The organism is Bacillus silvicola, assembly GCF_050524305.1.
In the GTDB taxonomy this organism is placed as follows: domain Bacteria; phylum Bacillota; class Bacilli; order Bacillales; family Bacillaceae_G; genus Bacillus_A; species Bacillus_A cereus_AT.
In genome coordinates this window covers 226,836-284,506 of the sequence record NZ_JBNGVC010000013.1, presented here as the reverse complement: position 1 = coordinate 284,506, position 57,671 = coordinate 226,836, and the positions used below count along the sequence as shown (strand labels likewise).

Below are 57,671 nucleotides of genomic sequence, written 5' to 3'. Positions count from 1 at the left end.
CAACAAATGATGAAATACGGCAGAACATCAGCTACAGAGTTTGGCGATGTTGATCTTGTGAAATATGCGGAAAGTTTCGGGGCGTTAGGTCTTCGTGTCAATACACCAGATGAATTAGAAGATGTATTGAAAACTGCATTAGAAGCAGACGGTCCTGTCATTATTGATATTCCAATTGATTATCGTGACAACATTAAATTAAGTGAAAAACTATTACCAAATCAATTAAACTAATGGAGGCATGAGTGAGATGAATGTTGCGCAATTAATTGATATTGATGCAAAAAAAACGAAAACGAGTAATGAAGTATATCAAACATCTACAATGCTTGCGCTATTAGATGGTATATATGATGGTGTTATTAACTTTGAGGAATTGAAAGAACGTGGTGATTTTGGCATCGGCACATTTGATCAATTAGATGGTGAAATGATTGCGTTTGATAATGAGTTTTATCATTTACGTTCAGACGGTTCAGCGGAAAAGGTAGATCCGGAAGAAACAACACCGTTTGCGACTGTAACGTTTTTTGAAAAAGAAATGAGCTATACGGTAGAGCGTCCGATGAATCGTGAAGAAGTGGAAGCATTATTACATGAGTTAATGCCAAGTAAAAACTTATTTTATGCGATTCGAATGGACGGTACGTTCCGTGAAGTTAGAACGAGAACTGTTCCAAGACAAGAAAAACCGTATACGCCACTCGTTGAAGTGACGAAATCACAACCGATTTTTTCGTTTAAAGATACGGATGGAACGATGGCTGGATTTTGGACACCGGATTACGCGCAAGGTATTGGTGTAGCTGGTTTCCACTTACATTACATTGATGATGAAATTAGCGGGGGTGGACATGTTTTCGATTATGTTGTAGAAAACTGTACGATCCAAATTTGCCAAAAATCTCATATGCATTTAGCACTTCCAGAAACAGCTGATTTTATGGCGGCTGAATTATCAAGAGAAAATTTAGAGGATAATATTGCGACTGCGGAAGGTGCGGAGTAAAAGGAATCGAAATCATGTATTCTCTATATAAGAAACGAAGTCTTGTTCAGGCTTCGTTTTTTTTATTGATGAGCAATCTTCTCGTGAAATTCCCCTCTACCGCCTCATTATGTTTCATTTGTAAAATGAAAACTCAATTTTGAATCAAAAGAAATATAAATTTCTCCCTAAACATATACATCAAAAGGATAGGGGGGATATGATGGGAAACTCGATTACTATTAGTTTATGCATGATTGTAAAAGATGAGGAACAAACTATATCGGAATGTTTAGAATCGGTCAAAAGTGTTGTGGATGAAATTATTATTGTAGATACAGGTTCCACAGATGCTACAAAAGAAATTGTGAAGAAGTATGACGCGAAAGTTTATGATTTTCAATGGATTGAAGATTTTTCAGCGGCACGAAATTTTGCATTTTCTAAAGCTACAAAAGAATATATTCTTTGGCTAGACGCAGATGACATAATAGATACGGAAGATGTAAAGAAATTGTTGCAGTTAAAAAGTACGTTAGATCGTAGTACGGATGCAGTATCTATGAAATATTATTTAACTTTTGATATAGAAGGAAATCCAACACATTCTTTAAGGCGATATCGATTAGTCAACAGAAGTAGAAATTTTCAATGGCATGGATTTGTTCATGAATATTTAGAGGTGTATGGAAATCTTATAAATAGTGATGTAGGGGTAAGTCATAAAAAAATAAAAGCATATACTAATCGTAATTTAAAAATATATGAAAAACATCTTGAGAGTGGAAAAGAATTTAGTCCCCGTGATGTGTACTATTATGCAAATGAATGTAGAGATCACAGATTATTTGATAAGGCTGTTAATGGGTATTCTAAATTTTTAGATGAAGAAAAGGGTTGGGTTGAAGATAATATTCAAGCTTGTTTAAAAAGAGCCGAATGTTATTTAGAATTGGGGGACTTAAAAAAATCTATACAATCTTGTTTGCAATCATTTACGTATGACACGCCTAGAGGAGAACTTTGTTGCCACTTAGGACGTGTATTTTTGCAACAAGGGGAATATTCTAAAGCGATATATTGGTACCATGCAGCAATTGACGGGCCAAGGCCAAAGGATTCTCCGTTTGTCCGAGAAGAGTGTCATACATGGTTGCCGCATATTCAACTATGTATTTGTTATGATCGAATAAAAGAATATGAAAAGGCGATTTATCATAACGAACAAGCTGCACAGTTCATACCTAATAATCCAAGCATTGAATATAATAGAAAATATTTTGATAGTTTATCGGAAAAATAATATTTAATAATACTAGATAATCATTTTGGCTGCTGAGAGGAGTTTGATTCATGCTCACAAGTATAATTATATTGACTCATAATCAATTACAGTATACAAAAGAATGCATCCAAAGTATTAGAACTTATACAGTGGAACAAGAGTATGAGTTAATAGTTGTGGACAATGCGTCAACAGATGGTACTGTAGAATGGTTACAAAAACAATCGGATATTATGCTAGTGGAAAATGCGGAGAATATGGGTTTCCCAAAGGGATGCAATCAGGGAATTAAAGAGGCAAAAGGTGACAATATTCTATTATTGAATAATGATGTGGTCGTAACTGAAAATTGGCTAAGCAACTTAATTCGGTGTTTATATGAAAGTAAGGATGCTGGAGCGGTAGGGCCCGTAACTAATAATGCCGCTTACTATACTGCTATACAAACTTTTTATAAAGATATTGAAGGAATGCAGAAGTTTGCAACTTTATATAATCAAAGTGATAAAGATAAATGGGAAGAACGTATGAAATTAATCGGATTTTGTATGCTTATAAAAAAATCGGTGTTAGATGAAGTTGGATTATTAGATGAACGATTTACACCGGGGAATTATGAAGATGATGATTTGTCACTAAGAATTTTTGAAAAAGGGTATAAATTGTATTTATGTAGAGATACATTTATTCATCACTATGGAAGTGTCTCATGGAAAGAAGATAGTATGAAATTTTCTGTAGTTTTACATGCGAATAATATAAAGTTGTATGAAAAATGGGGATTTTATGGTGAAAGTTTATACATTCATTATGATTTACTAGCAATTTTAGAACGATTTGCGCCTGATAAAGTAAATATTCTTCATATAGGAGCTGGATGTGGTGCCACTTTATTAAAAATGAAAGGGTGTTATCAGGCAGTTTCTTTATTCGGAGCAGAAAGTAATGAAAAAGCGGCAGCTCTTGCAAATCGGGTAGCTCCTACAACTTCTGCTGAGTATGACAAGTTACATGAGGTATTTACAGATGAAAAATTCCAGTACATTTTGTTATCACATCCTATTGAGTTAGCTCAATTACCTCAGGTCATACAATCTATGTCACAACTTTTAACGCCAACAGGAACTTTCATTATGTCGAAATTCAATTTGGATAATTATTATGCATTAAAAAAATAATGCTTTTAAGGTTTTCTCTTTGGAGATGAGCTGTATTTGGCAATGTTGGAGGAACAACGGTTTCTTCTATAGAAGCAAAACCGAAATCCGAGCCCGGATTTCGGCTTTTCGACGTGTGGTGAATTACGAAAAAAGAGCTATCCTATAAGTTGGTTTCACTGACTTATAGGATAGCTTCTTTATTTTGAAACAAACGGATGCTTTTCATAATAAAACCGCCATGGGTAGTGAATGGCTTCTTCTGCGTAATCAATATTAATACGAGGGCCAGCTATTATGTTATGTGTGGATGATAAATGTTCTTCTTCCGGAACTAACTCAATATATAATGTATCACTTTGTAATGATACCCCGCGTTCTTCTAAAGTGATTCCGAGTGCGCGGCATAGTTTTCCAGGTCCATTTGTTAAGTTTTTATACTGCTTATTTGTAATATCGGTTTTGTTGTAGCGCGCTAGTTTCATTTCTTCGATTCCGTCTATAGGCTCAAGAGCACGAATGAGAATTCCTTGCGGGGTGCCGACTGGTGCTGTAATTACGTTAAAACAATGATACATACCATAAATAAGATATACGTAAGCATGTCCGGGTGCACCGAACATTACTTCTGTTCGATCTGTTCGTCTACCGCCGTAACTATGTGCGGCCTTATCATCTGGACCTTTGTATGCTTCTACTTCTACAATAATTCCGCTTCGTTTTATTCCATCTACAATATGAACAAGTTTATGTCCGAGTAACTTCTTTGCGACTTCTAACGTATCGCCTTCATAGAAAGAAGGTGGTGCCTGCATTGTACTATCTCCTTTGCTGGTTGTATATGTATATAGTAAACCAAATTTTGAGTAGTAATTCTAACTCGTTCTATTTGCTACATTTATTTCATAAATTATGGATAGAGTACAACAGCGAAGAGGGGGAGTGCGACATGATTTATCGCTTACTAGCTCTTAATATAGATGGGACACTACTATACAACAACGGAAAAATCGCAAAAGGGTTACGGGAAACGATTGAATTTGTGAAAAGAAAAGATGTATACGTTACATTATTTACGAATCGTAATTTTCAATCGGCTCATAAAATTGCCAAGGCGCTAAAATTAGATTCTATATTAGTTACACATGGCGGAGCTTTCGTTTCAGCATCGTTAGATAAGCCGTTCGCTCAAAGGAGATTATCTGAAGAGAAAACCTTTAATATTGTGCAAGTGTTAGAGCATTTTGATTGTAATGTTCGCATTTCTCATGAACGATTTTCAATTGGGAATCGTGAGAGAAATACACCAAACTTAATTGCGCGTACTGTATTATCGAGCGCAGATCCGTTATTTTATCCAGTTCAATTTGTAGATTCGCTAGGGGATGCACTGCGCGATCATCCAGTAGCTGCACCAAAAATTGATATTGTTTTCCATACGAAAGGTGAAAAAGAAAGAGGGATGAATACGTTAAGAAAGGCATTTCAAGATATAGAGTACGTCGAATGTGATGCGAGGCGTATAGAAATTCTCCCTCAAAATGTATCGAAACTACGTGGTTTACAATTACTTGGGGAGCATTTAAATATTCACCTTAGTGAAATGGTCGCGATTGGGGATAGCATAGAAGATTTAGAGGTCATTGAAAACGTTGGACTTGGGGTAGCGATGGGGAACGCGCCTGTAGAGTTAAAGCAAGCCGCAGACTGGATTACACGTTCTAATATTGAGAACGGCGTAGAATATATGATTAAAGAGCATTTCCGTAAGCAATTTCCGCTTCCATTTTTGAAAAATCATAAAAATACACCGAAACGATGAAAAAAGAAACGTAGCATTTTCGCTACGTTTCTTTTTTGTTTTTATGCTTCGATTACTTTAAGCATTCTATTTAAAAATGCAGCAGCTTCACCACGTGTTGCTGTACCTTTTGGGACAAACTCGTTTCGCTCATTACCTTTTACAATTCCGTATGCATAAACGTTTTGTAATGCTTTTTTATTGTATGCTAAGTCTTGGTCAGTGAATGGTAATTTCACTTCTTTTCTATAAATCCATTTGTATTCTAGTGCACGATCAATCATAATAACAGCTTCATCACGTGTTATTGTAGCATTTGGATCAAATGTATTATTCCCACGACCATTAATTATACCTGCGCTAGCGGCACGATTAATTCCATCTACTAAAGATGAATGTGCTTCGTTTAAGTCCGTAAATTTAGAATTTCCAGCAGGTAATTTTAAAGAGCGGGACATTAAGTTTGCAAATTCGGCACGTGTTACAAGACGATTTGGCCAATAAGAACCATTACCGTCGCCGAACATAATTTTTTTAGCTGCTAACTGGCGAATATCTTGCTCATACCAGCCACCTGTAATGTCGTCTTTTTCATGTGGGATTTCTTCAGGGATAACATCTTTACGATTTTCATTATAATAAGCATTTGTTCCTTGTAAGAAAGCAGTCCATTGTCCACGTTGAATCATAAATGCAGGACAGTTTTTTCCACTCCAAAATTGGTGCTTGTGAACGTGATCTAGTGAGATATTTAGTTCATTCATTAAATACGCAGCTAATTTGCGGGCGTTTTCTACTGCTTTAACATAATCGCCATCGCTATTTACAGCAATTTCAATTCCGATTGATTCATAATTTCCAGTTTTATTTCCAGCATGCCATCCAACTTCATTTAATGGAAGGTGTTGATAAATTTCTTTATCATCGACAGTAAAATGCCAAGATGCTGAACGATCAGTGTTTCCACGTGCTTGACTATCTAGGTACTTTGCGTGATTTAAAGCGTTAGCACCGTTGCTCGTATTAGCAGTTTCATGAATTGTAATGTATTTTGGATCCATTGCGTATCCAGGTCGAATGTTTTCATTACCTTTTGGGACAATCATTTCTTTAAATGTCACACCATAAATATTGCTTGTATATAAATTTGCGGGAGTTCTATATAAAGTTTTCTTTTCTGTAGAACTCTTATTTTCTAATAAGGATGCTTTCGTACCTTCAAACGTAGCTGAAGGCGCGTAAATCCATTTTGATGTTTCGTTTACTTGAATTTTAAACCAATTCCCAGATTGTTCAGTAGGAGTGATTGTTTGTGGTTGTATTTTATTTTCTTCTTTAAATGGTTCGAAAGGAAGTGAATATGTAAAAGTCTCTTCCTTTATAATTAATTTTTTATTGGAAAGTTTATGAATCTCTCGTACTTCTAAACTATTATCATCATTATTGATCCAGCCAGAACTAGACGCAGTTTGTACATAGTATGCAGTATCTTTTTTCTTTGTTGCCTTTACGACTTGGTCAGTAACTTCACTATTTGTTTTGTTCTGTAAAGTGTTCGAATCATATAGTGGAAGTTTTTTTGATAAATGGAGCAGATATTCACCATTTATTTCAAGGTGATTCTCTTCATCATGTCGATGTTTTTTTGCATGTTCTTCGATGCTTTTTAAGGCTTCTTCATCAGTAGATGTTTCTGTGTTTGTCTTTGCAGTTTCTGCAAATGAATAAGTGGGAGTTGCAAATGTTTGTAATGCCAAAGAAAGTGCTAAAATGTTGTAAAACTGTTTTTTCATAGTTGTTATAACACGCTATAGTCTGTATCTCGTGTTAACAGTCCTCCTTTTATAGTTAAATTAGTAACAAAATATGTTCTAGATTGTAGCAAGAGTATGTTATAATGTCTATACAACTAGAAAATGTTCGTGGAAAATCAATATTCAGTATGTTGTAAATATAATATAGAAATAAGGTAAAACCTTCTGTATTGACCTGCAAACTCCCTTCAAGTAAACTAAAGAGAGTTTGCAAATGAAAAGGTGATAATGTTGTTAATTTCAATTAAAACGTTACAAGATGATCGTTTTTTACGTCCGCTACAAAATATTGGCGGTTTATTTTTTGAAGAGAGCACGATAGGGTTTGAGAAAGAAGAAGCAAATCTGATCGTTGATATACAGATAGAAGGTAATGTGGCAGCATCAGCTCGTTTAACAGATGTTGCAACCGGAAATGTGTATGAAGAAACATTCTCGAAAGATTTATCTGCTTTTACAGATGAAAAAGAACGTATGAAGCAAGTGAAACATGTTGTTTCTTATGTATATCTTTCTGTGCTTCAACAGCTAACTGGGCTTGAACAGAGCTGGGGTATTTTAACGGGAGTACGCCCAACGAAGCTGCTTCACAAAATGCTTCAAAATGGTATGTCAAAAGAAGAAGCGCACCAAGAACTTCGTGAAAGTTATTTAATTCATGAAGAGAAAATTGAACTTCTTCAGCGTATTGTTGATTGCCAATTAGCGGTGGTTCCAGATTTATACCGCTTGAAAGAAGAAGTAAGTATTTATATCGGTATTCCGTTTTGTCCTACAAAATGTGCGTACTGTACGTTCCCTGCTTACGCAATTAACGGACGCCAAGGATCTGTTGATTCATTCTTAGGCGGTTTACATTATGAAGTTCGTGAAATCGGTAAGTTTTTGAAAGAAAAAGGTGTTAAAGTTACGACGATTTATTACGGCGGTGGTACACCGACGAGTATTACAGCAGAAGAGATGGATATGCTGTATGAAGAAATGTACGAAGCGTTCCCAGATGTGAAAGATGTACGTGAAGTAACAGTTGAGGCAGGTCGCCCAGATACGATCACACCAGCGAAGCTAGAAGTGTTAAATAAATGGAACATTGACCGTATTAGTATTAATCCGCAGTCATACCATCAAGAGACACTAAAAGCAATTGGACGTCATCATACTGTAGAAGAAACGATTGAGAAGTATCATTTAGCACGTGAAATGGGAATGAACAATATTAACATGGACTTAATTATTGGTCTTCCTGGTGAAGGATTAGAAATCTTTAAGCATACGTTAGATGAAACAGAAAAGTTAATGCCAGAATCGTTAACAGTTCATACGTTATCATTTAAACGTGCTTCTGAAATGACACAAAATAAACGTAAATATAAAGTAGCAGGTCGCGAAGAAATCACTGCGATGATGCATGAGGCGGAAGAGTGGACGAAGAACCACAATTACGTGCCATACTATTTATATCGTCAAAAAAATATTTTAGGTAACTTAGAAAACGTTGGATATGCAATGCCTACGCAAGAAAGTATCTACAATATTGTTATTATGGAAGAAGTACAATCAATTATTGGACTTGGTTGCGGGGCATCAAGTAAATTTGTTCACCCACAAACAGGAGCAATTACACACTTTGCGAATCCGAAAGATCCAAAATCATATAACGATGGCTTTGTGAAATATACAGAAGATAAACTGAAAATTTTAGAAGAGCTATTCGCGTAAGGAGAAGGAGACTGTTCCGATTTGGAACAGTCTCTTTTTTATCCCGCTATTTGCCGGGCTGATTAAAGTTTCACTTTATATTGTCAGTTTTTGTCGGTAAGTCGATATATTCGAAAAATCGCTGATATAAATTGAGTTGCGGTCGATATATTTTAAAAATCGCTGATATATTTCAAGTTGCGTCGATATATCTTAAAAATCGCTGATATATTTCAAGTTGCGGTCAATATATTTTAAAAATCGTCAATATAATTTCATTTACCGTCAAGTGGCACTGTTTGTAAAACTATGTCGATAATAATCAGAAAAATTAGTCAAATTATTAGAGGACAATGTCTACTTATAGACGAAATGATAGATTTATGAAAGAGAAAAGGGGGAAATTGTTGGCATGTACATGACGATAGGGAGAATTTTTGATTTAGCAGTTGGCAAGTATCCGAATAAAGAGGCGTTAGTAGAACCAGAAAAAAATATTCGCTGGACATATAAACAGTGGGATGAGCAAATAAATAAAACAGCGCAAGCTCTATTGAAAGAAGGAGTACGAAAAGGAGACTCTGTATCTGTTTACTTATATAACTGTCGTGAATTTGTAAACGTTTACTTAGCCTGTGCCAAAATTGGGGCGATCTTTAACCCGATCAATTTCCGCTTAAAAGCAAAAGAATTATCGTATATCCTCCAAGATGCAGCCTCGAAATTAGTTGTCTTTGAAAAAGCAGTCGAATCAACTGTTGCTATGATTGAACGAGATTTTCCAAATACGTCTTTTTGGTATGTAGAAGACGATACACCTTCCTATGCGAGTTCTTACCATGAAAAAGTAAATGAAGCATCAGCTGAAAAAGTAGATATTGTAGTAGATGAGATGGATTATTGTTCTATGCTTTATACGAGTGGTACGACTGGTCATCCGAAAGGTGTACTACATCGCCATCGTGATATGGCTGAGCATAGTATGATTTGTACGTACTTCATAAAATATAACAGGGATAGCGCCGGACTTGTGGTAGCGCCTTTATATCATTGCGGCGAGTTAAATGCTGGGATCATACCGCGCATTCAAGTTGGCGGAAAAAATGTTATTTTACATCATTTTGATACGGATCGAGTGCTACATACAATTCAAGAAGAGAAGATTACGACGTTTTTTGCAGCACCAACGATGTGGAATATGTTACTGCAAAAAGATCTATCCGAGTATGATTTAACTTCGATGAAAATCGGTGTATATGGCGGGGCCGCGATGGCTCCAGCACTAGTGAAGGAATGTAAAGAGCGTCTTTATATTGATCTTGTCCAAATTTACGGAATGACAGAAATGGGACCGGTTGTTGCGTTTCTCGTAGAGGAGGATCAAATTACGAAAGCTGGTTCAGCAGGAACACCGTGCTTTAGCCATGAAATTAGAATTGTTAAACCGAACGAAGATGCACCAGCAGAGCCAGACGATGTATTGCCTCCTTATGAAGTAGGGGAAATTATTTTGCGCGGCCCGACTATGATGGCTGGATATCATAATCGAGAAGAAGCAAATGCAAAATCGATGTATAAAGGGTGGTATCATTCTGGTGATTTAGGCTACTTCGATAAAGACGGCTATTTATTCGTCGCAGACCGCGTTGATGATATGGTAATTAGCGGTGGTGTAAATATTTATCCTCGTGAAATTGAAGATTTCCTTCATAGTCACCCTGGTGTATTAGATGTTGCAGTACTTGGTGAGCCAGATGAATTATGGGGAGAGCGTGTCGTTGCGGTCGTTGTAAAGAAAGATGAAAATATTTCAGAAGCTGATTTAGAAACGTATTGTAAAGAAAGTGATGAATTAGCAGATTATAAACGTCCGCGTCATTACTTATTTGTAGATGAACTTCCTCGTAATGCGAGCGGAAAATTACAAAAATTTGTGCTAAGAGAGTCGTTAAAAAGCGCGAAGAAATAAGGTGTAGAGCAGTTGTCTATACAAATAAGGCTATCTTTCTTAATAAGGAAAGGTAGCCTTATTATTGTGAAATTATTAAAAATGAGGAGATAACAGTCTAAAAAAAATTGTATGCACCTCTATTTATAATTACTTCCTATTATTATAGTAGGATATATTTTATTATTTCCTGTTTTAATTTTAATACTATATGATCCTTGTTAAAAAGGTTATTTTTGAAGTGATGAGAAATATTAAAATAGTAAATGTGGGTGTGTAATTTCAGAATATGTTCGTGCTTTGGTACTAGTGGAATAAAATTATTAAGGAGAATGGTGATGGATAATGTTTGAAAGAGAAAAAAATCAGTCGTCAGATGACCGTATGACTAAAGTGGTCATTTAGTAATTTTTGGTTACTACTGGTATAGTAACAAATTAAAGTGCAAATGAACAGTCTTGTAATGCATTTTTATTAGTACTAATATTTATTGTTGGCTGCCAGAAAAAGAGAACAATATGGTTAATGAATCGTGTTGTTTACTGATTTGTTTTGCATGATTAAAGATAGTTTGATGCTGCAAATATTCTTTAATTGTAACCTTTTTCAAGGTGGTTTAGGGTGAAAAGGATTTTGTAATATAAAAATGTGATGATTGAAATTGGAGGCGTTATGAGTACATATTTAAAAAGAATATCTGTAATTTGTTTTATTGTTACCGTTATTATTGGACAAGTTTTTACACCTATCATCGGACATGCTCAAGAATTAAACACAGCAGGATTTGTTGATAGTTTTGCAATCGAAAAAACAACATTAAATTATGGGGAACAGACTAGCATACGTGTAAACTTTAGTGAAAAACCTGGAAAAAAGATGAAGTCCGGGGATACATTAACGTTAGCACTTCCTCCAGAATTAAAGGGTTTTAGTGGCACAATTGCATTAAAGGATGATTCAGGACGTGTTTTTGGTGCGTGTCAGATTAATGGAAATAATGTGGTTTGTACATTTAATGATACAGTAGATAAGCTTGAAAATATTAGAGGGAACTTTAATTTCACTGTTCAAGCTACGAATGTAGAAGCAGGAAAAACGAAAGATGTCCAAACGAATTTAGGAACAAATTTAGAAAAACAAACGGTTAGCATTACCCACTCGAAAGGAGGAGGTACAGAACCGGGGATCTTTTTCTATAAATCTGGTGATATTCAGCCAGACAAAAGTAATGAAGTACGTTGGTTTTTAAATATAAATTTAAAGAAACAATATTTACATGACAATATCGTTTTGAAAGATACTTTACAAGAAGGACAAATTCTTAATAAAGGTAGTTTTAATATAGCTATTAATAATAGAGAATATTTGTCTCTTGAGCAATTTCAACAGCGAGGCTATGGATATATTAAGTTTACTAGTGATAACTCATTTGAAGTTGTAGTTTATAGACATATGGGGAATGCCACTTCATTTACTGTTGCCTATACATCAACTATAACTGAGAGTGGGAAAAAGTTAGAATTTTTACAAAATGACTATAAACTTGATTATCAAATTTTATATGAGAAGCCTACTTCTGAATCTAATAGTGTAAAGGTTAAAAATATATCATTTGGTGGCGAAGCTGAAGGGGATTTACCTGCGAAGGGAACATTGCAAATTGTTAAGCATATTGAAGGAAACGAAGGGAAAATTATCCCAGGTGTTTCTTTTAAAGTGTACACAGAATCAGGTCAGCAAATCGGTGATTCCTATACAACAAATCAAGACGGAATAGTTGAAGCGCCAAACCTTGCTCCAGGTAATTACTATGTACAAGAAATTTCAGCACCGAACTATGTAGAGTTCAATCCACAAACGAAAATTCCTTTTACAATTAAGAAGGATGATGTAAATGGAATAAAACTTATGGTTCCAAATAAGTTGAAAACTACATCAGTTACAGGAACAAAAACGTGGAAAGGCGACAAAGTAAAGGATCGCCCAGAAACAATTAAAGTAGATTTACTGCAAAATGGTAAAGTTATTACAACGAAAGAAGTTACCGCAGCAAATGATTGGAAATATGAGTTTGAAAAATTACCAGCAGTTGATAATGAAGGAAAAGCTCATAAGTATGAAGTGAAAGAACAACCAGTATCAGGATATCAATCGAAAGTTAATGGATATGATATTACAAATATAAAGATACAGGAAGCAACGGAAGTAGAAGAGCAAGGTAAAGAAGAAACAATAGAAGAACTGGAAGATCCAACTAAACCGGAAATGCCAAAGGTGACAGAAGAGCCGAATAAGCAAGAAAAACCAGAGGTAACAGACAAACCGGAAATTTGGGTGAAACCAGAAGAAGAAAAGATTGAAGAAGAAACAACAGAAGAAATGGAAGAGCCAGTAAAACCGGAAACGCCAAAGGTGACAGAAGAACCGAATGTTCTTGAGAAACCAGAGGTAACAGACAAACCGGAAATCTGGGTAAAACCAGAAGAAGAACAAGTGGAAGAAGAAACAACAGAAGAGATGGAAGAGCCAGTAAAACCGGAAACGCCAAAGGTGACAGAAGAACCAAATGTGTTAGAGAAACCAGAGGTAACAGAGAAACCGGAAATCTTGGTAACACCGATTGAAGAAGAAACAACAGAAGAAACAACAGAAGAAACAACAGAAGAAACAACAGAAGAAACAACAGAAGAGATGGAAGAGCCAGTAAAACCGGAAACGCCAAAGGTGACAGAAGAGCCGAATGTGCTAGAGAAACCAGAGGTAACGGACAAACCGGAAATCTTGGTAACACCGATTGAAGAAGAAAATAAAGAAGAAACAACAGAAGAAATGGAAGAACCAGTAAAACCGGAAACGCCAAAGGTGACAGAAGAACCGAATGTGTTAGAGAAACCAGAGGTAACAGAGAAACCGGAAATCTTGGTAACACCGATCGAAGAAGAAAATAAAGAAGAAACAACTGAAGAAATGGAAGAGCCATCGAAACCGGAAACGCCAAAGGTGACAGAAGAGCCGAATGTTCTAGAGAAGCCAGAGGTAACGGAAAAGCCGCAAGTAGAGGTAACACCGATTGAAGAAGAAACAACAGAAGAAACAACAGAAGAAATGGAAGAGCCATCGAAACCGGAAGAACCAAAGGTGACAGAAGAACCAAATGTGTTAGAGAAACCAGAGGTAACAGAAAAACCGCAAGTAGAGGTAACACCGATTGAAGAAGAAACAACAGAAGAAACAACAGAAGAGATGGAAGAGCCAGTAAAACCGGAAACGCCAAAGGTGACAGAAGAACCGAATGTTCTAGAGAAACCAGAGGTAACAGAAAAACCGGAGGTCTTGGTAACACCGATCGAAGAAGAAAATAAAGAAGAAACAACAGAAGAAATGGAAGAGCCATCGAAACCGGAAACGCCAAAGGTGACAGAAGAACCAAATGTGTTAGAGAAACCAGAGGTAACGGAAAAGCCGCAAGTAGAGGTAACACCGATCGAAGAAGAAAATAAAGAAGAAACAACAGAAGAAATGGAAGAGCCATCGAAACCGGAAACGCCAAAGGTGACAGAAGAGCCGAATGTTCTAGAGAAGCCAGAGGTAACGGAAAAGCCGCAAGTAGAGGTAACACCGATTGAAGAAGAAAATAAAGAAGAAACAACAGAAGAAATGGAAGAGCCATCGAAACCGGAAACGCCAAAGGTGACAGAAGAGCCGAATGTTCTAGAGAAGCCAGAGGTAACGGAAAAGCCGCAAGTAGAGGTAACACCGATTGAAGAAGAAAATAAAGAAGAAACAACAGAAGAAATGGAAGAGCCATCGAAACCGGAAACGCCAAAGGTGACAGAAGAGCCGAATGTTCTAGAGAAGCCAGAGGTAACGGAAAAGCCGCAAGTAGAGGTAACACCGATTGAAGAAGAAACAACAGAAGAAACAACAGAAGAAATGGAAGAGCCATCGAAACCGGAAGAACCAAAGGTGACAGAAGAACCGAATGTTCTAGAGAAACCAGAGGTAACGGAAAAACCGCAAGTAGAGGTAACACCGATCGAAGAAGAAACAACAGAAGAAACAACAGAAGAAATGGAAGAGCCATCGAAACCGGAAGAACCAAAGGTGACAGAAGAACCGAATGTTCTAGAGAAACCAGAGGTAACAGAAAAACCGGAGATCTTGGTAACACCAGAGAAAGAGCATTCAGAAGTACCGAACAAACCAGAAGTACCAAACAAGCCAGAGGTAGAAGAGAAACCGGAAGTACCAAACAAGCCAGAGGTAGAAGAGAAACCGGAAGTACCAAACAAGCCAGAGGTAGAAGAGAAACCGGAAGTACCAAGCAAACCAGAAGTAAAAGAGAAACCGGAAGTACAAAACAAACAAAATGTACAAAATAAATCTGAAGTACCATCTAGTAAAGAAAATAATAAGCAATCCAAATTACTTCCTCAAACAGGGGGAGCATCAACTGAATCTACTTCTATTATTGCAGGTATGTTTGCATTAATTTTGGGATCGAGATTGTTTAGACGCAAAAAAAATTAATGGTGAGAGTTAGTTCGGAAACAAAATGTATGTGAAAAAGCGGAGACTATGGGTCTCCGCTTTTTATTATTTTTGTACGCAGCTAATTTGGATAAAACGTATTGTTGAAAGATTTTAATAACATGCTCTTCGTTTTAATTCATATTTTTTACAAACGCATGCTTTATTTTTTTGCGAAATCGGGTGATTAGCGTAATGATAATAATACCGAAGAGAATTTTCCAAATGTGTTGTTCAAGTACTAGGAAAATATTGTCTAAGTTTTCCCCTAACCAGTAACCACTGATTAAGAAGAATGATACCCAAAATAGGGCGCCTGCATAAATTGTCATCGCAAAGCGGCGAAACGGTAAGTTGATAATTCCTGCAAAGTAGCCTGTGAAGTGGCGAACGCCTGGAATGAAAAAAGCGATAAAGATTAGAAAATATCCGTATTTATCAAACCACATTTTCGTTAAATTAATTTTTCGTTCTGTTAAAAATACATATTTCCCGTATTTCTGAATGAAAGGCATACCAAGTTTATTCCCTAAAAAGTATTGGAATGTCATACCTGCACTTGTCCCAATAAAGGATAAAACAATTAAAATTGGTAAACTTAAATCACCTTGATGTGATAAAAATCCTGCATAGGCTAATGTTGGCTCTCCTGGAAACGGAAGAGCAATATATTCTAATAGTAATCCGACAAGTACCACATAATACCCATATTGCTGAAATAATTCGTGAATCCATTCCATATTGTGCGCTCCTTTTTATATTGAAGTTGTTATACATCTTCCTCTCTTTCGCACTAATCGAACTGAAACAATAGTAGTAGAAGAGTTTGGCTGAAGGATCTAGGTTAGTATGATTTTTGACAACCACTCACGATCATACTTAATATAGCTCTTTGCTAAGTAGCAAAGAGCTTCGAAGTGTACACGCTACGATTAGTTAAAGTCATAGCGGTATAAAAATACGTTGAAATCTTCTTTTTTTGGCCCAAAATCAACTGCTTTTTCTTGTATACGTTGGAAGTTTTGTTTGTCATAAAATTTATAGTTACATTCATTATCCGTATATAAATATAAAGATATTACATCTTCTTTTGTCATGTATTGGAATAAATGATTTAATAAAGATTTTCCAACTCCAAGACCTCTCGATTCTTCGGATACGATGAATAATTGTATACAGCCTTGAAAATGATCTTCTTTTCCTTGAATGAGTTCTTTATATGTTTTTTGAACTTTTATAAATGCTTTTAAAAATTCTCTATTCTCTTTATTTGTTATGAATAGTTTCAGCGTGTTAAAGGTAAAGCTAATAGTATTATGGAATTTCTTTAAACGGTTTTTATCTTTTTCGGAATCGCCTAAAATAACACCGATAACTTTATTATCTTTTTCAGCTACCTTACTAAAAGAACTTCCTAAAATGCAACTGTGTAGATAGAAGTTTAATATTGAGTTTAAAAACTTTTTATCTGTAATGAATTCATTAAATCCAAATGCTTCACCAATTAAATGTTTTATAGGCTCATAGTCTTCCTTAACAAGACTTCTATATTTTACTGTGTTCATAATTCTATACTCCCTTTATCAATATAAATAACTTATTATAAATAGTAAGGTCTCCTCTTAGAGCCTGTTTATAGTCTTATAAATATGTTAGGATGTATGCAAAAACAGGAGATGAGTGTATGTCTTATCCAAGTGATATCAGCCGTGAAAAATTCGAGATCATTCGTGAGGAACTAGAAACGTTTAGCAAACGCACAAGTCCGCGAAAGTATGACCTTTATGATGTGTTCAATGCACTACTCTATGTTCTGAGTACAGGCTGCCAGTGGCGTGCTTTACCAAAAGATTATCCCAAATGGCAAAATGTTTACCGCTACTATGCAAAATGGAGTAAATCCAATGCCGAAGGTAGTAGTCTATTAGAGACCTTATTAAAAAAATTGTTGGGCAAATAAGGGAAGCAGTGAATCGCCCCAAAAGCTCTAGCTTTAATATTGTCGATGCCCAAAGTGTTAAGAATGCAGATACGGCTGAACAAAAAGGTTATGATGGTGGTAAGAAAGTTTCTGGTATTAAACGACATATCAGTGTAGATATTCTTGGATTTCCCCATGCAATCCATGTTACCACTGCCAATGTCACAGATCGAAAAGGCGCACTCGAAATGTACGAGCAATATCCTGAATTGAAAGAAACCATAGAAGCCATCCTCACGGATGGTGGGTACACAGGAGAAAAGTTTCAAAAAGAAATTCAAAAGCTATTGAATGCTGAAGTACAAGTTGCCAAGCGGTCCGAATTGCATCAATTTCAAGTGATCCCTAAAAGATGGATCGTAGAGCGCTCATTTGCTTGGTTAGAAAAATACAGACGATTGTTCAAAAATGTAGAGAGAAAACTAGAAACAAGTAAACAAATGGTTGTCCTAGGATTTCTCGCTATTTTAATAAAAAGATAAGACTATAAACAGGCTCTTAGAGGAGAGTCAATAGTCTTGTGAGAAAAAATATGAGGGAAGAGATTCAAATGAAAAAAATATTTTCTATTGGAGAAGTTGCAAAAATAAAGGATATTACGATAAAAGCACTAAGGTACTATCATAAGATGGGGATTCTTATTCCAAAACATGTTGATGAATCAACAGGATATAGATATTATTCTATAGATCAATTCATTCATATTGATATTATAAAAAGCTGTAGAGAGTTGAACACTAGTATAGTAGAACTTCAAGAGATTTTTAAGGAATGTAATACGGATAAGTTGCTACAATTTTTACAATTAAAGAGAGCGGAAGCGGAAGAACATATAAAGAAAATGAAAGAGGTAATTGAAACGATTGATGGGTTAAATGAGAAAGTAGGGAGTTCACAGGACATATTAAAGAATGATGAAATATCTATTCAGTTCTTTGAACAGCGTTATGTAATTGTAGCGCCTTGTAAAGAAGTGGGGAGTTTACAGGAGTTACTTTATTATTCGGATTTAGAGAAACTTATTCAAGATAATGAAGAGAAAATGTCAATGGAAATGGGGATTCTATACAATGTCAATGAAAAGTGGGATGTAGAACCAAAGTATGTTTTTAATAAGGTACAAGATTATGTACATATGGAAGAGATGCCAAATATAAAAGTATTACCAGGCGGGAAATATGTAACATTAGCGTATAGTAAAGAAAATGAAGAAGAACGTCGAAATATTATAATCGAATATACAAGAGAAAATAATATAGAAGTAGAGAGTTTTATTGAAGTAGAGTTAGTTAATGATTTTTTTAATACGGAGTCTTATAGTTGTCAAATTCAAATTTTTATAGGGGATAGTGAGAATAAGAAGTTTTGATTCCATAATTTTAGGGATGGAAATGTTCCAAAAGCCTAATCCTAAATATATCGACTTAACTGCAAAATACGACAATAATAACCTGCCTATTAATAAGAGAGGCCGTCCCCAAAAAAATGGGACGGCCTCATTAGTAGTAAGAAACGTATTATTTACGTGAGAAACCTTCTTCATCAAGGTATTCCGCAGCTTCTGGATAAGAGTTGAATGTACCGTCTAAGTTTACGCCAGCGTAAACGTTCCACATATCATCCTCTTGAATAAGAGTTAGGATATGACCGTCTTCGTTCTTCCATTCTTCTTCTGCAGCAGGTTCCATCGGTGTAACAATTTCTTCTTGCTCCTGTGATAGACGTTCAATTACTTTTTCAATTACTGAACGCAATTCTTCTTCTGAAAACTCACGGATGTTAATCATGCCTTTATCATCTGTTTTATAACCTTTAATGAAGTTTGCGTATACAAACCCGTTTCCGTTTGGATGTAAATGATATACAACGTTCTTTTTATCTAAACGACTTTCTTCAAAGTGAAAGTTTACGCGTTTTAATGATACGTTCTTTCTTTCTAATTCCGGGAAAGATTCAATAATTGATAATTTTTCTTCAAAAGTTAGCATAGTGCCTCCAAGTATATAGTAAAAGATTTAATTTGTTCATTATAGCATAGTTGCAATTGTTTCCAAAGGTAAGGGGGAAACTTTTCATTGAATCCGTTTACGTCACGATACTGTAAAAAGTAAACTAACGAATGTATCCTTTTAGGTGTACAATGGAAAATGGACTTTATACAAAGGTGGTTATTCTTATGTTTCAAAAAATAGCAAAGGAATGTTTAGCAGGGTTTACTGTTGCGATTGTTGCTTTGCCGCTAGCAATTGCATTTGGTATTGCCGCAACGGGAACGTCTGAGGGAGCGCTAGTCGGGTTGTATGGTGCGATTTTTGCAGGTTTGTTTGCGGCGTTATTTGGTGGTACACCGGGGCAAGTAACGGGTCCTACTGGGCCGATTACAGTTATTGCAACAGGTGTTATTGCAACTCACGGATTAGAAGCAAGTTTTATTGCATTTATGATGGCGGGGTTATTTCAAATCTTATTTGGTGTATGTAAGCTAGGCTCTTACGTTCGTTATATTCCGTATCCTGTTGTTTCAGGGTTTATGAATGGGATTGCACTCATTATTATTTTAGGTGAAATGAAGCACGTACAAAATAGCTTTCTGCTTGTGTTATTAACGATCATTGTAATGATTGTTTCTGGAAAATGGATTAAGGCCATTCCATCAAGTTTAGTAGCATTAGTAGGTGTTACAGTAACGTTGCCGTTGTTTTCTTCTATGCTACAAGGACTTACGGTAAACTTACCAGTTGTAGGAACTCTTTCTTTAAATAAGATGATTGAAAAGATAGGTGCAATTCCAGAGGCGATGCCATCTCTTCACGTACCGACTTTAGACGCAAATGGCATGTTAGCACTTGTATTACCGGCACTTAGTATTGCTTTACTGGGATCAATTGACTCATTATTAACATCTGTCGTAATGGATAATGTGACGGGGACACGTCATAAAAGTAATAAAGAGTTAATCGGACAAGGTATTGGCAATGTTGCAAGTGGTTTGTTCGGTGGATTAGCAGGAGCAGGTGCAACTGTTAGGTCTATCGTTAATATAAGAAGCGGGGGGAAGACGGCACTTTCAGCTTGTATGCATAGCGTCATCTTATTCATTTTCATTATGGGACTGGGTTCAGTGGTACAATATATTCCGCTCGCTGTATTATCAGGTATTTTAATTTTAACCGGTATTGGAATGTTTGATTGGGAAAGTATGAAGAAGATGCATGTAGCACCAAGAGGTGATGTAGTTGTAATGCTCGTAACGATGTTTGTGACAGTGAAATTTGATTTAATGGTTGCTGTTGCGTTTGGCATTATTCTTTCTTTCATTATATACATGGTGAAGTGTAAAGAACGTAAAGCTTCTATTATAAAAGAAAAAGAAGCGACGTATACAATTCAGGGACCACTTTCATTTCTAACAGTAGATCGTATTTTTGCTTCTTTACAAGATGTGAAGTCACCAGTTATTTTACGGATGAAAGATGTACGCTATATGGATGTATCAGGGGCTATGGCATTATTAAACTTTGTTGAGCAATCGGATAAAGCAGGAGCGAGTGTAACACTTGAACATATACATCCGCATGTTGAAAAGACGATTGTGATGATGGCGAATAATGAACAAAAAGAGAAATTACAATTTTTAGGAACTAAATCTATGTAATAATAAGGACTTTCACACGGAATGCTTTGTAGAGTGTGAAAGTTTTTATTATTTTTACTGTGTTTGTTATATTTGGAATTCTTCATCAGGTAAACTAGACATTTGTTTTTCTAAATTGTTAATTTCTTGAACAAGTTGTTCATACTTTTTTAGCTTTCTCTTTTGAAAATCTCCTAACAATTTCTTTACCGCATTCAGCATGTTACAAACACTCCTCTTACTGACAATAGCTACGTTATATAGCACATATTTATCTTGAACAAGTAGAAGTAGTAAATTGAAGAAAAAACTGGATAAAAGAACATATATATGGCACATATTATATTTAAAACATAAAAAGAAAGAGAGTATTCAACATATAAGAAATTTGGTATGATAACTAAATGAGATAAGGTGATGATTCTCAAAATGAATGAATAATACTGATTTAATATTTTATGTAGATTATATATTGAAAGAAAAGAGATAGAAGATGAATAAAAAGTTTGTAAAAGGCGCTGCGATTTTAACCGTTACAACGTTTCTATCGAAAGTAGTGGGGAGTTTTTTTCAAATTCCATTGCAAAATATAGCGGGGGATGAAGTACTTGGGATTTTTCGCCTTGTTTTTCCTGTATATATGATAGCCTTAACTTTATCAGTAGCGGGAGTCCCGCTAGCAATATCTCAGTTAATAGCTGAGCTTCATGAAAAGAATGATCGGGACGGAATAGCTAAATTGTTTACGTCCGCGTCTATTATCGGTGTTATATTTGGGGTGCTCGGATTTTTAATTATTATCATGGGGTCAAGTGGCATTGCAAATATGCTTGGTGGGCAAGAGACGAGGCTAGCATTAATTGTTACTTCGTTTGCTTTATTAATCGCACCATATATGGCAGTGTACCGTGGATATTTCCAAGGGTTCGGAGATATGATACCTACTGGTGTATCACAAGTAATTGAACAGTTGATTCGCGTATTCTTAATGTTAACGATCGCTTATGTATTTGTATATTCGAATAAAAGCAGTGATATCATAACGGGCGGAGCGATGATTGGTTCTTGTTTTGGTGTTATTACGTCACTCATATATTTGCGAGTAAAATATGTGAAAAGCCCGTATCGCTATAAGAGTAAAACATATTCATTGCAAGACTTTAAGAAAAACGGGAAAAACATACTCCGTATTTCAATTCCGATTGCAATTGGAGCGTTATCTATGCCGGTTTTAAATTTAGTTGATTCTGTAACAATTCCACATGTGCTACATGAATCTTCTACAACGATTCAGGAACAGTTTGGTATATATAGCCGTGGTTTTGCATTTACGCAATTAATTGTTGTATTTGCAAGTGCGATAGTATTTCCATTAATTCCATTATTAACAGCAGCTTTAACAAAAAAAGATATAGCTTTAGCTAAACTGACAGTAAAACGTACAAATGAGTTTGCGCACGTTTTAACAATGCCGATAACGATATGGCTTATGGCGCTCACAGTACCGCTTAATGTTGCATTATTTACAGATACAAAAGGAAGTGGTATGTTAGCTATTTTAATTGGTAGCTCGTATTTCACATCACTTATGGTATTATCAATAGGAATCTTGCAAGGGATTAATCGTTCGATGCAAGCAGCATGGATTGTCATCGGTGCAAGTTTTGTAAAAATTATATTAAATATAGCGCTAGTAAATCAATTCGGTATAAATGGAGCAGCGTATAGTACTCTAATTATTTATATAATGATTTGTATCGCAAATCATATTTATATTAGAAAAGATCTTTCTTATCCAATGGATATAGGGAAGTTTTTGGCTGTGATTGGAGTATCTAGTATTTTAGGTATAGCATTATACTTTGTGTCTACATTAATTAATGTGACAGATTCCAGGGTTTTAGCAATGATATATAGTGGTGTAGCGCTAAGTGTAGCTTCAGTATTATATGGCATATGTGCACTTAAACTAAACTGGATATCGAAAGAACAAATTCCATTTTTACGTAAATAAAATCGTTTGTTATAGAAAATGAACAATATTATAAATGGGTACGACTTTTTAGATGTTTGCGAAAGAAATCAATTTGAAGTTATCAATCCTTCCTCGGCAAGGAATGGATAACAATTTGTTTAATTACAAAAAGAGTTGATTGTGAAATGTTGGAGGAGATTAAGAGTGCGGTTAGTTTTATCAGGATATTATGGTTTTTATAATGTTGGGGACGAAGCAATTTTGCAATCAATTATTAAAGCGCTACATGAAGAGGATCCTACTCTTGAGCTTGTTGTACTTTCAAATGACCCCGACTATACAAGGAAAATGTACAGTGTAGAAGCAGTAAATCGCTGGGATATAAGAGCGATTTACCGAGAAATAAAGAGAAGTAATGGTTTAATTAGCGGAGGCGGAAGTCTCTTGCAAGATAAGACGAGTATTAAAAGTATTTTATACTATACGGGTATTATGCGGCTTGCCCGTTTTTTGAAAAAGCCGTATTATATTTACGCTCAAGGAATCGGACCTATTACGAAGAAGCAAAATCGTTTATTAGTGAAATGGCATGTATCAAAGGCTGAATATATATCAGTACGTGATGAAGACTCTTTTTTGTATTTAAAAGAAATTGGTATTAAGAAAGATATCGAACTTGTTCCAGATCCGGTATTAGCTTGTCAGCAAGAAGAAAAGAAATCCAATTGGCTTCAAAAACATTCTCTGCAAGGAAAGATCGTTGCGGTTAGTGTAAGGTACTGGGATGCAAAAGAAGATTATATGAAGAAGTTAGCAGGTACGCTGAAAAAGCTTAAGCAAGAGGGATACCATATTTTATTTGTACCGATGCATGGACCATTTGATCAAAATGCATCAAAGGATATCATTAATTTGATGGGAGAAGAAGCGCACATGCTCCCTTATAAAATGGATATTCATGAGAAAATCTCTATTTTATCAGAATGCTCCCTTTTAATAGGGATGAGACTGCATGCTCTTATATTATCGGCAGTTGCAAACACGCCTATGATTGGAATTTCATATGATCCAAAGATCGATTCGTTTTTACAACAAGTAAATCAGCCGATTATTGGGAATGTTGATGGAGACTGGACGACAGAAACATTACATAGTATGGCGGTTAAACAATTAGAGCAAACAGAATATGTACAAGAAATGTTAGGACAAAGGGTAGAGGAATTGCGTGAGCAAATTGCCATAGCGTCCAAATATATTATTAATGACTTACATGCAAAAGAGTCTATAAAAAGAGGAATAGAATAGAGGTCATTCCTCTTTTAATTCAATAATTGAGTTGAAAAAGAACAGGAATTACCTGTTCTTTTTTTGCTATGTAAGTAAGAATTTGAAAGAGAAGCGTATGAAAGAAAAAATGTCGGCAAAAAATTAATCGTAGGTACAATGACAGCAGCAATGGTAGCAGGTGTTGTATCTTCAGTAGCAGCAGGTAAAACATTCTCAGACGTTCAACCTGGTTCTTGGAGTGAAGAGTACATTAATTATTTAGTAGCAAAAAAGGCTATCGAGGGTAAACCAGACGGAACATTCGATCCATCTGAAGCAATTGACCGTGCTTCTGCACTTCCAAACTTCAATGCAGACATCTACAATACTTTAACTACTAAGTACACTGACAAAGGTACATTAGTATTCAAAGTATTAAGAGATAAAGATGTTGTAACAAGCGAAATCGTTTCACAAGCTGTACACACCCAAATATATAATACAAAGAAGCCTCTTGTACATGTACAAGAGGCTTCTTTTATTGTTTAAACTTAAACATCTCACCGCTCAAGTTCGAATCACTATACACAAACAATACCATGTTAATGTTGTTGTCTTTAATGTATTGATATATATCCTTTTCGTGATAGTGACGAAGGTCGAGGATAGATGTGTGATTGAAGCTTTGTGCTAAGTGAGGCACGATTGCGTTTGCGAATGAATCTTTTAGGACTAAAGCTCGTACATCATTTGGTGCATTGTTATTTTCGATGACGATTTCTGGATAGTCGTTTGTGTAATAACCGGCGTATGATGTTGTATCATTTTGTTTTTCTACGCCATATAGTTCATCCAATGTGCGATATACAGTGCCGTTCACATCTTTTGCGGTTACGCTTGTAAAGTTGAAACCGTCTTTTGGTGTGTAGTAGCATAGTTTTTCACCAGTCGCATCAATCAGTTGGTATAGCTGGTTGTTAAAGCTTCCGACTAGATGTTTATTTGGAGCGCACGTACGAGTGTAATCTTCTTTTTTTATTTCTTTTCCTTTATATATAGAAGATTGTTGCACGATTGTGTTCATTATATATTGATAGCCTAAGAAGGCACCATCCATATTCCAGTGATGGTCTGTTTTGAAGTACATACTTTGTATTTCTTCATTTGTATAGTTTTTCTTAAAGTGTTCCATGAGTTTAATTGGTTTTACGTCCGCTGGAAGTTTATCTAGAAAATAATTTAAATTTTCCTGTGCATATGTGTGAATATGAGAAGGTAATTTAAATGATAATGCATTCGTTTTGGACGGTGGTAAGGCAAAGTAAAACTCGATATTTTGTTCTTTTAAAAACTGAGATAAGTCGTTTACAGCTGGCATGGATTGATCGATTTCATTATATTTTGTAGTCCATGCTGGATTTTTAAGAAGCCATTTATCATCAGTTAAAATAATATCGTTAATGAGAGACTTGTCCATTTTAATTTGAGCAAGTGTATAGTTTTTTATGAGATCATCTCTTCCGATTAATTGATCGTTTGTATATGTCTCAAAGTCTTTAAAGAAGCTACCATTTATGACAGCTTCTTTTGTAAGAGCTGGTTTTTGAGCGAGTGGACGATTTTCAACGGGCGAAACTGCTCGGTCAGTTTTGAGAAGCGATAATATGCCAAATGAAAAGATAATGGTGAGAAAACCGGTAAATAGGACGATGTTCCCCAATTTTTTCATAATAACGTTTCCTTCCTACATAAAGTGAAACTTTAATCAGTGGGGGTTTTGTTCATCCCCACTGATTATTAGCCTTAACCAATCGGGCTTTTACGGGAAGCCCGACCCCCACCTAACTTCTTTGCTTTCGCTGAATTTTGAGGTGGGGATCTTACTGCCCGGCAAATAGCGGGATAAGTTAAAACCTGAAATAAATAAATGGATTATATGTTGAATTAACTAAATACATAATCGAAAGCATAAATAATGTTAGTAATAATATAGGACGTACAACTTGCATCCCGAACGTATATGTTTTTGGTGCAAGTTCTAGTATGTTTTTAACTCTCTTTAAAATAGGTGTCGCTGCGATAAAGGCAATGATAAAAATAATAATGTATTCATGTACGTATAACATTGTATTATCATCGACGAAAGAGTGCCCCCCTATGCCAAACATAGCTTTTAAATATTGGAACGAGTAAGCGAAGTTGTCAGCTCGGAAGAAGACCCAGCCAATCATAACGATTACTAATACGTATGCATGTTGCAGCGGCTTCCATAGTTTGTTTAATATTTTTTCGAATCCAGCTTTTTCAATTGAAATAATAAAGCCATAATATAAGCCCCAGGCGATAAATGTCCAGCTCGCCCCGTGCCATAAACCAGTTAACCCCCATACGATGAAGAGGTTACGATAATTCGCTAGTTTTGAAACGCGGTTTCCGCCGAGCGGGATATATATGTAATCGCGGAACCAAGAGCCGAGTGTAATATGCCATCTTCTCCAAAATTCTGAAATAGATTTAGAGATGTACGGATAGTTGAAGTTTTTCGGGAAATCAAATCCGAACATTTTTCCAAGTCCAATTGCCATATCAGAGTACCCTGAAAAATCGAAATAGATTTGAAGTGTATAGGCGATAATCCCAATCCAAGCTGTTCCAGCGCTTATCTCAGACGGCGGTAAGGCGAAGATTTTATCTGCGACAAACCCGACTTGGTTGGCGATTAATATTTTTTTCGCTAATCCTAGAATGAAAATTTGTAGACCTTCTGTAAATTTTTCAAAAGAATGGATACGCGTTTTAATTTGTTCAGCAACGATATTGTAACGAACGATTGGTCCGGCAATAAGCTGAGGGAAAATAGAAATATATAGTGCTAAGTTAAGTGGGTTCTTTTGAACATCACCGTCTTTACGATATATATCGATGACATAGGACATCGCTTGGAATGTATAAAATGAAATCCCAATTGGTAGTGGAATAGGTTCCACTTGGATAGATAAATGTAAAGCGTTGTTTAAAATGTCTGTGAAAAATGAAATATATTTAAAATAAGAAAGTAATAAAATATTCCCGACCACAGCCATAATCAAAAATGTGACTTTCATATTTTTTCGTTTATCATAATGATGCACGAGTAGGCCGAAGCAATAGTTTAATACAATAGAAAAGAGCATTAAAAGAACGAAACGTGGTTCTCCCCATGCATAGAAAATTAAACTAAATGCAAGTAATACGAAATTACGAAGCTCGGCACGCACTATAAAATAGAAAAATAATACGAGAGGTAAAAAGATAAATAAGAAAATCGAACTACTAAATACCAAAGGATTCTCCTCACTTTATTCAAAAATACATTTCGTGCAAAAAAACGACATTTCTATTATATATTCTTTTAAATAAAAGTGCCTTTAATATTTTAGCATGTTAATAATTCGATTAAAATAATTATTCTATGTAAATAGTTTCTAATTTAATACATAAGAAAGGTGGGCAATTAAGTGTTTTTTAAAATGGAAAAGAAGGCATTTGAGTGATTTATGGGAATTATTAATTTTGAGATAAGAGAAGTGACATAACTAAGGAGGAGAATAGGGAGTAAATTCGGATTGTATGGCAAATTTATCGTGGAAGAAAGTAATCGAGATATATTAGCAGATATTTTGTTAGAGGCGAAGGAATCAATGCAGTCATTAGGGATACTTGTGAAGTGTATATTGTAAGTAATTCTAATGATGAGCCGAATGCTGTATATGTTTTTGAAGTATGGAGTAATGAAGAGGAACAACGAGATTTTCTGTCTATACAAAAATGTAATAAGCAGATAAAACCACTTATTACAGAAGCGGTAAGAATTAGTATCTTGAATATGAGAGGAGGTAAATTTATCCATAGAAAAACTGCACCCCAATTGTTAGATTGTGTGTCTAACAATTGGGGTGCAGTTCACATCCAAATAGATGCTGCTTCTTTTTTTATTCTATTTCTAAATCAACAATTAAGTAAGCGAGTATAACAACGAAGAAAATACTAACGGACGGCGCTGTTAATACATGGCCGGACATAAAGCCGATTCCAAGTGATAGTACAACAGTGCTAGCTAATAGCATATATTTCACGGTTATTATTTTCTTAAAGTTTGTTATGACGCGAATGAATAATTTAATACCGAAGTATAGAAGCGGTATTAAGTAAATAAGGAAACCGACGATTCCGAATGCAAAGAATAGATCGTGGAAGTCCATTTCGATTAATTTAATTTTAACCGTATAGTTACCAGCATAGCCCATTCCGAATAATTTTTGTGATAGCGGTGCTTCTTTATAGTATTGTTTGTATACTTTTAAAAACTTATCGCGATCACTGTAAATTAAACTTTTGACCTCAGAGTCTGTTAGCTCACCTTTTGCATGTTTTTTTGCTTCGTCTGGATCTTCTTTAATTACTTTTCCTTCTTTTCTATCCTTTTCTTCTTGTACTGATTTTTTGTATTCGTATATTTGCATGTGGATGCCCATATTTTTTGCAATAGGAGTATGCGGTGTAAGTGCAATTAAACCTCCTAAAACAACAGCGGCAACAACTGTATTTACGAGATATGTGAATCCTTTACCTTCTTTTTTGCGATGAATCATATATTCAATGAATGAGAATAAAAGTGCCACGCCAAGCGTTAGAACAATTGCACCATATCCTACTTTCGTTCCGACCATAATACTTGCATACATCGCAAGTATTGTTGGAATCCAGTAATAGATTTTCGAGAAAGAAGTTGTTTTATGAATCGAATATAACACTACGCTTGGGAACATAATTGCAAAAATAGAACTTAAATCATTTCCAGCAAAGAACCAACCTCTTGAACCAATCTTTGAGTGAGGATAGCTTGGGAAATCTGTACCAGTTTGCATTGCAACAATCAGTGTGATGCTGAAAATTAAAGTTGCATATAAGAAATATGTAATGATTTTATGAAACGTATATTCTTTATTTTTTAACTCTTTAAAGACGATAATATATCCAAACAGTAGCACAATTGGATATATGCTCTTTAAAATAAATTTCACTTCTTCGCCAAATGAAACTGGAGATTTGACCATCATATTATTTACAAGACCAATTGCTAGTACGATCCCGAGTAGGCATAAATAGAGAATGTACTTTTTTGCCCCGTGTTGTTTTCTATGAAGAAGTAGATAACCTAATGCAAGAAGCATAAAGGCGAAACGGACTACGATTCCAACTGTTGCGCTCATGTGTAACACATAGATTGAAAAAGATGTTAATAAATCTAAAATTGGTTGAAACACAATGAATAGCAATAGGAAATGTGGGAAGTAGTTAGCCGTTTGTTTCAACTTAGTAACCATATGTTCCTCCATTTCTTCATTCCTTTATTTCAACACCCGAGAGATGGGTATAAAAGCCTTTTTTTGGCATAGTAAGGTGAATGAATTTCAATGTTTGTTTTTTGCATCAAACTTAAGAATACACCATTTCATTGCAATGGTAAATAGATGAAAAGCAATGATAAACCGACTTTAATTTCTATATTTTTTAACGAAATTGTATGTTTTATACGGATATATATACAAATTACGAGAATATTAGACAGAAAATTAAGAAAAAAGAAGGGTTTTTAACATGCTTTCTATAATTATAGAAGTATAATCTTTATGTGGAAAAGAGGGGTATATATAATGGAAGTAACAAGTAAAACAGAATCTGTTGTTGTAAAATATGAAGGGCGCGTAGCGACGGTTATGGTCAATCGCCCAGAGGTTTTAAATGCATTAGATGAACCAACGTTAAAAGAGTTATTACAAAAGTTGAAAGAAGTGGCGGAAAGTTCTGTTCACGTTGTTGTGTTATGCGGCAGTGGCCGTGGTTTTTCTGCGGGTGGAGATATTAAATCGATGCTTTCAAGTAATGATGAAAGTAAGTTTGAAGGCATTATGAATACAATTGCTGAAATCGTTGTGACGTTATATACGATGCCAAAGCTTGTTATTAGTGCAATTCATGGACCAACTGCTGGACTTGGATTAAGTATTGCATTAACAGCTGATTATGTTATGGCAGATATATCATCAGTTATTGCGATGAACTTTATTGGAATCGCTTTAATTCCAGATGGTGGTGGCCATTTCTTCCTTCAAAAGCGCGTCGGTGAAAATATGACGAAGCAAATCATTTGGGAAGGGAAGAAATTATCAGCGACAGAAGCGTTAGATATCGGTTTAATTGATGAAGTAATCGGTGAGGATTTCCAAACGGCTGTGAAGCAAAAAATTAATGAATGGTTACACAAACCAATTAAGGCGATGATTCAAACGAAACAAATTTTATGTGAAGTAAATCGTTCTAATTTAGAACAAACGCTTCAGCTCGAAAAGCGTGGTCAATATGCGATGAGACAAACAGCGGATCATAAAGAAGGTATTGCTGCTTTTCTAGAAAAACGTTTACCAGCATTTAAAGGGGAATAAAGGGAAGCTGTAATCCGAGGGGATTTGTTTATCCCCCGCGGATTATTAGTTTTACTGCCCGTTAATTCGAGATAAAGGGAAGAAAGTGCTAACACATTTTAGTATAATTGTGTTAGCACTTTTTTTAGGAGTAATAAATGAAGAAAATTATCGGTGTTATCGTTATGATTTTACTTATATATTATGCTTTGCATAGTACACCATCTCTTGCGGTGCGGACTGCATTATTCTTTGAGGGACATCCAACTGTTGCTTTCTCAGGTGAAGTGAAGAAAGCACGGGATGTGAAAAAAGAGGCGATTCCTGATGAGTACCGGACCTTATACGGCGATAAGAAAGAAGAACCAGAGCATTACTTCTTTCCGGTAGTAAGGGCGCACGGATCGGGAATTGATATGTTAAGTGCTTGTGTGAAAAAAGAGTGGTTTTTCTATAAAGCAGAGCTTGGTTGTTTTTAAAAATAGGAGGTAAGTGATGTCAACTTATAACAGGTTAGTGAGAGACCGTGTCCCGGAGAAAATTTTAATGTCTGGAAAAACATATACAGCACAAAAATTAACAGGACAAGCTTACATACAAGCGTTAGCGAAAATTGGTACAGAAGAAATTCGTGAATTTGCTTCAATGAAAGAACGTGAGCATGCGCTAGATTCACTTGCAGACGCACTTGAAGTTATTATTTCTTTAGCGCGTGCAGAAGGTGCAACAATTGAAGATATAGAGCGTATTCGTAAGCAAAAAGAAGAAGAACGCGGCGGATTTACAAGAGGGATTTATTTGATGGACGTTTCGGAAGAGTAGTTTAATAGAAAAAGCACAGCTTACTCAGTAGCGCTGTGCTTTTTTCCTACAATTAGGCTAGTGATTAAGAAAATAATCGTTAATGCCCAGCCAATTGTAATTGAGGTAGTAGTGTGAAAGACATAAGAAACTTGTAAACATAGTAATGATGATAAAAACCAAATAAGTGCAATATGTACATGTTTTTTCGTTACATTCATTTTTGTTATCTCCTTTTCACTTACTAAACTAAATTTTACTATAATTTAGAAAATTAGACTATATGAGTAGAGGTTTTATTGTAATTTCGCTATACTAAATAGTAGAGAAAATGAGGAGGAAACGACAATGACACATCATGCAAAAGAAACGATGGAATTAATTAAAGAGCTTGTCTCTATTCCAAGTCCATCTGGAAATACGGCGAAAATTATTAATTTTATTGAAAACTATGTAAGTGAGTGGAATGTAGAGACGAAGCGTAATAATAAAGGCGCTCTTATTTTAACGGTTAAAGGAAAGAATGATGAGCAGCATCGTTTATTAACTGCACACGTTGATACGTTAGGTGCGATGGTGAAAGAAATTAAGCCTGACGGTCGTCTTCGTCTATCTATGATTGGTGGATTTCGCTGGAACTCTGTAGAAGGGGAATATTGCGAAATTGAAACGTCAAGCGGTAAGAAGTATACAGGTACAATTTTAATGCATCAAACTTCTGTCCATGTGTACAAAGATGCAGGGGAAGCGAAGCGCGATGAGAAAAATATTGAAGTGCGTATTGATGAGCGTGTCTTTTCGGCAGATGAAGTACGTGAGTTAGGAATTGAAGTAGGAGACTTCGTTTCATTTGATCCACGCGTTCAAATTACAGAGAGTGGATACATAAAATCACGTCATTTAGACGATAAAGTAAGTGTAGCAATTCTATTAAAATTAATTAAAAGATTGCAAGATGAAAAGGTAACATTACCGTATACAACACATTTCTTAATTTCTAATAATGAAGAGATTGGGTACGGTGGTAACTCAAACATTCCAGAAGAAACTGTAGAATATTTAGCAGTTGATATGGGAGCGTTAGGTGATGGACAAGCATCTGATGAATATACAGTATCCATTTGTGCGAAAGACTCTAGCGGTCCATACCATTACGCTTTACGTAAGCATTTAGTTGAACTGGCGAAAGCGAACGCTATTGAATATAAAGTGGATATTTATCCATACTACGGATCAGATGCATCAGCCGCGATTCACGCTGGATTTGATGTGAAACATGCATTAATTGGAGCTGGTATTGATTCTTCTCACGCATTTGAGCGTACGCATGAAAGCTCGATTGTACATACAGAAGCACTTGTTTATGCATATGTGTTATCAGAAATGATAGTAGAATAGTGAGAGGGTGGTTGATTCTATGAATCAGCCACTTTTTTTTGCATAAAAACTACTTAAATTGTATTGTGCAATATTAAAAAAGTAGGTTTACTATAGAATTCTAGTATTATAAAATGATAGAGGCGCACTAATTTTTTTAATTTATATTTTCTAAAATTTGTATATTAAGATTGTGTGTTTTTAAAACGTTAATTTTCGAGGGGAGTATTATTATTTATGAAGTATCGTGCAGTCGCGGCAGGTATTTTAGCCGCAAGTTTATTATCGTCTCCAGTTAGTAGTTTCGCAGCAGGGAAAAAGTTTTCGGATGTTCCTACATGGGCGCAGGAGTCGGTTGACTATTTAGTAGGGAAAAAAGCACTTGATGGAAAACCAGATGGAACGTTTTCTCCATCTGAAGCAGTAGATAAAGGATCAGCTGCAAAAATATTAGCGGTAGTTCTTGGTTTACCAATTGATCCAAAAGCGAAACCATCTTTTAAAGATTCGCAAGATCATTGGGCAGCACCATATATTGCTGCGGTAGAAAAAGCGGGTGTAATTAGTGGAGATGGTACTGGGAAATTTAATCCATCAAGCCAAATTAACCGTGCATCTATGGCATCTATGCTTGTAAAAGCATATTCATTAGATAAGAAAATTATTGGAGAACTTCCAACACAGTTTAAAGATTTGGAACCGCATTGGGGTAAGAAACAAGCTAATATTTTAGTAGCTTTAGGGATTTCAATGGGTACAGGAAATGGCTGGAATCCTGACGGTACTGTAACTCGTGCTGAAGCAGCTCAGTTCATCGCGATGGCAGATAAAAATAAAACAAATACATCGAAAAGAATGTATATGAATAGAAACTTTATTACATATCATCAAGCATCGTTATCATCTGGTATTACTGACGTTCAACATAAGCCGCAAATGATTGAAGTGACAGAGCAAAGAGGGGATGGATGGTTGAAGGTTGTAACAAGTAAAGGTGAGAAGTGGACGCCATTACAAGAAAAAACAGAGTCTATTAATGAAGGATTTACTACATATCAAGAAGCTTCACATACGTCTACAGTGGCAGGGACACATAAAGCACAACAAGTAACTGTTATTGAAGAAAAAGATAGCTGGATTCGTATCCGTATGGGAGTTGGTTTCCAGTGGATGGATAAAAATCAATTAAATCCAGTGAAGCAAGGTAACTTCCTAGAAGGTAAAGCGATTATTATTGATCCAGGTCATGGTGGAATTGACTCAGGGAACCCTGGTTATTATGAGAAAGAAAGTCAAACCGTATTAGATGTATCATTACGATTACAGAAAATATTTGAGAAAAAGACACCGTTTACTGTGTTATTCACTCGTACAGATGATACACGCCTGGGAACAAGTGGTCCTGATTCTCTAAAAAAACGTGTAGAATTTGCACAGCGAAATAATGGAGATATTTTTGTAAGTATCCATGCTAATGGTTCTGACTTGAAAAATGGACAAGGCACAGAAACATTATATTATGACTCAGAACGAGCAAGAGCAACGAATCCAAATGTAGAAGAGAGTCGTTTATTAGCAGAAAAAATTCAAAAACGTCTTGTGAAAGCACTTGGAACAAAAGATCGTGGTGCGAAACATCAGGACTTATACGTAACTAGAGAAAATACAATGCCAGCTGTATTAACAGAATTAGCATTTGTAGATAATAAAAGTGATGCAGATAAAATTGCTACACCAGAACAGAGACAAAGTGCAGCGGAAGCTATTTATCAAGGTATTTTAGATTACTACGAAGCAATGGGTAACGACGTATCTTCTTTCCGTTAATAAATAAAAGAGATTGCCAATGGGCAGTCTCTTTTATTTATGAAACAAATTATAAAGGTTTCTCTTTATTTCGAGCATATGATATCATTTAATTTTACGTAAAAAGGTATTTGAGTAATTGTAATCATAACAATTTTAAACGATAAAGGATGATAATAGATTGAGTAATTATAGTAAAACACCTGCATGTATATATACGTATGCGTTTCGAGAAGAGGAACGTGCTTTATGTTACTTGGAAATGCGTTCGTTCTTTGGGATGGAGTCTCACGTTAATATTTTGAAAAGTGAAGTCAAGATTGCTCCGAGTAGAAGTCCGTTTATTAAAGAGCGCGTTGAGGTTATGTATGAAGGGGACGACTTAGAAAGCATTTTAGAACAAGTGGAACAAATTGATTTAGCGGGAGCGACATTCAAAGTTATCTTCGTTAAAATCAATGATCTTGGTAAAGAAAATAAAATTGAATATGGGGAAAGACGCCTTATTGAACGAGACCTTGGCATGCATATTGAAGGAGAAGCTGATGTTCGTAATCCAGAGCGTGTATTCGGGATTGTTCCTCTTGGAGGACGCTGGTACTTCGGGCACTATGTAGAAAGTGATCCAGTTTGGTATCATCACATAAAAAAACCGCATAGCTATTCGACATCACTGAGCACACGTGTTGCTAGAGCTGTCGCAAATATCGCTGTACCAAACCCAGATGGAGTACGAGCAATTGACCCGTGCTGCGGAATTGGAACAGTAGTAGTAGAAGCACTTTCTATGGGGATTAACATCGTTGGTAGAGATATAAATCCACTTGTAGTTCTTGGAACGAGAAAAAACATCGCACATTTCGGATTTGAAGGAACAGTAACAAAAGGCCCAATTGAAGAAATTACTGAGAACTACGACGTCGCAATTATCGATATGCCGTACGACCTATTTACGCACGCAACACCAGAAGATCAACTCTCGATTCTTTCAAGTGCGCGCCGTATCGCAAAAAAAGTAGTCGTTGTCACGATGGAAACAATGGACGACATGATTCATGAAGCGGGATTTGAAATTACAGACCGCTGTATCACAAGAAAAGGATCATTTTCTAGACAAATTCTTGTTTGTGAATAAGAAAGAAAGATCACCCGTTTGTTAAATTTAGGTAATAATTAATAGGATAGTTAGTCCATTATGAGGGCTGATTATCCTTTTTTATTTACATAATTGATTTGGAAAATAAAGGTTGGGAATATGGTTTAAAATGTATAGTATGGAATTAAATAAAAGAATGTACATTTGTATTCAACTAAAGAACAGTTTAATTAAAGAAAATGGATCTATAATGTGGGAGGAAATCAAATACATTTATTAAAATTAAAGGAGCTGTTGAAATTGGACACTATTCAATTAATTGAAGATTTCATATTACCTTACTATACTCAAAAAGATATAATGCACAATGTTGAACATATAAAAAGAATTTTAAATTTATCTCTAGAAATGGCTAAAATATATAAAAATAAAGTAGATGAGGATTTACTTAAATATGGCGCATATTTTCACGGAGTAATATATGAAGAAGAGATAAGAATAAGTATTAAAGAATTTCTTAAGGGTATTGGGTTTAGTGGAGAAAAAATAAAACGAATTCTAGAAGTAGCAGACGGTTCTCAAAAGGATGGAAAACCAGAAAGCCTAGAAGCTAAAATTCTCCACGATGCACATTTACTTGAGGGTGGAGAGACATTTTTAATTGTTAAATCTTTAATCACTGGATCACTTAGGGGACAATCCTTACTAGAAACGATTGAATATCTGGAAACAAATATACTTAATAAACATCATTGTTACTTACCCGAAAATATTGAAAAATACAAGGAAAAGGAAAAGTTCGCTTTTGACTTTCTATACAAACTCAAAACACATATATAATTTTTAATTTGTGAAGTTTTGTACTTAAATTATATGAGGGGTTTTATGGAATATTTGGACTCTAAATAAATAGAAATTTTTAATAATAAAAAATCTTTGTATAAAGTGAAATTTAGTCAACAGTCTACATCCTTATTTTATTAAATTTAAAACATAAGAATAGATAAATACAATTAAACCAGTGATGTTTAGTCTAAATCATTATTTTAACTGAACAAGGACCACACATATTAGACGTGTTTAATATGTGTGGTCTTTTTAATTTCAACTGTTCCACTTACCTAACCTAAATATAAAATATTGGTGACCTTTTTTGGTTTGCATAATCTTAGCATGATGTGTGATTGGTTGGTGGAATAGAGGGAGGGATTTGGCGATAAGTCGATATTCCAGGTCGAAACGTCGATATATTCTAAGAATCGATCGATATCATTTTGTTAGTACAATTACTCTTCTTTCGTCTTCTCTTGTTGTGCAATTAGTAAATTGCGTAATACGTGTCCGCGGTAACTTTCTAGTTTTCTTCCTTCATGATAGCGAACACCTAATTTCTTAAGTTCAGCTACGTACCAGCCTTTTGTTCCATAATACATGAGACCACTTCCTTTTTTCTTTTGAACAGTATATGTGCCTGGGCGAGAGAATTTTCTATTTTTATTCATGAAATTTACAGAAATGAACATTGAATATTCAGTCTATTTGTATTATGATTAACTTATTATCGGATGACAGTGATTAGCCTCTCTGTAAGCCCGGGTATATTTTTATTCAATTGAATAGAGGAACTTCTTTCCACTTGAGCTTCCTTAGCAGGAGGACGAGCCATAAGGATAGGGGCAGTAAAATTCAATGCAGTTGCATGTGTTGTTTTTCTGGCTCTTTTTATTTTTTACTTAAAGTAGGAGGGGATTTTTAGAAAGCGTTGTCAATGGAGTATGGTGCACGTCCACGCTAATGGAGGGGCTGGTGAATTGGTTGGCTAAAGAGAAAAAGGAGTTACAAAAGGATTTAAAAACTCGGCATATAACAATGATTTCGATTGGCGGGGTTATCGGGGGCGGTTTGTTTGTAGGAAGTGGAACGATTATTCAATCGACGGGTCCAGCAGCGATTTTGTCCTATATTATTGGCGCTTTAATGGTTGTGCTCGTGATGCGGATGTTAGGAGAGATGGCAGCGGAAAATCCTGATAGCGGTTCTTTCGCAACGTATGCGAATAAAGCAATTGGGCCGTGGGCAGGGTATACGATTGGGTGGTTATATTGGTTTAATTGGGTCATTATTATCGCGATTGAAGCGGTGCTTTTAGGCGTGATGATTAACAATTGGTTCCCTTCAGTTCCAGCATGGATCGCGAGTTTATGTATGGTTCTTTTAATGACGATGACGAATGTATATTCAGTAAAATTGTACGGTGAGTTTGAATATTGGTTAGCGTTTATTAAAGTTATTGCGATTGTTGCGTTTTTAATTTTAGGAGTTTCAATGTTCTTTGGTCTTGTTCCAGGGGTGGATAGACCGAGTCTTTCTGTTATTACGGAGCACGGTGGTTTCTTCCCAAATGGAATTGTCCCTGTCTTACTGAGCGTTGTGTTTATTTCTTTCTCTTTATCGGGAAGCGAAGTAGCAGCGATTGCAGCCGGGGAATCGGAAAATCCAGAGAAGAATGTTATACGAGCTATTAATAGTGTTGTATGGCGCCTAATGCTTTTCTTCGTAGGTTCGGTAACGATTTTAGTTATGTTTATTCCGTGGACGGATAAGGAGTTATTAAAACTTCCGTATGCAAGTTTATTTAATATGGCAGGAGTACCTGCAGCCGCAGAAATTATGAATGGTGTTGTCTTTTTATCACTACTTTCCGTTATGAATTCAGGTATATATACGAGTTCGCGTATGTTATTTTCACTTGCTAAAAAAGGCGATGCTCCGGCTAGTTTTTCACGATTAAATAGTAGAGGGACGCCGGTTGTAGCGATCTATGCAAGTATCGTATTTGCATTTATTTGTGCGATGTTGAAATTTATATCTCCGGATAAACTGTTCGCATTTTTAGCGAATAGTTCAGGCGGGGTAACGATGCTTATGTATATGTTCGTTGCCGTTTCACATGTCAAGTTAAGGCGAGAAAGGGAAAGAGAAGGGGCTGGAAAGCTGAAAGTGAAAATGTGGTTATTCCCTTATCTCACATATGCAACGCTTTTAATGATTGTCACGATATTTGCTTCACAGGCGTTTATAGAAGATATGCGTATGCAGTTTTACATGACATTACTAGCTACGATCCTAGTAATAATAAGTTATTTTCTAAGAGTTAGAAAGTTAGATAAGCAAAAGTTGAATGATTTTACGATTATAAAAGATTCGGAAGTTAGTTTAGAAGAAAAATAAGAAAAGGGGTATGTACCATGTTAAAAGAGAAGAAGGATATTACAACTACAAAATCTAGCATATTACATGAAAGAAGAAAAAATGCGGTGCCAGAAGGGCCTTACAATATTACAGAGTTGTATGTGCAATCAGCAAAAGGCGCGATTATTACGGATGTAGATGGTAATGAATTAATCGACTTTGCGGGCGGAATTGGTATGCAAAACGTCGGGCATTGTCATCCGAAAGTAGTAAAGGCGATTCAAGATCAAGTGGAATCTTCTATTCATAGTTGTTTTCATGTAGCGCCGTATGAAAGTTATATTACACTGGCGGAAAGACTGAATGAGTTAACGCCAGGTGATTTTAAGAAAAAAACGATGTTTGCGAATAGCGGAGCTGAAGCAGTAGAAAATGCGGTGAAGATTGCTAGAAAAGCAACTGGAAGAAGCGCGATCGTTTCGTTTGAGCGTGCATATCATGGGCGTACACTTTTGACGATGTCACTTACAAGTAAAGTGAAACCGTACAAGCATGGATTTGGGCCGTTTGCATCAGAAGTATATAAATTACCATATCCATACTATTACCGTGCTGACGAAGGGCTAACACAAGAAGAAGTAGACGCGCAAATTTTAGCGTATTTCGAACGCTTTATGTTAGAGGAAGTAGCAAGTGATAATATCGCTGCAATTATTTTGGAACCGCTTCAAGGAGAAGGTGGATTTATCGTTCCGACGACTACATTCATGCAAGGTGTCCGAAATATTTGTGATAAGTATGGAATCATTATGATTGCGGATGAAATTCAAACTGGTTTCGCTCGTACGGGCAGCTTATTTGCAATGGATCATTTCGGCGTAGCTCCAGATTTAATGACTTTCTCAAAATCAATCGCTGCTGGAATGCCGCTTAGCGCAATAACAGGAAGAGCGGATTTAATGGATGCACCTGGACCAGGTCAATTAGGTGGTACTTTCTCAGGAAGTCCGGCTGCTTGCGCGGCTGCATTAGCTGTTTTAGATGTAATCGAAGAAGAGAATTTAGTGAAGCGCGCTGTAGAAATTGGCGAGCGTATGATGGAAGTGTTTAATAGCTGGAAAGAGAAATATGAACTAGTTGGTGATGTCAGGGGCCTTGGTGCTATGACGGCAATTGAGCTTGTAAAAAATAAAGAGACGAAAGAGCCAGCAGCGGAAGAAGTTAAAGCAATTATGAAGGAAACGCATAGTAAAGGGGTCATTACGATAAGCGCCGGTATTTATAGTAACGTACTTCGATTCTTACCGCCTCTTGTTATAACAGATGAACAGCTTGAAGAAGGGCTTACTATTTTAGAAGCTGCTATTGCGAAACTATCAAAATAAAAATGGTGGGGGCAGGGGAATGAAGTTTTTCAATTATATAAACGGTGAGTGGAGAGAGCCTTCCACGAATGCATATGTGAAAAATTATAATCCGCATAACGGGGAAGTGTTAGGTGAATTCCCGTTTAGTTCAGTAGAAGATACACGAGTTGCAATTGCATCAGCGAAAGAGGCTTTTCATAAATGGCAAAAGTTATCGTTTCAAGAGAGAGCAAGTTATTTATGGAAAGCGGCAGCTATTTTAAAAGAAAAGGTAAATGAAGTTGGCCGGGATGTAACGAATGAAGAAGGAAAGACGATTGCAGAAGGAATAGGAGAGACGAAGCGAGCAATTAGCATTCTTGAATATTATGCCGGGGAAGCAAATCAGCCGATTGGAGAGATTATCCCGTCTGCTAATGAAAGTACAATGCTCTATAGTAAACGTGTGGCAGTAGGACCAGTCGGATTAATTACGCCGTGGAACTTTCCAATTGCGATTCCGGCATGGAAAATGGCGCCGGCACTTATTTACGGAAATACGATTGTCATTAAGCCGGCTGAAGTTACACCAAAATCGGTGTACCATCTCGTGAATGCTTTTCATGAGGCTGGCATTCCGGCGGGCGTTATAAATTGTGTATTCGGCAAAGGCTCTGAAGTTGGAGCAGAATTAACGGGAAACCCTGATATAAAAGCGGTATCTTTTACGGGTTCTAATCACGTTGGAAATATCATTCAGAAAGCAGCTGTTGAAACTAGGAAAAAAGTCCAATTAGAAATGGGCGGGAAAAATCCGTTAGTTGTATTAAAGGATGCTGATATTGAAAAGGCGGTAAATATTGCGATAAAAGGTGCGTTTATGTCAACGGGGCAAAAATGTACCGCAACAAGTAGAGTAATAGTCGAAGAGGAAATTTATGAAGCGTTCCGTAATCGACTATTGCAGCGCACTGAAGCTCTTACAGTTGGGAACCCGTTAGAACCTAATACATTCATGGGCCCATGTGTCTCAAAGGGGCAGCAGCAATCTGTTCTATCGATGATTGAAGTAGGAAAAGGAGAGGCTTCCTTACTGTATGGAGGTAGCGTGCCGGACGAAGCTGAACTGCAGCGAGGATGTTATGTTTTACCGACTATTTTTGAAAATGTAGATGTAGATGCACGCATTGCAAAAGAAGAGATTTTCGGTCCAGTTATATGTTTATTTAAAGTGAATAGTTATGGAGAAGCAGTTTCTTTAGCGAATGATACAGAATACGGACTAAGTGCATCGATTTGTACAAATAATTTAAGTTTATCGCAAAGGTTTATTGATGATATGGAAGTTGGAATGGTTCATGTGAATTCAGAAACTGCAGGAGCAGAACCACAAGTTCCGTTTGGTGGAATGAAAAACTCTAGTGCTGGACCGCGTGAACAAGGAAAAGCAGCGAAAGAATTTTACACGAGAATAAAGACAGTATACGTAGATCAAGTATAAACACTAAAAAACATAGTAACGGAGGATGAAATATGCGTAAAGGGACATTTTTTATGGCAGGACATTCGAGACTTCCGAAAGGGATGGCTGTTCGCAGTATGTACGAAACATTAACGATTACAATTGAGGCAGATCATAAATATCACGTCATTATTGAAGCGTCATGTACGCTTGCGACAGAGCATGGTAGGGACTTCGTCGCTCAAATGTTGAGAGGACATAGTTTGCAAGATGGTATTGAAGAAATCGTTCAAGATATTATGGACCATTATCAAGGAAAAGCGCAAAATGCCATTGTCAGTGCGGTAAAAGATTTGCATCGCCAATATGTAAGTTATTTAAATGATGAACAGCTAGAAGGAGAGTACGAGGAAACAACACCATAAAAACTGTCTAGTTTATCCCGCATGAACGCGCAGTAAGATCTCCACAGATCAACTGCCCGTAAATGCCCGATTGGTGAAACTAATGATCAGTGGGATGAACTAAGTCCCCACTGATCAAAGTTTCACTTTATATCGCCATAAACGAGAGCCAGTTGTATTTCCGTTAACGGGATACAACTGGCTTATTTTATTGAGGAGGCAAGAACTATGAAAAAGTTAAATGAAGTTCAAGTTGTAAAACAAGAGACGAAAAAAAGAGGGTGTGCTGAAAGTAAGGGTATTTGTAAAATGTGTAAAGTTTGTCGAGAAAATAATAAAAAACGAATTGACAGTTAGAATATTTCGAATTATTATTTAATTAATAAGATCCATACGAGAAATTAGCCTTCTCTATATCCGATCTTTCTTTCCTGTTTTACAAATATTTTCATACAAACTGTCTATTATTATTGTACTTTAAGAGATTAAAGAACATTCGTAATTATGAGCCAGTTGTACGTTTCTACGATTTTATGTCGTGGTATGCGTATGACTGGCTTTTTCGTTATTAGGACAGTAAGACCGAATCTCAGCATAAGAAGATAAGGATAACTGTCTGTAAAAAGCGTCAATACGTTCTTCATATTTAAATTAGGGAGGAATTGAAATGTCGATTATTACAGAACAAAATGCGAAGATGAAATTTGCAAAAAAATATGAGGGGTATGAAATTGCTCCTCATCCAGAGCATAAACGTTTATATCATATTACGCTAAACCAGCAATTGCTTAAGCAGTTCTTTGAAGAGGTAAAAGAGCATTCAGAGCAGTCACTGCAATACATTCCTTATTCTCGGTTTAATCTTGCGGATGGAATGAGAAAGATTTTTGGGCAATCATTTATGGATAACATTCGCGGCATTATTCATGACCGTGAAACGGGCGGATTTACAATTGGGGTGCAAGGTGAAACGGCAGATCCAGCAGACTACGTTAAATTTGCAACAGCATTAACACATTTAATCGGGGAGCCAAACTTTGATGCAATGACAGGAACGTATTATGCTAGATTTAATGTAAAAGATACAGATAGTAGTGATTCTTACCTTCGTCAAGCGTACCGATTGTTTACTCTTCATACGGACGGTACATTCGTTGATGAGCCGACAGATTGGCTTCTGATGATGAAAATTGAAGAGCAAAATGCAGTAGGCGGAGAATCTCGTTTACTACATTTAGACGATTGGGAAGATCTTCAGAAATTTAGAGATCATTCACTCGCATCTGTTAAAATTACGTATAAAGCACCACCAAGTAAAAATTCGCAAGAAATCGTTTATCGTGAAACGTTTTTTGATGTAAATAACGCACCGTGTATTTGCTTTATTGATCAGTTCGCTTATCCAGATAATATTGAACAAGCAAACTATTTGAAAGACTTATCATATTCTGTTGAAAATTCACCAGCAACACATGCATTGAAATTACCAATTGGGGACTTAGTTCTTTTAAACAACTTATTTTGGATGCACGGAAGAGCTGCATTTGAGAAAAATAAAGATTTATATAGAGAACTAATGCGTCAACGTGGTTGTTTTTCTAAATAAGTTTGTACGGCGGGTCTTAAAAAAGGCCTGCCTTTCATCATATTAAGGGGGAAGTAGGATGTATGACTTTATAATTATTGGCGGAGGAATTGTTGGCCTTTCAACTGGAATGGCTTTAACGAAAAAATTCCCTCGTGCGAAAATCGCGATCATTGAAAAAGAAAAGGAACTTGCACATCATCAAACTGGACATAATAGCGGAGTAATTCATTCTGGAATTTATTATAAACCAGGGAGTTATAAAGCGAAGTTTGCCAAAGAAGGAAACGCAGCTATGGTTCAATTTTGTAAAGAAAATGACATCGCTTATGACATGTGCGGAAAAGTAATTGTCGCTACAGAAAAAGAAGAACTTCCTCTTTTACATAACTTATATGAAAGAGGCTTACAAAACGATTTACGTATTGAAAAAATAGATAAGGAAGAATTAGCTGAAATTGAACCTCATGTAAAAGGACTTGGGGCAATCCGTGTTCCTTCTTGCGGGATTGCTGATTATAAAGGAGTAAGTTATGCATTTGCCCGTTTGATTCAAGAAAGCGGAGGAGAAGTACATTTAGGAACAGCCGCAGAGCGTATTACTGAGAAGAAAGACGCCGTAACAATTGAGACAAACAAAGGCGTATTCAAAGCGAAATTCCTCATTAACTGCGCTGGATTACATAGCGATCGTATCGCGAAAAAGACAGGCATATTAACGGATATGAAAATCGTTCCGTTTCGTGGTGAATATTATGAACTTGTTCCAGAAAAACGTCATCTCGTAAAACATTTAATCTATCCAGTCCCAAATCCAGAATTCCCGTTTTTAGGTGTTCATTTCACAAGAATGATAAACGGAGACGTACATGCAGGACCGAACGCAGTATTAAGCTTTAAGCGAGAAGGTTATACGAAAACAGACTTTGATATTAAAGATTTCATGGAAACAATGACATACACAGGCTTCTGGAAAATGGCAATGCCAAATATGAAAGAAGGCATAAAAGAAATGGTGCGTTCATTTAGTAAACAATCATTCCTGAAAAGCTTACAGCGCTTAATACCAGAACTGACAGAAAAAGATATCGTGCCAACTCATGCAGGTGTAAGGGCACAAGCTATTTTATCAAACGGAAATATGGTTGATGACTTCTGCATTATCCCTGGCATCAATTCTCTGCACATTTGTAATGCGCCATCTCCAGCTGCAACGGCTAGTATAAAGATTGGTGAGGAGATTGCTAAGCAAGTACCGGATGTTGTGGCGGTTAGGGTTTGATGGGTAATGGGTCCCCCGGGTTTCGGGGGATTTTTTTGTTTTTCAGTTATTCGGCGGGGGCCGGTCGTGGGATTGGTTGGTGGTTATTAGGTGCAAAAGCGCGAAGTTTGTCGGTAAGTCGATATGTTGTGTCGAAACGTCGATATATTCGGAGTTGTGGTCGATATAATTGAATAATCGCTGATATATTTTTGCGGAGTGTGGTATTGGTTATAGGTTAATGGACAGCGACTGTCTACTGTATAAAAAAGTAGACAGTCGTGTGTATTTTTCAAAAAATGTATACAGATTTATCCCGCTATTCGCTGGGCGGTAAGACCCCCACCTCAAAATTCAGCGAAAGCAAAGAAGTTAGGTGGGGGCCTTACTGCCCGTAAAATCCCGATTGGTGAGGACTGATTAAAGTTTCATTTTATACTCTATGCGTTGGCATGATATTTGCAATGAAAATAGTATTAACATATAGGGGAGAGATAGAAATGAAGGTTAGTAAAATATACACAACAATTGATGCGCACGTAGCTGGGGAACCGCTTCGAATTATTACGGGCGGCGTGCCAGAAATAAAGGGAGAAACGCAGCTAGAAAGACGTGCATACTGTATGGAACATTTGGATCATCTTCGCGAAATTCTTATGTACGAACCGAGAGGCCATCACGGCATGTACGGTTGTATCATTACACCGCCTGCAAGTGCTCACGCTGATTTTGGCGTACTATTTATGCACAATGAAGGCTGGAGTACGATGTGCGGTCACGGGATTATTGCTGTTATTACAGTAGGAATTGAAACAGGTATGTTTGAAGCGACAGGTGAAAAACAGAAGTTCATTATTGATAGTCCTGCTGGGGAAGTCATTGCGTACGCAAAATTTAATGGTAGCGAGGTAGAATCCGTATCGTTTGAAAATGTTCCTTCATTTGTATACAAAAAAGACGTTCCTATTAAAATAGATAACTATGAATTTCAAGTAGATATCGCGTTTGGCGGAGCATTTTATGCTGTAGTGGATAGTAAAGAGTTTGGTTTGAAAGTTGATTTCAAAGACTTACCTGCTATTCAAACGTGGGGCGGTAAAATTAAACATTATATTGAGAGCCAAATGGAAGTTAAGCATCCACTTGAAGAAGGGTTAAAAGGAATATACGGTGTTATTTTTTCAGATGAACCGAAAGGAAAAGACGCTAGCTTACGAAATGTAACGATCTTCGCTGACGGGCAAGTAGACCGTTCCCCTTGTGGCACAGGAACTTCCGCAAGAATCGCAACCCTTTTTGAAAAAGATGCCTTACAAAAAGGAGAGATTTTCATCCACGAATGCATTACTGACGGCCAATTTGAAGGAGAAGTATTATCTTTAACAGAGGTAGATAAATATGAAGCAGTCGTTCCGAAAGTAACGGGGAATGCGTTTATTACAGGATTCCATCAGTTCGTTGTAGACCCGAGAGATGTGTTGAATCGGGGGTTTTTAATAGGATAAAAGGGGGATAAACAAATATGCTAGTCATAAGCGCGAACGAGCAAAAAAACTTAGTAAATATGAATGAAGTCATTGAATACGCGGCGCTTGCTTTAAAAGAATTTTCAGCAGAAAGAACGATCACACCAATTCGCGGCTCATTACCATTTGCGAGCGAGCAAAATACCGCATTAATTATGCCTTCGGTAGCGGAAGGACTGGAAGCTCTTGGTTTAAAAGTAGTAACAGTAGTCCCGCAAAACAAAAAGATAGGAAAGAAAACGATAAACGGAATTGTAATGCTATCAGACTTTCAAACAGGAGAACCACTCGCACTTTTAGAAGGTTCCTATTTAACGATGATCCGAACAGGCGCCTTATCAGGAGTAGCGACAAAACATTTAGCTCGTCATAACGCAAAAACTTTATGTATCATCGGCACCGGTGAACAGGCGAAAGGAATTGCAGAAGCTGTATTCACGGTTAGAGATATTGAAAAAGTAATTTTATACAACCGAACGGAAGAAAAAGCCTATGCATTCGCGCAATATATACAAGAGAAATTCAGCAAACCGGCCTACGTTTACACAAATCCAAATGAAGCAATAAGCGAAGCGGACATCATCGTCACAACTACGAATGCATCTACACCAGTCTTCTCAGAAAAACTACAAAAAGGCGTCCACATAAACGCCGTCGGTTCATTTAGACCGAGCATGCAAGAACTACCATCTCACGCCATCACAAGCTCAAACAAAGTAGTAGTCGAATCAAAAGAAGCAGCATTAGAAGAAACAGGTGATCTTCTAGTGCCAATAAAAGAAGGTTTATTTAAAACTAGCGACATCCACGCTGAACTTGGTCAAATTATAAGCGGGGAAAAAGCTGGTAGAGAGAACGATGAAGAGATTACCGTTTTCAAATCGGTAGGTTTAGCGGTAGTAGATATTATCGTTGCGAAGTATTTGTATGAGAAAGCGGTGGAGCGTGGGATTGGGAATAGGATTGAGTTTTGAGAGGATGAGTGTGCTAGAATTTATAATTAGATCCTCTTGATAAAAATTAAATTGATATTATGTTGGAACATGTGAACCCTATGCAGATATCAAATCATTAATTCAATTGGCGTATGAAAAAAGTTGCACCTCTAACAATTAGAGGTGCAACTTTTTTTACCATTCCCGCCATTCTTCTGTTATGTCTTCTTCGGATTCTAATCCAGCTATTCGTGCTGCTGTATCGATAAATTCATAGAGATCTTCTCTTTCCATTGTTTCGATAAAATAGTCATGTTCGTCATTTAATTCATTTATGTTAACAACGACTTCTTTAACGACTTGCATTATTTCGACTTCGGTTGGATTCTCACCCAATTGCTCTAAATTGTTAATGTAAGTGTCGAGAACTTTATTTGTTGCACTTATATTTTCTTCAGTGAAAAACTCCCCATCTTCATCATTCTCAATCCATGGGGTTGTTGGTTTGTTTTTTTTCAATTCATCAAATGTCATGATAACCTCCTAAAAATGTTTTTTATCTTTAATCCCATTCTACATTTTCGATCATATATAACAACCATTTCAGAGGAATTTCTTGTAGGCTGCTAGTTTTTTAACTCATTTTGCGAGGCTACCTTTTCGTGGTCTTTTTATTTTACCCTCCGCATAAATATAGTTTATCGCAAGGATTCATTGATAGATGTCAAACTTTCTACCTTTGCGAAAAAGTTTGACAATACATACGGGTAGTGGTAATTTAAAACCTATAAGAAAACTCGGTATTAATTCCGAGTTTTCTTATAGGTGTAAATAGTTGAGAGGGGTCGAAACATGAAGAAGAAGTTGTTTGCATTACCATTTGTCCTACTATTACTTATTGCATTAGCGGCTTGCTCAGGAGAGAAAGATTCTTCGAAGCAAGCGAACACTAGTAAATCAGGGACTCCGAAAGATGGAGGGACGTTAACAGTTGGTGTTAGCGACAATCCCGATACGATGAATCCGCTTTATGCGAATGATCGTGTGTCGTTAACGATACAGCAAGCTTTATATGCACCGCTGTATCATATGGAAGACGGTAAGAAAAAGTTTGTTCTTGCTGAGAGCTTTACGCCTTCAGAAGATCAATTAACATGGACTTTAAAACTAAAAGATAATTTGAAATGGCATGATGGTAAGAAAATTACATCAGACGATATTGTATTTACATTCCAATCTATTTTAGATGAGAAGCAAAATAGTTCAAGCCGTGAAAACTTTATTTTTAAAGGAAAGCCGCTTGAGGTGAAAAAAGTGGATGAGCTAACGACTCAATTCGTATTACCACAAGTAAGTGCATCTTTCGAAGGGGTTATGAACGATTTCTTCCCAATTCCGAAACATGTATTTGAAGGTGAAGCAGATTTAGTGAAGAGTAAGAAAAACTTACAACCTGTTGGATCAGGTCCATTTAAATTAAAAGAATTTAAATCAGATGAATATGTTGCGTTAGAGCGATTTGATGATTATTTTGCTGGTAAAGCGAAATTAGATTCTATCGTGTACCGCGTTGTAAAAGACCGTAATACAGCAAATGTTTCACTTCAAAATGGTCAAATTAATATGAAGATGATCGAACCGCAAGACTTTAAGAAATTAGATAGCACTGGGAACTTCTCAATGGTGACTTTCCCTGAAGGTAGATTATTCTACTTAGCTTATAACTTTAATACAGACCTTATGAAGAAAAAAGAAGTGCGCCAAGCAATTGCGCATGCATTAGATAAGAAAGAAATGATTAACTCAGCGTTCGTTTCTAGTCAATTTGCGGAACCGGCAAATTCAATCTTAACACCAGACGCTATGTATTATGCGAAAGATATTAAAGAGTATAAGTATGATCAAAAAGAAGCGAAAGATTTATTAGCAAAAGCTGGTGTAAAAGATAAAGAAAAAATACGTGTTATGTATGTAACGAATAATAAAATTATGGAAAGCTTAGCGCTATATACACAGCAAAAATTACAAGAAGTTGGTTTACAAGTTGAACTGAATGCATTAGATGCTAGTGCGGCAAGTGAAAAAGGCTTGGATAAAGAGAATAAAGAATATGACATTACATTTGGTGGTTACATAATGGGACCAGAGCCAGATTCATATAAGAGCTTATTCTTAAGCAATGCAGAATACAATTATGCACGTTATAAAAATGCTGACTTCGATAAGTTATGGGAAGAAGCTGCAGTTGAAACAGATAAAACGAAACGCGCAGAGCTATACCATAAAATTCAAGATACAGCGAGAGAAGACTTACCGTATCTTCCAATCGCATATCCGAAAGCAGTTATTGCAGTAGATAAAAAGTTTGATGGATTAAAAGAAGCAAAAGCAATTCCAGTCACAATGTTTGAAGATCTATCGAAGATTTATGAAGTGAAATAAGAAACTGTAAAGAAGCTGGTGGAAATCAGCTTCTTTATCTTGAGGGGGGAAGTTTGTGTATAAAGTAATTGCAAAGAGGCTTTTAAATGCAATTCCGCTTTTATTTGTTATTTCTATTATTTCTTTTCTATTAATAAAACTAGCGCCGGGCGATCCCGTTCGAAACTTTGTAACGCCGAATATGAGTCCAATTGATGTCGAGCGTATTCGCAAAAGTTTAGGACTAGATCAACCGATTTACGTGCAATATATTTTATGGCTAAAAAATATTTTAACAGGGAATTTTGGATACTCACTTCAAAATCACCGCCCTGTTTTGGAACTTATTACAGAAAGATTACCCGCAACAATTGGGTTAATGGGATCATCTTTACTCGTCTCATTTGTAATCGCAATCCCGCTTGGACTATTTACAGGTGTGAAAAAGAATTCTATCTTTGATCGCATCGTGAACTTTATCTCCTATGTGGGAATCTCAATGCCAGTCTTTTGGTTTGCTTTACTATTAATCTACCTATTCTCTTTAAAGTTAAATCTACTTCCGAGTATGGGTATGCGCACAGTTGGTCAAGATTCCTTCTGGGATATTGTCCAGCACGGCATTTTACCTTGCATGGTGCTAGCGTTCCAAAACGTCTCTGTTTATATGAGATATATTCGTTCAAGTACCATCCAGCAATTAGAAGAAGATTACGTACAAATTCAATATGCGTACGGCGCTTCAAAGAAAACAGTTTTATTTAATCACGTACTTCGAAATGTATTAATACCAATCATTACAATTTTCGGATTATCCATTCCAAGTTTAGTAGGCGGAGCGTTCATTACGGAAACAGTATTCTCATGGCCGGGACTTGGTTCACTCGGGGTGAATGCTATTTTTAGATTTGATTATCCAATTATTATGGCAATCACATTATTATCATCGTTCATGTTAATTCTCGGTAATTTAATTGCTGATATTTTATATGGCGTAGTAGATCCGCGCATTCGAATGAGGGGGTGATTTGGAATGAATAATAGGAGATTTCAAACGATAAAAAGTAGTTTTACAAAAAATAAGTTTGTACTAATGGGAGTTATTATACTTAGTGTTTTAACAATAGCGTCTCTTTTCGCATTCATATCACCATATGATCCTAGCAAAATGTCGATTCCAGATCGTTTACAAGAACCGAGTATGAGTCATCCGTTCGGTACAGACGATTACGGAAGGGATTACTTAACGAGAGCGTTATATGGCGGAAGAGTTTCGCTTGCTGTTGGTTTTCTAGCGATGGTTGTTTCTATTACAATCGGCACGGCAGTTGGAACAATTAGCGGATATTTTGGCGGAAAGTTAGACAACTTCTTAATGCGAGTTGTTGAAGTTTTAATGTCAATTCCTTCATTCTTTTTAATGTTGTTATTAAATGCGTATTTAAAACCAGGAATTACAACGCTTGTTCTTATTATCGGACTATTAACGTGGATGGACACCGCGCGTATCGTAAGGGCAGAAACGTTATCTGTAAAAGAGCGTGAGTACGTTTTATATGCAAAAGTATCCGGACAAAAATCATTGATGATTATTGTAAGACACATCATTCCTAATATTTTATCGACCATTATTATCGCAGCGACATTAACAATTGCGTCATCGATTTTAATGGAATCATCACTTAGCTTCTTAGGATTAGGTATTCGTGAACCAGATTCTTCTTGGGGCAGCATGCTTAACAATGCGCAAGGATATATCGGCGAAGCCTGGTATTTAACACTCTTCCCAGGGTTCCTTATTCTATTAACAGTGTTGAGTTTTAACGTAATTGGTGAAGCGCTTAAGAAAGCTTTCGCACCAAAAGGGGCCGGACATGAAAACTAAGTCGTTAAGCGAGAGGAGTGAGGAACGTGTCTGAAAAACTATTAGAAGTGAAAAATTTAAAGACTTCTTTTTTCATAGAAGACGGAGAAGTTGAAGCGGTTCGCGGCGTTTCATTTCGCTTAAATAAAGGAGAAGTAGTTGGAATCGTTGGTGAGTCTGGAAGTGGAAAGAGCGTTATGGCGAAATCTGTTATGTCTCTTGTTACATCGCCAGGGAAAGTGAAAGAGGGAGAGATTCTATTTCACAATGAAAACATACTTTCAAAATCTGAAAAAGAATTGCGTTCTATTAGAGGAAATCAAATTTCACTTATATCTCAAGATCCAATGTCGGCATTAAATCCAGTTGTGAAAATTGGAAAGCAGATGACGGAAGTAATTATTCGGCATCAAAAAGTGAAAAAGAAAGAAGCAGAGCACATCGCAGTCAACTTGTTAAAACAAGTCGGTCTTTCTTCACCGGAAGAAAGGGTGAAACAATATCCGCATGAACTAAGCGGCGGTATGAAGCAGCGGGTTATGATCGCAATGGCGATGTCTTGTAATCCAGACCTCCTCATTGCGGACGAACCGACGACAGCGCTTGATGTAACGATACAAGCACAAATACTAGATTTAATGAAAAACTTAAAAAATGAAACGAATATGTCGTTACTTCTTATTACGCATGATCTTGGAATTGTTGCGCAAAACTGTACACGCGTTATCGTAATGTACGGCGGACTTATTATGGAAGAAGGACCTGTACTTAATATTTTCCAATCGCCGAATCATCCATATACGAAAGGGCTATTAAACTCTCTACCAAAAATATCGAACGGCGTAAAAGAAAGACTAGCGCCAATTCAAGGTGTAACACCAAACTTATTACACCCGCCGAAAGGATGCCCATTCGCAGAGCGTTGCCCACATAAAATGGACATTTGTGAACAAGAACGTCCGCCATATTTTGAAATCGGAAACGGAAGGCGCTCTATGTGCTGGCTAAATGATAGGGCGGTAGGTGATTCCCATGCATGAAGAAAACTTAATTGAAGTTCGGAACTTAAAAAAGTATTTTCCTATTAAAAAAGGACTATTCGGCAGAAAAACAGAGCAATTAAAAGCAGTAGATGATCTTAGCTTCACAATTAAAAAGGGTGAAACATTCGGGCTAGTAGGAGAATCTGGCTGCGGAAAATCAACGACAGGAAGAAGCATCATTCGTTTACACGACGTTACTTCAGGTAACATCCTATTCGACGGAAAAGATATCGCAGATCTAAAAGAAAGTGAACTAAAAGAATATCGAAAACGAATGCAAATCATTTTCCAAGATCCATACGCATCATTAAATCCGACAATGAACGTATTCCAAATTATTAGCGAACCGATGAACATTCACGGATCTTACACAGCGGAAGAAAGAAAAGAAATCATTCTAGACCTTCTCAAAAAAGTAGGCCTAAAAGAAGAACACCTATATCGCTACCCGCACGAATTTAGCGGAGGACAAAGACAGCGCATAAGCATCGCGCGCGCACTATCTGTAAAACCAGACTTCATCCTATGTGACGAACCAATTTCAGCACTAGATGTCTCAGTCCAAGCACAAGTCGTAAACATGCTGCAGGATATTCAAGAAGAAACAGGCGTCACATACTTATTCATCGCCCATGACCTATCCATGGTAAGACACATATCAGACCGAATCGGAGTCATGTACCTAGGAAACATAGTAGAAATTGCCGACAGCGAAGACCTATACACAAAACCGGCACATCCATACACACAAGCACTACTCTCATCCATGCCAGAACCAGATCCAACAAACACAGGTAAAGAAAGGATCATTCTGCAAGGGGAAGTACCAAGCCCACTAAACTCACCATCCGGCTGCAAATTCAGAACAAGGTGTAAATTCGCCACTGAAAAATGCGCACAGGAAGTACCGAAGATGCTTGAGATTGCGAAGGGGCATGAGGTGGCTTGTCATTTGTTTTAGAGGGGGAAGCATCGGGGGGACCTGGTGGTATTTCAGTTGGTAATATAATAGTTGGTATGGCTTGTAGCGTTAAATAATTTATATAATAAACAATAAACATAAAAAAGAGCTAAGGTTCTCATACAGCCTTAGCTCTTTTTTATGTTTGTTAAACAATATCCTTTCAAAAAAATATTTAAGTCTATATTTATCCCGCTATTTGCCGGGCAGTAAAACTCCCACCTCAAAATTCAGGTGGAGCAAAGAAGTTAGGTGGGAGATCGAATGCCCGTAAACGCCCGATTGGTTCAACTAATAATCAGTGGGGGATGAACAAAACCCCCCACTGATTAAAGTTTCACTTTATAATTTTTTCTATCTTAATGCATAAAGACAGGGAAGGATTATATTTAATTCCCTTCCATACTTCTGATGGGGTGGACATCAATGAGATGTGGTTTTTTGTTCACGGATTTTTAACATCTTTATTTACAGTGTTTTGAATGTAAACTAATAATAAAAAGTTTGCTTTCAAATTAGAAAAGGTTAGTCCCTCACTCCACTCCAGCTAAAAACCTCACACCCAAAAACAAAGGGGAACTCAATTGTTCAAACTCATAAAAAGTTTCAATCTTGTCTAAGCATCCATTAGGATATAGAATTGATCATCCATTTTTCTTTACATAATCTCCAGATACAGTCCATATCAACTATAGATTCTTGTCTTATGCTAAATGTAATCAAAAAGCAAGTAGATAAAGATAATGACTAAAACATTAACTCTAGATACTTTTTTGATGAATATTACAAATAAACAGGAGGTAATGAAAAATGATTAAAACATTATTAGCAGGAGCACTTTTAAGTACAGGATTGGTAGCGGGAGGTGCAGTAGGTGCAGATGATGCGAAAATGGACAATTTAAAGTCAAATGAAGATAGTTCAAATCAAGTAATTACACAAAGTGCAGATGGAACAACGTCTTTCTCACAAAACTTTGATTTACCTAAAGATGCAGTGCCAGCAACTCCTAAAGGAGACGTAAAAACTGTTGAAAGAACAGAAGGTACAGGTTCTCAAGAAGGAAAAATGGTACCAGCAAAAGAAGGTACAGATTCTCAATCTGGATTTGAAATGGGAGCCCCTGAAAAACCAGAACATGCAAAAACTGTTGAAAGAACAGAAGGTACAGGTTCTCAAGAAGGAAAAATGGTACCAGCAAAAGAAGGTACAGATTCTCAATCTGGATTTGAAATGGGAGCCCCTGAAAAACCAGAACATGCAAAAACTGTTGAAAGAACAGAAGGTACAGATTCTCAAGAAGGAAAAATGGTACCAACAAAAGAAGGAAATTAAATAATATATAGTTATAACGAAGAGCATCCAAAAAGTGGTGCTCTTTTTATATTATAGGAATCAACCGGTTTTACTCAATATAGAACCGTAGAGGGAATTTAAGCTAGAATATGGGTTACTGTCTCTTCAAATCGTGGTGTTTGAAGCACTAGTTTTGGTGGTAACGTTACAACATAAACATTTTATTAGAGATTTTTTAAATTTACATACACTCTAGATAAACTACATATCAACTTCAGATACTTGTTTTATGATACAAGTAATCAAACAAAAGGAGGGCAATGCAAAATGATTACAACAGTATTAACAAGGCACTCTTTTAAGTACAGGAGATTATTAACAGGTGGAGAAAATGTTGAAGATGTACAGACAGATAAACATATTCCATATGAACAAAATGAATTGCAGCAAACTCTAGAAAAGTACGATTCGAAGAAATTTGAGTTATAAAAAGAAAGTAGATAAATATAGTGAAAATAGATAAATTGACAAGAGAAAAGCACTTTGTGTATATCACAGGTGCTTTTTATTTTCATTTTGATATAGGGCTTGAATTGAATTTTTACACTAAAATATATACGGCAAAAAGGGGGGAGTTCATTGCACAAAGTTATTTATGGAATATTAATTTTAATTTATACTTTGTATTCATTTTTTGTAAGTGATGGAAGTGAAGTAAGGTTTATTATGGTGTTAACTATAGTACTTATCTTTTCTGTGGTTTTAGAAAAAGGAAATGCAAACAAAACGACTGATTAAAGGTCTTTTTGTTTGCATTTTTTAGTTGGCTATTAAAGTCCAGATGTTTTAGGAATAGCACCAAATCGCCATCAAGCTTAAAGAACGATTTATCCCCAAACAATAAAAATGAGCTTTTTATTACAAGTTAGCACCAAATTTCATTTTTGGGACACTATTAAATTTTTAGTTGATGAAAACACCCGCCTAAAATAGAAAACTTTTAACCTATTATCATTTATTCCGTGGCTTTTAAGGTATTTAACACGACTTTGGTTGCGTCTGCAATAAGTTTATCATCGTATTTAGCATCTTCTTTATCATGATTAGAAAGTATAGCAAGAACAATCGGCTTTTTATTTGGTGGCCAAATAATTGCGATATCATTTCTTGTTCCGTAAGATCCCGCGCCTGTTTTATCAGCTACTTCCCATCCTTTTGGTACGCCCGCACGAATCAATTTATCTCCAGTTGTATTTCTCTTCATCCAATCTACTAATAGTTCACGTTTTTCTATTGGAAGTGCAGTTCCTAATGTAAATGATTGAAGTGTCTTAGCTATCGCTTCTGGTGTACTGGTATCATGTGTTTCTCCTGGATGCACTTCATTTAATTCAGGTTCAAATCGTTCTGAAGTAGTAACAGTATCTCCCATTTCTCTCAAGATTTTTTCAAATTCAGAGGGCCCACCTAACTGTTTAAGAATCAAATTATGTGCTGTGCTGTCACTATATCGAACAGAAGCATCTGCAAGTTCTTTTAACGTCATTCCTGTATCAACATGCTTTTCAGTAATTGGATTATAATTAGAAAGATCTTCATGAGTATACGTAATCCTTTGATCAAGAGCTTCTAATGAGTTCTTGCGTAAAAGAGCGCCCACAGCTAATGATTTAGATGTAGATGCAAATGCAAAACGATCATCTGAATGATAAGCAACAGTTTGATTCGTACCTGTGTCCAGTGCATAAATACCAAGCTTAGCATCATATTCTTTTTCAAGTTTAGCGAAAGATTGATTACCTGTATTTTCTTGTTTAATTTGATTCGTTTGATTCGCTTGTTTAGGTGGTTCAGATTGAGTATTACTATTGGAACAGCCTATAAGTGATACACATGAAAGTAATACTACAGGCACAATCTTTTTGTAATGTGAGATGTTAAAGAACTTGTTTAAAACGAACATAAATTTTCAACCTCTTTCAAGAATATATGGATTTTGTCTAGGTATTCTAAATACCAATGCAATTAAAGATGGCATTGGGTAACAATACTACTGCAGCTAAAATTTCACAGGTTAAATTACATTCAAAACGTTTATCCCGCTATTCGCCGGGCAGTAAGACCCACACCTCAAAATTCAGCGGAAGCAAAGAAGTTAGGTGGGGGTCGGGCTGCCCGTAAAAGCCCGATTGGTGAGGGCTGATAATCAGCTGGGGATGAACAAAACCCCCACTGATTAAAGTTTCACTTTATATGATTGATAAGTCACGGTTTGGGTTGTTTCTTTTTTGTTTCCACTTGTAATGGTTCACCTGTGAAAGTATTAAACTTGTAATACTTAACCGTAGTATTACGATGCATATTTTTCACTTTTTGGGATAATAAGTCCTTTCTTTTTTTTTGTAATACATAAAAATAGATGTCAAACGGGATATGTTGTATCCAATCTGGACAACTAATATTAGAAATACACTTATTAGACACTCTAAGTAATAAATTTGTTCCACTTTAAGATGAGGAAGAATTTGGGGTTTGTAAAATAACAATGGAACTACGTGTTTTTTCGTCATACAAAAACCTCTACGTATAAGTAGAGGTTTTTAAATTGTATATTAATGAATTATGCTTTTTTAGATAAAGCAAATCGAGTTCAGGTAAACGAAGAACATAGAACATAGAATACGTAATTTTAACTAGATTTATTATTAGCTAGTTTATCTCCACCACCAAGCTCCGCCTCAATCTGCGAAGTCT

At 36.3% G+C, this 57,671-nt stretch carries 52 protein-coding genes (2 of these 52 cut by a window edge); 38 read left to right on the top strand and 14 right to left on the bottom strand.

Annotated elements, in window-relative coordinates; genetic code table 11:
- The 4 genes from alsS to ACP6L7_RS23590 all read left to right on the top strand — a co-directional run.
- Positions 1–234, top strand: the 3' portion of a protein-coding gene (gene alsS, locus ACP6L7_RS23605) for an acetolactate synthase AlsS (RefSeq protein ID WP_097831236.1). It extends 1,455 nt beyond the left edge of the window; 234 of the gene's 1,689 nt are visible here — the last part of the coding sequence; its start codon lies beyond the left edge, outside the window; it ends in the stop codon at positions 232–234.
- 16 nt (positions 235–250) lie between these two features.
- Positions 251–1,009, top strand: a complete 759-nt coding sequence (alsD, locus tag ACP6L7_RS23600) for an alpha-acetolactate decarboxylase (RefSeq protein ID WP_097831235.1) — start codon at positions 251–253, stop codon at positions 1,007–1,009.
- 202 nt (positions 1,010–1,211) lie between these two features.
- Positions 1,212–2,291, top strand: coding sequence for a tetratricopeptide repeat-containing glycosyltransferase family 2 protein (locus ACP6L7_RS23595; protein WP_097831234.1), 1,080 nt, complete (start codon positions 1,212–1,214; stop codon positions 2,289–2,291).
- Positions 2,292–2,341: 50 nt separating this feature from the next.
- Positions 2,342–3,451, top strand: coding sequence for a glycosyltransferase family 2 protein (locus tag ACP6L7_RS23590; RefSeq protein ID WP_097831233.1), 1,110 nt, complete (start codon positions 2,342–2,344; stop codon positions 3,449–3,451).
- Between the two features lie 179 nt (positions 3,452–3,630).
- Here ACP6L7_RS23590 and ACP6L7_RS23585 read toward each other — a convergent pair whose 3' ends face one another.
- Positions 3,631–4,245, bottom strand: a complete 615-nt coding sequence (locus tag ACP6L7_RS23585; protein WP_097831232.1) for a DNA-3-methyladenine glycosylase — start codon at positions 4,243–4,245, stop codon at positions 3,631–3,633.
- Between the two features lie 134 nt (positions 4,246–4,379).
- Between ACP6L7_RS23585 and ACP6L7_RS23580 the strand changes: the two genes are divergently transcribed.
- The gene (locus tag ACP6L7_RS23580) at positions 4,380–5,252 is read left to right on the top strand and encodes a Cof-type HAD-IIB family hydrolase (protein ID WP_097831231.1); all 873 of its coding nucleotides are present in this window, start codon (positions 4,380–4,382) and stop codon (positions 5,250–5,252) included.
- 41 nt (positions 5,253–5,293) lie between these two features.
- Here ACP6L7_RS23580 and ACP6L7_RS23575 read toward each other — a convergent pair whose 3' ends face one another.
- On the bottom strand, positions 5,294–7,024 hold the full coding sequence (locus tag ACP6L7_RS23575; RefSeq protein WP_141533570.1) for an S-layer homology domain-containing protein: 1,731 nt from the start codon (positions 7,022–7,024) through the stop codon (positions 5,294–5,296).
- Between the two features lie 249 nt (positions 7,025–7,273).
- Between ACP6L7_RS23575 and ACP6L7_RS23570 the strand changes: the two genes are divergently transcribed.
- The 3 genes from ACP6L7_RS23570 to ACP6L7_RS23560 all read left to right on the top strand — a co-directional run bounded on the left by ACP6L7_RS23570 (position 7,274) and on the right by ACP6L7_RS23560 (position 15,221).
- Positions 7,274–8,764, top strand: a complete 1,491-nt coding sequence (locus ACP6L7_RS23570; RefSeq protein ID WP_141533569.1) for a coproporphyrinogen III oxidase — start codon at positions 7,274–7,276, stop codon at positions 8,762–8,764.
- A gap of 391 nt (positions 8,765–9,155) precedes the next feature.
- Entirely contained in the window at positions 9,156–10,712 is a 1,557-nt protein-coding gene (locus tag ACP6L7_RS23565) for a fatty acid--CoA ligase (protein WP_097831229.1), read from the top strand.
- A gap of 651 nt (positions 10,713–11,363) precedes the next feature.
- Positions 11,364–15,221: a Cna B-type domain-containing protein gene (locus ACP6L7_RS23560; RefSeq protein WP_430529453.1), complete on the top strand. Its 3,858-nt coding sequence runs from the start codon at positions 11,364–11,366 to the stop codon at positions 15,219–15,221.
- Positions 15,222–15,355: 134 nt separating this feature from the next.
- Here ACP6L7_RS23560 and ACP6L7_RS23555 read toward each other — a convergent pair whose 3' ends face one another.
- Both ACP6L7_RS23555 and ACP6L7_RS23550 read right to left on the bottom strand, forming a co-directional pair.
- Complete coding sequence (locus ACP6L7_RS23555) at positions 15,356–15,961, bottom strand: DedA family protein (RefSeq protein WP_097829808.1); 606 nt, start codon at positions 15,959–15,961, stop codon at positions 15,356–15,358.
- Between the two features lie 192 nt (positions 15,962–16,153).
- Entirely contained in the window at positions 16,154–16,786 is a 633-nt protein-coding gene (locus ACP6L7_RS23550; RefSeq protein WP_097829809.1) for a GNAT family N-acetyltransferase, read from the bottom strand.
- A 119-nt stretch (positions 16,787–16,905) separates the two neighbouring features.
- Here ACP6L7_RS23550 and ACP6L7_RS23545 point away from each other — a divergent pair.
- Both ACP6L7_RS23545 and ACP6L7_RS23540 read left to right on the top strand, forming a co-directional pair.
- Positions 16,906–17,684 (top strand): IS5 family transposase gene (locus ACP6L7_RS23545; protein ID WP_430528891.1). Its coding sequence is split into 2 segments (ribosomal slippage): positions 16,906–17,167 and positions 17,167–17,684, totalling 780 coding nucleotides; the frame shifts between segments, so codons are not numbered across the junction.
- Positions 17,685–17,722: 38 nt separating this feature from the next.
- Entirely contained in the window at positions 17,723–18,571 is an 849-nt protein-coding gene (locus ACP6L7_RS23540) for a MerR family transcriptional regulator (RefSeq protein ID WP_097829810.1), read from the top strand.
- 148 nt (positions 18,572–18,719) lie between these two features.
- On the opposite strand, the gene ACP6L7_RS23535 is transcribed toward ACP6L7_RS23540, so the two are convergent.
- Entirely contained in the window at positions 18,720–19,190 is a 471-nt protein-coding gene (locus tag ACP6L7_RS23535) for a hypothetical protein (RefSeq protein ID WP_097829812.1), read from the bottom strand.
- A 188-nt stretch (positions 19,191–19,378) separates the two neighbouring features.
- On the opposite strand from ACP6L7_RS23535, the gene ACP6L7_RS23530 reads away from it, so the two are divergent.
- Positions 19,379–20,857 carry a SulP family inorganic anion transporter gene (locus tag ACP6L7_RS23530; RefSeq protein WP_097829813.1) on the top strand — a complete coding sequence of 493 codons (1,479 nt, stop codon included), beginning with the start codon at positions 19,379–19,381 and terminating at the stop codon, positions 20,855–20,857.
- Positions 20,858–20,923: 66 nt separating this feature from the next.
- Here the strand turns inward: ACP6L7_RS23530 and ACP6L7_RS23525 are convergent, their stop codons facing one another.
- Positions 20,924–21,058, bottom strand: coding sequence for a hypothetical protein (locus tag ACP6L7_RS23525; RefSeq protein WP_255290760.1), 135 nt, complete (start codon positions 21,056–21,058; stop codon positions 20,924–20,926).
- A gap of 271 nt (positions 21,059–21,329) precedes the next feature.
- Here ACP6L7_RS23525 and ACP6L7_RS23520 point away from each other — a divergent pair, with 271 nt between their 5' ends.
- The 3 genes from ACP6L7_RS23520 (at position 21,330) to ACP6L7_RS23510 (ending at position 24,626) form a co-directional block, all read left to right on the top strand.
- On the top strand, positions 21,330–22,850 hold the full coding sequence (locus tag ACP6L7_RS23520; protein ID WP_097829814.1) for a putative polysaccharide biosynthesis protein: 1,521 nt from the start codon (positions 21,330–21,332) through the stop codon (positions 22,848–22,850).
- A 165-nt stretch (positions 22,851–23,015) separates the two neighbouring features.
- A complete protein-coding gene (csaB, locus tag ACP6L7_RS23515) occupies positions 23,016–24,116 on the top strand; it encodes a polysaccharide pyruvyl transferase CsaB (protein ID WP_097829815.1) in 1,101 nt (366 codons plus the stop codon).
- A gap of 138 nt (positions 24,117–24,254) precedes the next feature.
- A complete protein-coding gene (locus ACP6L7_RS23510) occupies positions 24,255–24,626 on the top strand; it encodes an S-layer homology domain-containing protein (RefSeq protein ID WP_097829816.1) in 372 nt (123 codons plus the stop codon).
- Here the strand turns inward: ACP6L7_RS23510 and patB1 are convergent.
- The 3 genes from patB1 to ACP6L7_RS23495 all read right to left on the bottom strand — a co-directional run bounded on the left by patB1 (position 24,616) and on the right by ACP6L7_RS23495 (position 29,443).
- Positions 24,616–25,806 (bottom strand): secondary cell wall polysaccharide O-acetyltransferase PatB1, encoded by a 1,191-nt coding sequence (patB1, locus tag ACP6L7_RS23505; RefSeq protein ID WP_097829817.1) that lies wholly within the window; start codon positions 25,804–25,806, stop codon positions 24,616–24,618. The two genes, ACP6L7_RS23510 and patB1, sit on opposite strands and share 11 nt — an antisense overlap.
- A 178-nt stretch (positions 25,807–25,984) precedes the next feature.
- Complete coding sequence (locus tag ACP6L7_RS23500) at positions 25,985–27,400, bottom strand: MBOAT family O-acyltransferase (RefSeq protein ID WP_097829818.1); 1,416 nt, start codon at positions 27,398–27,400, stop codon at positions 25,985–25,987.
- 648 nt (positions 27,401–28,048) lie between these two features.
- Positions 28,049–29,443: an O-antigen ligase family protein gene (locus ACP6L7_RS23495; RefSeq protein WP_097829820.1), complete on the bottom strand. Its 1,395-nt coding sequence runs from the start codon at positions 29,441–29,443 to the stop codon at positions 28,049–28,051.
- Between the two features lie 330 nt (positions 29,444–29,773).
- Between ACP6L7_RS23495 and ACP6L7_RS23490 the strand changes: the two genes are divergently transcribed.
- From ACP6L7_RS23490 to ACP6L7_RS23480, 3 genes are all read left to right on the top strand, one after another.
- Positions 29,774–30,562 carry an enoyl-CoA hydratase gene (locus tag ACP6L7_RS23490; protein WP_097829821.1) on the top strand — a complete coding sequence of 263 codons (789 nt, stop codon included), beginning with the start codon at positions 29,774–29,776 and terminating at the stop codon, positions 30,560–30,562.
- 137 nt (positions 30,563–30,699) lie between these two features.
- Entirely contained in the window at positions 30,700–31,020 is a 321-nt protein-coding gene (locus ACP6L7_RS23485) for a hypothetical protein (RefSeq protein ID WP_097829822.1), read from the top strand.
- A 16-nt stretch (positions 31,021–31,036) separates the two neighbouring features.
- Positions 31,037–31,363: a nucleoside triphosphate pyrophosphohydrolase gene (locus ACP6L7_RS23480; protein WP_097829823.1), complete on the top strand. Its 327-nt coding sequence runs from the start codon at positions 31,037–31,039 to the stop codon at positions 31,361–31,363.
- Positions 31,364–31,383: 20 nt separating this feature from the next.
- Here ACP6L7_RS23480 and ACP6L7_RS23475 read toward each other — a convergent pair whose 3' ends face one another.
- A complete protein-coding gene (locus tag ACP6L7_RS23475; RefSeq protein WP_097829824.1) occupies positions 31,384–31,563 on the bottom strand; it encodes a hypothetical protein in 180 nt (59 codons plus the stop codon).
- A 127-nt stretch (positions 31,564–31,690) separates the two neighbouring features.
- Here ACP6L7_RS23475 and ACP6L7_RS23470 point away from each other — a divergent pair, with 127 nt between their 5' ends.
- The 4 genes from ACP6L7_RS23470 (at position 31,691) to ACP6L7_RS23455 (ending at position 36,461) form a co-directional block, all read left to right on the top strand.
- Positions 31,691–32,740, top strand: coding sequence for a M42 family metallopeptidase (locus tag ACP6L7_RS23470; RefSeq protein ID WP_097829825.1), 1,050 nt, complete (start codon positions 31,691–31,693; stop codon positions 32,738–32,740).
- A gap of 216 nt (positions 32,741–32,956) precedes the next feature.
- A complete protein-coding gene (locus ACP6L7_RS23465) occupies positions 32,957–34,546 on the top strand; it encodes an N-acetylmuramoyl-L-alanine amidase (protein WP_097829826.1) in 1,590 nt (529 codons plus the stop codon).
- Between the two features lie 160 nt (positions 34,547–34,706).
- Positions 34,707–35,660, top strand: coding sequence for a TRM11 family SAM-dependent methyltransferase (locus tag ACP6L7_RS23460; RefSeq protein WP_002116583.1), 954 nt, complete (start codon positions 34,707–34,709; stop codon positions 35,658–35,660).
- A 261-nt stretch (positions 35,661–35,921) separates the two neighbouring features.
- Entirely contained in the window at positions 35,922–36,461 is a 540-nt protein-coding gene (locus tag ACP6L7_RS23455; RefSeq protein WP_097829827.1) for an HD domain-containing protein, read from the top strand.
- Positions 36,462–36,907: 446 nt separating this feature from the next.
- On the opposite strand, the gene ACP6L7_RS23450 is transcribed toward ACP6L7_RS23455, so the two are convergent.
- Positions 36,908–37,123, bottom strand: coding sequence for a YflJ family protein (locus ACP6L7_RS23450; RefSeq protein ID WP_141533295.1), 216 nt, complete (start codon positions 37,121–37,123; stop codon positions 36,908–36,910).
- A gap of 304 nt (positions 37,124–37,427) precedes the next feature.
- Here ACP6L7_RS23450 and ACP6L7_RS23445 point away from each other — a divergent pair, with 304 nt between their 5' ends.
- The 9 genes from ACP6L7_RS23445 to ACP6L7_RS23405 all read left to right on the top strand — a co-directional run bounded on the left by ACP6L7_RS23445 (position 37,428) and on the right by ACP6L7_RS23405 (position 47,371).
- A complete protein-coding gene (locus ACP6L7_RS23445; RefSeq protein WP_097829828.1) occupies positions 37,428–38,852 on the top strand; it encodes an amino acid permease in 1,425 nt (474 codons plus the stop codon).
- A 17-nt stretch (positions 38,853–38,869) separates the two neighbouring features.
- Positions 38,870–40,198: a 4-aminobutyrate--2-oxoglutarate transaminase gene (gene gabT / locus ACP6L7_RS23440; RefSeq protein WP_071747960.1), complete on the top strand. Its 1,329-nt coding sequence runs from the start codon at positions 38,870–38,872 to the stop codon at positions 40,196–40,198.
- Positions 40,199–40,217: 19 nt separating this feature from the next.
- A complete protein-coding gene (locus ACP6L7_RS23435; protein ID WP_097829829.1) occupies positions 40,218–41,660 on the top strand; it encodes an aldehyde dehydrogenase family protein in 1,443 nt (480 codons plus the stop codon).
- Positions 41,661–41,692: 32 nt separating this feature from the next.
- Complete coding sequence (locus ACP6L7_RS23430; protein ID WP_001225454.1) at positions 41,693–42,046, top strand: DUF3870 domain-containing protein; 354 nt, start codon at positions 41,693–41,695, stop codon at positions 42,044–42,046.
- A 207-nt stretch (positions 42,047–42,253) separates the two neighbouring features.
- Positions 42,254–42,382: a hypothetical protein gene (locus ACP6L7_RS23425; RefSeq protein ID WP_002159095.1), complete on the top strand. Its 129-nt coding sequence runs from the start codon at positions 42,254–42,256 to the stop codon at positions 42,380–42,382.
- Positions 42,383–42,692: 310 nt separating this feature from the next.
- Positions 42,693–43,631: a glutarate dioxygenase GlaH gene (gene glaH, locus ACP6L7_RS23420; protein WP_097829830.1), complete on the top strand. Its 939-nt coding sequence runs from the start codon at positions 42,693–42,695 to the stop codon at positions 43,629–43,631.
- A gap of 58 nt (positions 43,632–43,689) precedes the next feature.
- Positions 43,690–44,892: an L-2-hydroxyglutarate oxidase gene (lhgO, locus tag ACP6L7_RS23415; RefSeq protein ID WP_097829831.1), complete on the top strand. Its 1,203-nt coding sequence runs from the start codon at positions 43,690–43,692 to the stop codon at positions 44,890–44,892.
- A 479-nt stretch (positions 44,893–45,371) separates the two neighbouring features.
- The gene (locus ACP6L7_RS23410) at positions 45,372–46,376 is read left to right on the top strand and encodes a proline racemase family protein (RefSeq protein WP_097829832.1); all 1,005 of its coding nucleotides are present in this window, start codon (positions 45,372–45,374) and stop codon (positions 46,374–46,376) included.
- Positions 46,377–46,393: 17 nt separating this feature from the next.
- Complete coding sequence (locus ACP6L7_RS23405; RefSeq protein WP_098361653.1) at positions 46,394–47,371, top strand: ornithine cyclodeaminase family protein; 978 nt, start codon at positions 46,394–46,396, stop codon at positions 47,369–47,371.
- Positions 47,372–47,527: 156 nt separating this feature from the next.
- Here ACP6L7_RS23405 and ACP6L7_RS23400 read toward each other — a convergent pair whose 3' ends face one another.
- On the bottom strand, positions 47,528–47,866 hold the full coding sequence (locus ACP6L7_RS23400) for a hypothetical protein (protein ID WP_071747949.1): 339 nt from the start codon (positions 47,864–47,866) through the stop codon (positions 47,528–47,530).
- Positions 47,867–48,184: 318 nt separating this feature from the next.
- Between ACP6L7_RS23400 and ACP6L7_RS23395 the strand changes: the two genes are divergently transcribed.
- The 8 genes from ACP6L7_RS23395 to ACP6L7_RS23360 all read left to right on the top strand — a co-directional run bounded on the left by ACP6L7_RS23395 (position 48,185) and on the right by ACP6L7_RS23360 (position 55,715).
- Positions 48,185–49,774: an ABC transporter substrate-binding protein gene (locus ACP6L7_RS23395; RefSeq protein WP_097829834.1), complete on the top strand. Its 1,590-nt coding sequence runs from the start codon at positions 48,185–48,187 to the stop codon at positions 49,772–49,774.
- A gap of 55 nt (positions 49,775–49,829) precedes the next feature.
- The gene (locus ACP6L7_RS23390) at positions 49,830–50,780 is read left to right on the top strand and encodes an ABC transporter permease (RefSeq protein ID WP_097829835.1); all 951 of its coding nucleotides are present in this window, start codon (positions 49,830–49,832) and stop codon (positions 50,778–50,780) included.
- A gap of 6 nt (positions 50,781–50,786) precedes the next feature.
- Positions 50,787–51,638 carry an ABC transporter permease gene (locus ACP6L7_RS23385; protein WP_097829836.1) on the top strand — a complete coding sequence of 284 codons (852 nt, stop codon included), beginning with the start codon at positions 50,787–50,789 and terminating at the stop codon, positions 51,636–51,638.
- A 26-nt stretch (positions 51,639–51,664) separates the two neighbouring features.
- Positions 51,665–52,657 carry an ABC transporter ATP-binding protein gene (locus tag ACP6L7_RS23380; RefSeq protein ID WP_097829837.1) on the top strand — a complete coding sequence of 331 codons (993 nt, stop codon included), beginning with the start codon at positions 51,665–51,667 and terminating at the stop codon, positions 52,655–52,657.
- Positions 52,650–53,621, top strand: a complete 972-nt coding sequence (locus tag ACP6L7_RS23375) for an ABC transporter ATP-binding protein (RefSeq protein WP_141533296.1) — start codon at positions 52,650–52,652, stop codon at positions 53,619–53,621. Before ACP6L7_RS23380 ends, ACP6L7_RS23375 begins: the two co-directional genes overlap by 8 nt.
- 810 nt (positions 53,622–54,431) lie before the next feature.
- Positions 54,432–54,956, top strand: a complete 525-nt coding sequence (locus ACP6L7_RS23370; protein WP_264448621.1) for a hypothetical protein — start codon at positions 54,432–54,434, stop codon at positions 54,954–54,956.
- Positions 54,957–55,244: 288 nt separating this feature from the next.
- Positions 55,245–55,406, top strand: coding sequence for a hypothetical protein (locus ACP6L7_RS23365; protein WP_170961002.1), 162 nt, complete (start codon positions 55,245–55,247; stop codon positions 55,404–55,406).
- Positions 55,407–55,556: 150 nt separating this feature from the next.
- Positions 55,557–55,715, top strand: a complete 159-nt coding sequence (locus ACP6L7_RS23360; RefSeq protein WP_002087303.1) for a hypothetical protein — start codon at positions 55,557–55,559, stop codon at positions 55,713–55,715.
- 217 nt (positions 55,716–55,932) lie between these two features.
- Here ACP6L7_RS23360 and blaIII read toward each other — a convergent pair whose 3' ends face one another.
- Both blaIII and ACP6L7_RS23350 read right to left on the bottom strand, forming a co-directional pair.
- Positions 55,933–56,880, bottom strand: a complete 948-nt coding sequence (blaIII, locus tag ACP6L7_RS23355; protein WP_097829840.1) for a class A beta-lactamase BlaIII — start codon at positions 56,878–56,880, stop codon at positions 55,933–55,935.
- A 726-nt stretch (positions 56,881–57,606) separates the two neighbouring features.
- A protein-coding gene (locus ACP6L7_RS23350) for an MFS transporter (RefSeq protein ID WP_097829841.1) crosses the window boundary here: on the bottom strand, positions 57,607–57,671 show its final stretch. 1,258 nt of this gene lie beyond the right edge of the window; the window shows 65 of its 1,323 coding nt (coding positions 1,259–1,323); its start codon lies off the right edge, out of view; its stop codon occupies positions 57,607–57,609.

What these genes read in the sequence shown, in the direction of transcription:
- alsD (WP_097831235.1), top strand. Translation starts at nt 251, where the DNA reads ATGAATGTTGCGCAATTAATTGATATTGATGCAAAAAAAACGAAAACG.
- ACP6L7_RS23595 (WP_097831234.1), top strand. Translation starts at nt 1,212, where the DNA reads ATGGGAAACTCGATTACTATTAGTTTATGCATGATTGTAAAAGATGAG.
- ACP6L7_RS23590 (WP_097831233.1), top strand. Translation starts at nt 2,342, where the DNA reads ATGCTCACAAGTATAATTATATTGACTCATAATCAATTACAGTATACA.
- ACP6L7_RS23585 (WP_097831232.1), bottom strand. Translation starts at nt 4,245, where the DNA reads ATGCAGGCACCACCTTCTTTCTATGAAGGCGATACGTTAGAAGTCGCA.
- ACP6L7_RS23580 (WP_097831231.1), top strand. Translation starts at nt 4,380, where the DNA reads ATGATTTATCGCTTACTAGCTCTTAATATAGATGGGACACTACTATAC.
- ACP6L7_RS23575 (WP_141533570.1), bottom strand. Translation starts at nt 7,024, where the DNA reads ATGAAAAAACAGTTTTACAACATTTTAGCACTTTCTTTGGCATTACAA.
- ACP6L7_RS23570 (WP_141533569.1), top strand. Translation starts at nt 7,274, where the DNA reads ATGTTGTTAATTTCAATTAAAACGTTACAAGATGATCGTTTTTTACGT.
- ACP6L7_RS23565 (WP_097831229.1), top strand. Translation starts at nt 9,156, where the DNA reads ATGTACATGACGATAGGGAGAATTTTTGATTTAGCAGTTGGCAAGTAT.
- ACP6L7_RS23560 (WP_430529453.1), top strand. Translation starts at nt 11,364, where the DNA reads ATGAGTACATATTTAAAAAGAATATCTGTAATTTGTTTTATTGTTACC.
- ACP6L7_RS23555 (WP_097829808.1), bottom strand. Translation starts at nt 15,961, where the DNA reads ATGGAATGGATTCACGAATTATTTCAGCAATATGGGTATTATGTGGTA.
- ACP6L7_RS23550 (WP_097829809.1), bottom strand. Translation starts at nt 16,786, where the DNA reads ATGAACACAGTAAAATATAGAAGTCTTGTTAAGGAAGACTATGAGCCT.
- ACP6L7_RS23535 (WP_097829812.1), bottom strand. Translation starts at nt 19,190, where the DNA reads ATGCTAACTTTTGAAGAAAAATTATCAATTATTGAATCTTTCCCGGAA.
- ACP6L7_RS23530 (WP_097829813.1), top strand. Translation starts at nt 19,379, where the DNA reads ATGTTTCAAAAAATAGCAAAGGAATGTTTAGCAGGGTTTACTGTTGCG.
- ACP6L7_RS23525 (WP_255290760.1), bottom strand. Translation starts at nt 21,058, where the DNA reads ATGCTGAATGCGGTAAAGAAATTGTTAGGAGATTTTCAAAAGAGAAAG.
- ACP6L7_RS23520 (WP_097829814.1), top strand. Translation starts at nt 21,330, where the DNA reads ATGAATAAAAAGTTTGTAAAAGGCGCTGCGATTTTAACCGTTACAACG.
- ACP6L7_RS23510 (WP_097829816.1), top strand. Translation starts at nt 24,255, where the DNA reads ATGACAGCAGCAATGGTAGCAGGTGTTGTATCTTCAGTAGCAGCAGGT.
- patB1 (WP_097829817.1), bottom strand. Translation starts at nt 25,806, where the DNA reads ATGAAAAAATTGGGGAACATCGTCCTATTTACCGGTTTTCTCACCATT.
- ACP6L7_RS23495 (WP_097829820.1), bottom strand. Translation starts at nt 29,443, where the DNA reads ATGGTTACTAAGTTGAAACAAACGGCTAACTACTTCCCACATTTCCTA.
- ACP6L7_RS23490 (WP_097829821.1), top strand. Translation starts at nt 29,774, where the DNA reads ATGGAAGTAACAAGTAAAACAGAATCTGTTGTTGTAAAATATGAAGGG.
- ACP6L7_RS23485 (WP_097829822.1), top strand. Translation starts at nt 30,700, where the DNA reads ATGAAGAAAATTATCGGTGTTATCGTTATGATTTTACTTATATATTAT.
- ACP6L7_RS23480 (WP_097829823.1), top strand. Translation starts at nt 31,037, where the DNA reads ATGTCAACTTATAACAGGTTAGTGAGAGACCGTGTCCCGGAGAAAATT.
- ACP6L7_RS23475 (WP_097829824.1), bottom strand. Translation starts at nt 31,563, where the DNA reads ATGAATGTAACGAAAAAACATGTACATATTGCACTTATTTGGTTTTTA.
- ACP6L7_RS23470 (WP_097829825.1), top strand. Translation starts at nt 31,691, where the DNA reads ATGACACATCATGCAAAAGAAACGATGGAATTAATTAAAGAGCTTGTC.
- ACP6L7_RS23465 (WP_097829826.1), top strand. Translation starts at nt 32,957, where the DNA reads ATGAAGTATCGTGCAGTCGCGGCAGGTATTTTAGCCGCAAGTTTATTA.
- ACP6L7_RS23450 (WP_141533295.1), bottom strand. Translation starts at nt 37,123, where the DNA reads ATGAATAAAAATAGAAAATTCTCTCGCCCAGGCACATATACTGTTCAA.
- gabT (WP_071747960.1), top strand. Translation starts at nt 38,870, where the DNA reads ATGTTAAAAGAGAAGAAGGATATTACAACTACAAAATCTAGCATATTA.
- ACP6L7_RS23435 (WP_097829829.1), top strand. Translation starts at nt 40,218, where the DNA reads ATGAAGTTTTTCAATTATATAAACGGTGAGTGGAGAGAGCCTTCCACG.
- ACP6L7_RS23430 (WP_001225454.1), top strand. Translation starts at nt 41,693, where the DNA reads ATGCGTAAAGGGACATTTTTTATGGCAGGACATTCGAGACTTCCGAAA.
- ACP6L7_RS23425 (WP_002159095.1), top strand. Translation starts at nt 42,254, where the DNA reads ATGAAAAAGTTAAATGAAGTTCAAGTTGTAAAACAAGAGACGAAAAAA.
- glaH (WP_097829830.1), top strand. Translation starts at nt 42,693, where the DNA reads ATGTCGATTATTACAGAACAAAATGCGAAGATGAAATTTGCAAAAAAA.
- lhgO (WP_097829831.1), top strand. Translation starts at nt 43,690, where the DNA reads ATGTATGACTTTATAATTATTGGCGGAGGAATTGTTGGCCTTTCAACT.
- ACP6L7_RS23410 (WP_097829832.1), top strand. Translation starts at nt 45,372, where the DNA reads ATGAAGGTTAGTAAAATATACACAACAATTGATGCGCACGTAGCTGGG.
- ACP6L7_RS23405 (WP_098361653.1), top strand. Translation starts at nt 46,394, where the DNA reads ATGCTAGTCATAAGCGCGAACGAGCAAAAAAACTTAGTAAATATGAAT.
- ACP6L7_RS23400 (WP_071747949.1), bottom strand. Translation starts at nt 47,866, where the DNA reads ATGACATTTGATGAATTGAAAAAAAACAAACCAACAACCCCATGGATT.
- ACP6L7_RS23395 (WP_097829834.1), top strand. Translation starts at nt 48,185, where the DNA reads ATGAAGAAGAAGTTGTTTGCATTACCATTTGTCCTACTATTACTTATT.
- ACP6L7_RS23385 (WP_097829836.1), top strand. Translation starts at nt 50,787, where the DNA reads ATGAATAATAGGAGATTTCAAACGATAAAAAGTAGTTTTACAAAAAAT.
- ACP6L7_RS23375 (WP_141533296.1), top strand. Translation starts at nt 52,650, where the DNA reads ATGCATGAAGAAAACTTAATTGAAGTTCGGAACTTAAAAAAGTATTTT.
- ACP6L7_RS23370 (WP_264448621.1), top strand. Translation starts at nt 54,432, where the DNA reads ATGATTAAAACATTATTAGCAGGAGCACTTTTAAGTACAGGATTGGTA.
- ACP6L7_RS23365 (WP_170961002.1), top strand. Translation starts at nt 55,245, where the DNA reads ATGATTACAACAGTATTAACAAGGCACTCTTTTAAGTACAGGAGATTA.
- blaIII (WP_097829840.1), bottom strand. Translation starts at nt 56,880, where the DNA reads ATGTTCGTTTTAAACAAGTTCTTTAACATCTCACATTACAAAAAGATT.